The organism is Flavobacteriales bacterium, from assembly GCA_021739695.1.
In the GTDB taxonomy this organism is placed as follows: Bacteria; Bacteroidota; Bacteroidia; order UBA10329; family UBA10329; genus UBA10329.
Genome location: JAIPBM010000005.1, coordinates 115344 through 173014 on the forward strand (window position 1 = coordinate 115344; position 57671 = coordinate 173014).

Sequence of the window (57671 nt, forward strand, 5' to 3'; positions counted from 1 at the left end):
ATCGGTTGTAGAGATCTACGAGAAAGGCGGGAAACTTTTCGGGAAAGTGTTGCAGCTCTTCGACCCTGAAAAACCCGATCCAAAATGCGAGGAATGTGCTGCAGATGATCCGCGCCACATGAAACCAATTGTTGGACTGGAGATCATCAGAAATTTGACGAAAGACGGCTCAGAATATGCGCATGGTGATATTCTTGACCCTGAAAATGGAAAGGTTTATAAGTGCAAGATCTGGGTTGAAGAAGGAAAACTGATGGTTCGCGGTTACATTTCTTTCCTTTATCGTACACAAACGTGGTTACCTGCTGATTAAGGTCTTGGACTTTAGAATCCCTTCTAAACCGACAGAAACAAAAAAGCCCGCTCAAATTTTGAGCGGGCTTTTTCACTATTCGACCTATTAGATCTTATTTCTTGTCTGCTCTTTCGTCAGAAACAGTAAGCTTTTTTCTTCCTTTTGCTCTTCGGGCCGCAAGAACGTTACGTCCGTTTGCTGAAGCCATTCTGCTACGGAATCCGTGCTTGTTGCTTCTCTTTCTTCTTGATGGCTGAAATGTTCTTTTCATAACTCCGACTTATTTGGGCGTGCAAAGATAGACTTCGTTTTAATTTGTGCAAACATATCTTCCGCAAAATAGTTTCATTCAAATAACTTTGCAGCGCAAATATGGCTAGAAGAGATAGATTAGACACAGAAGACCTTCCGAAAGTGAAGGTTTCGGGCGAGAGTATTAAGAAGATTTCTCGGCTTTTCCGCTACTTCAAACCACATCGTTTCAAATACTACTTAGGACTTTTCTTCCTATTTCTGACTGGAATCACTGCGTTGATCTTCCCGAAATTGATCGGAGACATGGTAGATACGGCAGAAGAAGCCATGTTGGCAGACATTGATAGGATTGCCCTCTTCCTATTGGTCGTATTCGTATTTCAGGCCATTTTCTCCTTCTTCCGCATTTACCTTTTTGTAAATGTGACCGAACACGTGCTTGCGGACCTTAGAAAAGACACATATAATAAGTTGATCAGACTCCCGATGTCGTACTTCTCTCAAAACCGTGTTGGAGAGATGAACAGCCGAATAGCTACTGACATCAATATGCTTTCGGACACATTTACAACGGTTGTTGCTGAGTTTCTTCGGCAGTCAATGCTGATAGTTGGTGGAATTGCATTCTTGGCTTACACTTCGGTGGAGTTAACGATGGTGATGCTTGGTGTTGTTCCGTTAGTGGCCGTTTTTGCCGTTGTTTTTGGACGGATCATTCGAAGAATTTCGAAAGAAACTCAAGATAGAATTGCACAATCGAACACGATTGTTGAAGAAACACTGGCAGGAATCACAAACGTAAAATCCTTCGCCAACGAGATGTACGAAAGTGCGCGCTACGCGAAAAGCACAACAGCCATCATCGAAAAAGCGCTTCAAGGAGCAAAAGCGCGAGGATTTTTTGCTTCGTTCATCATCTTCTGTCTTTTCGGTTCCATTGTAGGTGTGATCTGGTATGGAGCGCGTTTAGTGAATCAAGATATTGCCCGATTAGCTGCTGACCCTTCAATCCCAGAAAGTGATTTATTTACAATTGGCCAGTTACTGCAATTCGTTCTCTATTCGGTTTTCGTAGGAGCTTCTATTGGTGGAATTGCCGAAATGTATGCGCAAATTCAGAAAGCAATTGGTGCTGCCGAGCGAATTTTGGAGATCATGGATGAAGACCCTGAACCATATGAATCTGCAAAACCAGTTAATATTTCGGCCATTTCGGGTTCGCTGAAATTCGACAATGTTCAATTCACCTACCCAAGTCGTCCAGATATTTCTGTACTGAATGGGGTAAGTTTTGATGCAAAACAAGGCGAGACAATTGCGTTGGTCGGCCCTTCCGGATCTGGAAAATCGACCATTGCATCGTTGGTTCTTCGGTTTTACGATCCCGTTTCTGGAAGCATCACCATAGATGGAATTGACACGAGCGAAATGGGCTTAGAGTTTTTGAGAAATCAAATGGCCATTGTTCCGCAAGACGTGATTTTGTTCGGAGGAACGATTCGTGAGAACATTGAATACGGAAAACCTGGCGCATCTCTGAAAGAGATTGAGGAAGCTGCTAAAAAAGCCAATGCTCACATTTTCGTAGACAGTTTCCCTGAAAAATATGACACGGTTGTAGGCGAACGCGGCATTCAGCTTTCTGGTGGTCAGCGGCAGCGAATTGCCATTGCGCGAGCGGTTTTGAAAGACCCACGGATTCTGATCTTGGATGAGGCCACAAGTTCTTTGGATTCAGAATCTGAACGTTTGGTTCAGGAAGCGTTGGACAAACTGATGGTAGGTAGAACCTCGCTTGTAATTGCTCATAGACTTTCAACTATCCGCAAGGCAGACCGAATTCTAGTTTTGGATAAAGGTTCCATTTCTGAAAATGGCCGACACGAGGAACTTCTTACGAAGGAAGGAGGACTTTACAGAGGTTTGCTAGAGCTGCAAATGCAAGCTTAGAATTTCTCGACCCAAACCACCATTTTAGTTTCGAAGAATTCTTCTTCAAACATATCGCTGATGTTGTAAAGGTTCGCCTTCACTTTGGCGGCAATGATTTCTTCGGTCAGGTCGCCACCTTTTAGACAGAAGAGGCCTTTAACAGATTTCTTGCTTTTAGCATCCAATTTACCAACGAGCCAATGTTTCAGTTGTGCCATAGGTGCAACTGCTCGCGTCACAATCACATCGTATTTCTCTCTGCCCTGCTCCATTCTTGCCTGCTGAGCTTTGACGTTTTTCAACCCAATAGCCTCAGCCACTCCATTGGCAACCTTGATCTTCTTACCTATACTATCTACCAACAGGAATTGACATTCTGGAAACAAAATTGCCAACGGAATTCCTGGAAATCCACCACCAGTTCCAACATCAAGAATCTTCGTTCCATCTTCAAAATCGACAACAGAGGCAATGGCCAACGAGTGAAGAACGTGACGTTCGTAAAAGAGATGAAAATCCTTTCTGGAAACCACATTTATCTGCGTGTTCCACTCAAAATATGCATCGTATAAAGCAGCAAATTGCTGCTTCTGCACATCGGTCAGGTTTCCAAAATACTTGAGTATGATCTCCCAAGAAATAGGAGTAGAATCGTCTGGATTCAAATCTTCTCCTTGCTGTTTTTGAGAATATTGTAAAGGAATTCGCGTGCTCGGAACAACTGTGCTTTCACCGTTCCCAGCGGAAGATCGAGTTCCTGCGCAATTTCCTCGTAAGAGTATTCTTTGAAATAGCGAAGCTCCACCAAGGTTCTGTAGCGCGGTTTCAGTTTCTCAACAACGCCATGCATCAGAATCTTCTTCTGTTCCTTTATGTAGGCTTCTTCAGGATCAAGCGTTCCAGATGGAACATCCATGGTCATTTCGCCTCCATCGTGGCCTTCCATGGGCTTATCCAAAGAAAGAAGGTTTTTCTTTTTCTTACGGATGAAATCGATGCAATTATTGGATGCGATCTTGAACAACCACGTACTGAATGCGTAATTGGGTGTGTACTGATGAAGCTTATTGAAGGCTTTTCCAAAAGCCTCAATGGTAAGATCGTCAGCATCATCTCTGTTGTTGACCATCTTCAATAACATGAAATAGATGCTATCGCGATACCGATCCATCAGCTGGGCATACGCCTTCTGATCGCCACTATCGATTGCCGCTCTTACGAGTCGGTAATCTAACATTGCTTTATCTGATAGGTCTGGATTTACTTCTACCTCCATCTAATGGGTGGTTTTATTCGGTTTGAAATGGCAACTGCGGTATTGAAAAAAGGTGTGAACAAATCGCCTAGTAGCGAAAATAACAAAAGATCATGCTCTTCCAAGAGCCGCGCCACCACACTTATGATCGACAAATGAACAAGCCATTTGATGGTAATTCCACATAGCGCCAACCAATACAATGTTTCAGTCGATAGAACCCCAAAAAATGACAGATAAAAGAGTAGATGCGAAAGCGTGAATATTCCTAAAAATAATTTGGACGAAGCCTTATAAAAACTCCCAGTTGATAGATGTCGCCTCTTTTGTCGCCACCAAGCAGAAAAATTTTCGGAAGGAATAGAAAGTGTATGCGACTCTTTTCTGATCTCGATGGCCGTGTTCTTTCCAGTAGAAACCTCATTCACTAACAGATCGTCATCTCCAGAAGCAACATGTCGATGTTTGATGAAACCTTTGGTCTGAAAGAACAGGTCTTTCCGATAGGCCAAGTTTCGTCCAACACCCATATACGGAAGTCCTGCGAGCGCATACGACAGATATTGCATGGCAATATGAAGCGCTTCATAGCGATAGAACTTATTGAAAATGCCTGGCTTCTTCTCAAAACCTCCATAGCCGAGTACAAGCATTTTTTCCTCTTTCAATCCTTCGGCCATAGAACGCAACCAATGCTTCGATTTAGGCCAGCAATCGGCATCCGTAAAAACCAGATTCTCGTATTTGGCGCCTTTAATACCAATGGAAATAGCAAACTTCTTACCTCGCATTTTGGCATTTTCCCTACTTAGGTTAATGACACGCAAATGCGAATAGCGCTGCTGCCAAGATTGGAGCAACAGATCTGTCTCATCCAAAGAATGGTCGTTTACAACGATCACTTCGAATTCGGGATATTCCTGTTCAAGTACGGATTGAAGGTTCTTTTTGAGGTTATCTTCCTCGTTCCAAGCACAGATAATGACAGAAACAGGCTCAGGATTTCCCACCGTTTTGCTCGGTTTATGAAAGGCCAATCGGGCAAAAAAGAAGGCGTAATAGAAAAGCTGAACAGCCAATGAGCTTATGAACACACCCACAACTACAAGCTGCCAGGTCGGAAGGGTTTGAAAATCGGAGAGGTTCATGCTTGCGTGGCGCAAAACTAACCAACGGCTGAAGGGCATTTAAGTACATTTGGGCGATTTTATGAACATGGGACTGAAGTTCAAACTGACACATACGGATGCGGGGTCAAAAGCCCGAAGAGGGCAGATCACAACGGATCATGGAACCATTGAAACACCCATCTTCATGCCTGTGGGCACGCTGGGAACGGTGAAGGGAATCCATCAGCAGGAATTGGTGAACGAAGTGAAAGCCGAAGTCATTCTTGGCAATACCTATCATCTTTATCTACGACCGGGAACGGAAATTCTGGAAGAGGCCGGAGGTCTTCACAAATTCATGAATTGGAAAAAACCGATCCTGACCGATAGCGGTGGTTATCAGGTGTACTCCTTGGCGCACAAGAGGAAGATCACCGAAGAAGGCGTCACGTTTGCCTCGCATATCGATGGATCGAAGCATTTTTTCAGTCCAGAAACTTCGATGAACATTCAGCGAAGCATCGGTGCCGATATCATTATGGCCTTTGACGAATGCACGCCATATCCGTGCGATTACAACTACGCAAAGGATTCGATGCACATGACGCACCGATGGCTGAAACGATGCTGTGAGCACGTAGATGCGGGCCAACCGCTTTACGGTCATCATCAATCGCTATTCCCTATTGTTCAAGGCTCGACCTATAAGGATCTTCGGATTGAAAGCGCTGAGAAAATTGCCTCATTTGAGCGTGAAGGAAATGCCATTGGCGGATTGAGCGTTGGCGAACCAGACGAAGAAATGTACGCCATGACAGAAGTTGTTTGCGATATCCTTCCGAAAGACAAACCGCGTTATCTGATGGGCGTTGGCACACCAGCCAATCTGTTAGAAAACATTGCGCTTGGCATAGACATGTTCGATTGCGTTTTACCTACTAGAAACGCTCGCCACGGATTGATCTATACTTGGGATGGCATCATCAACATAAAAAACAAGAAGTGGGAACGCGATTTTTCTCCTTTGGATGCAAAGGGAACAAGCTCGGTAGATAGCATGTACAACCGAGCATATGTTCGCCACTTGTTCGCATGCAGCGAATTGCTTGGACCGCAAATAACCAGCATACACAATTTGGCGTTCTATTTGGAGTTGATGCGCCAGGCACGGTTACACATAGAAGCTGGCGATTTCAGCGCATGGAAAGACCAGACCGTTCCAAAACTCCTTACACGACTCTAAGCAACGGTGTTTACCCGAATAGACAGATACATTCTGAAGCAGTTCCTAGGAACGTTCGTGTTCACCATTGGGCTGATCATTAGCATCACCATTGTATTTGATCTTTCTGAAAAGATTGACAATTTCATAGAACACGACCTCTCGTTCTACACGGTTTTCTCTGAGTATTACATCTTCTTCATCCCCTACTTTGCCAATCTTTTCAGTCCGCTTTTCATTTTTGTGGCCGTTATTCTGTTCACATCCAGAATGGCGTATCGTTCGGAGATTGTAGCCATTCTAAGCGCAGGAGTCAGTTTTTATAGATTGATGGTTCCTTATCTTTTGGGCGCAACGGTTCTTGCTATTGTAAGCTTGGGACTGAACCATTTCATCATTCCGAAAGCGAACGAACAGCGGATACTTTTCGAGAATACTTACATCAACAGACCATGGAAATTCTACGGCCGAAATCAGCATTACCAGATTGAACCCGGAACCTTCATTTACTTCGATTCTTACAGTGCCGAACGAATGACCGGATACAAATTCGCACTCGAAAAGTTTGAGGATGGTAAACTCACCTACAAATTGATCTCTGACCATATCGTTTTCGACACGACCATACAGAAATGGAGCGTGAAGAAATATTACGAACGCACATTTGATGGATTGCAGGAGAAAATCCGACAGTCCGAGCAATTGGACACCGTTTTTCCATTCGAACCAAAAGATTTCGGCCAGCAATTGAAAATTGTGGAAGCCATGGATTATTGGCAATTGAACGACTTTATCAAAACGGAAGAAATGCGCGGTTCCGATTATGTCGATTTCTTTAAAGTGGAAAAGGAGAAACGAACTGCCATGCCATTTGCTGCTTTCATCCTAACCATCATTGGCGTGAGTTTGGCCAGCCGAAAAGTACGTGGCGGCATCGGCATGCACATCGGCCTTGGTCTACTTCTCAGCTTCTCCTACATCCTTTTCATGCAGGTCTCGCAGACCTTTGCCATTGAAGGAAGTATGCCTGTTCGCTTGGCTGTTTGGGTTCCCAATATCATGTACCTGATATTGGGATTGGTGATGCTTTATAAGGCTCCGAAATAATGATCCGATTTATTGCGTCTCTACTTCTTTGGCTTATCCGAAACCTTCATTGTAATGGCGGCATTCATCACTTCCACATCAGAAGTGTCTCGAACAGAAACGTGACAGATCACTTCATCGCAGGTTTCCCAATTGACTGAACTCAGGTCGCAAGTGGCGGTGAGATTAGTCATCGCTTTTTTCACATAATTCACAGTCATTCCAACCGGAATCCATCTGCGATGCTTCGGAATGGAAGCTTCCATCAGAATGCCGCCAGTGAACTCACACAAATTGCACATGGCAATGGCATGCACGGTTTTCAAGTGATTATGAACCGCTGGTCGCTTCTTCATGGAAGCCTTCATGTAATTGGGCCGAAGCTCAATTACTCGTGGTTTAATAGTAGTGAAGTACGGAGCAAATCGAGCAAGAAAACCGGAGAAAATGCGGTTTCCGAATGGTACTTTCTTGAGTTTTGTTTGTAGGTCGAGGATGCGGTTTCCCATTTATTCAGTCTGTTTTAAATCCAATGTTTTGTAATTCCGACCAAAAGGTAGGAAAGCTTTTTTCCACTACTTCAGGATTTTCAATTTCAGTTCTCATTACTGTTGAAAGAACCGCAGCACTCATCGCCATTCGGTGATCATTGTATGTATTGATGACAGCGGTTTCAGCAGAAATTGAACCCGAAACGGTCAACGAATCTCCGCGGATAGCTACATATACCCCCAGTTTTTTCAACTCCCACTTAAGCGCTTTCAACCGGTCTGTTTCTTTGAACCTAAGGTTGTCCAAACCGGTAAGCGCCAATGACTTTCCAAGAGTTACGGCAAGAAACGCAAATGTCTGCGCGAGGTCCGGGTTGTGGGTAAAATCAATGCTTTTAGGGAAATCGACTACTTCAATAGAAGAAATCTCAACTCCATTTTCCTTCTGAACCGATGTTACGCCCATTCCCAAAAACCATTCTTTCAGTATTGAATCGCCCTGAGAAGAATTGAGCTTCAACCCTTTCAGCAGGAATTTTGAATTTGGTCTTGCTGCGGCAAGTGCGTAGAAATAAGACGCTGCGCTCCAGTCTGCCTCCACATCCAAGTTCGAAATCTGATAATTCCCTGCTGCTATATCTACGGTATTTCCTTGAAATTGAACTTCAATCCCGGACTGACGCATGCAATCGGCCGTAAGTTCAATGTAAGGTCGTGAAAGCACTTTCCCATCGAGTAGAATAGTGAGTCCGTCCTTCATTCTTGGAGCAATCATCATCAAAGCCGAAACGAACTGACTACTTACGGAAGCGGAGATTTCAACTTTTCCTCCTTTAAGCTTCTTTCCAACGATTTTCAACGGTGGAAAACCATCGTTTTCAACATAGTCGATGACCGAACCAAGTTCGCGAAGCACCGTTACCAATTCGGAAATCGGTCGTTGTTTCATTCGTTCATCGCCTGTAAGCACAACGCTTTTTCCTTCTTGCGCAGAATAATAAGCAGTGAGAAATCGCATGGCCGTTCCTGCCATTCCGATGTTGATTTTATCGGAATTTGAACTCAATGCATCGCGCAACACTTTCACATCCTCTGGAAGCGAATTCGGAAGTTTTACATCTTTTCCTGCAAGCGCTGCAATAATCTGATAACGATTGGCAATGCTTTTCGAAATCGGAAGTTCCACTTCTCCCGTCAACGGTCCATTTGGCACAAGCAATTTCATGACCGCGTTGAGTAGAAATGGAACGCTTGGTCCAACAATTCTTCCGAAACAAATTGATCGGTCACTGCATCGCCAATGGCTCGTAGCAGCACAAATTGAACCTGTCCATCGCGATTCTTCTTATCGTAGATGAGTAATTTCTTGACGGATATCCAGTCGATTTCCGAGATAGAAATTTTTGAAAAAATCGAATCAATTGCTGTGCAAATTGAATTCAACTCCACATTAGAAAGACCTGCTACTTTGTGCGAAATCCAAGATTCCAAAATCATACCTGCCGCAATGGCTTCACCATGCAAAACGGATTTATCAGTTTCCAAAAAATGACTTTCAATGGCATGTCCAACCGTATGCCCGAAGTTCAGTTTCTTGCGTTCGCCCGTCTCAAACTCATCGCGCTTTACAACATCCAACTTCACCTGCACCGAGCGAGATATCAGCTCGTCTTCATTGGCATCCATCAGATTGAGAATGGAACTATCTGAAATGAAGGCGTGCTTCAACACTTCCGCCAAGCCATTTCGGTATTGGCGCGCTGGCAACGTCTTCAAAAAATTGGAATCAATGAGAACGGCTTCAGGCTGAGTAAAAGTTCCAACCATGTTCTTCAAACCACCAAAATCGACTCCCGTTTTTCCTCCAATGGCCGCATCGACCATTCCCAAAAGCGAAGTGGGAATATTTACAAATCGGATTCCTCGCATGAACGTGGAAGCCGTAAAACCACCAAGATCGGTAACCACACCGCCACCGATATTTAGCAAAATTGTATTGCGATCGGCACCGAATTCGGTAAGTTGATACCAGACCATTTCGCAGGTTTTCAGCGTTTTATGCTGCTCACCAGCTTCCATTTGAATGATGGGTAATTCAGCCGTTTTCGGGCACGCCACATGCAGATATTCAAAACATTGATCCGTGTTGGAATCGCAAAGAATGATTGCCTTCTCGTTTGCCAACAGATCCGTCAGAAAACGCCACGCTTGCTCTCTGAACAGCACTGGACTCATGCGTTTTTGGATTTGGATGAATTCATTACTTGCGTTTGTTGCTGAATGCTTTCCTCATGGATCGCTTCCAAAAACTTGTGCAAAAATTTCAATGAAAGGTCTTTCCCTTGAACGTGCGCTTCGCGATCGTGGAGAATTTCATTCCAACGCTGATGCTGCAAAATGGTGATGTTGTGCTCGCGCTTGTATTCGCCAATGCTGCGAGAAACGGATAATCGCTCAACGAGTAGATCAAGAATGTCTCGATCAAGTCCATCAATGGTGGCGCGAAGCTGCTCCAATTTAGCCTTCACTTCAAGATCGAGCGAATTGGGATTTCGCCAAACCAATTCAGACAGAATTCTTTCCAATTCCTGTGGCGTGACCTGCTGATCGGCATCGCTCCAAGCTTTAATTGGGTCTCGATGGGTTTCCAGCATCAAACCATCCATGTTCAGGTCGATGGCTTTCTGCGCCACTTCCGACAATAATTCTCTGTTTCCGCAAATATGACTCGGGTCGCAAATGATCGGCAATTCGGGCATTCTACGCTTCAATTCAATCGGAATATTCCAATTGGGACTGTTGCGAAAAGGCGATTTTTGAAATGTTGAAAACCCGCGATGAATGGCTCCCAATTTGGTTAACCCGACAGATTGTAGGCGTTCAATAGCTCCAATCCACAACTCAACATCGGGATTCACGGGATTCTTCACCAAAACGGGAACGTTTGTTCCTTTCAACGCATCGGCAATTTCTTGCACCATAAATGGATTTACTGTTGTCCGTGCTCCGATCCAAAGCACATCCACACCGCCCTTCAGCGCCATTTCAACATGCAATGTATTTGCAACTTCAACCGAAATCGGCTTCCCGATCTTTTCGCCTGCCTCCTTCAACCACGCAATTCCCTCTTCTCCTACTCCTTCAAAATTCCCTGGACGCGTACGTGGTTTCCAGACGCCTGCTCGAAGCAGATCAACGTTTAGATTCTTCAATCCGTCAGCCGTTTCCAACACTTGCTCGCGCGTTTCTGCACTGCAAGGCCCAGCAATCACAAACGGTCGGTGTTTTCTTCTGAATTCCATCAACCGTTCTGTTGCGTTCTGTTTCTCAAATAATGATCTGCAAGCACGATTGCGGCCATCGCTTCTACAATCGGCACTGCGCGCGGAACAACACACGGATCGTGGCGACCTTTTCCCTCTAAGGTTACTTCGTTGCCATCAGAATTGACACTCAATTGCGACTGCATAATGGTGGCCACAGGTTTGAAGGCCACGTTGAATGTGATGTCCATCCCATTGGAAATGCCTCCTTGAATTCCTCCGCTATGGTTTGTACTGGTATTGATTTTCCCTCCTTCAGAAGTAAAAATATCGTTGTGTTCGGAACCTCGCATTTTGGTGGAAGCGAATCCAGAACCGATTTCAAATCCCTTCACAGCATTTATGCTCAACATGGCTTTACCAAGATCAGCATGAAGCTTATCGAAGACTGGTTCGCCCAAACCTGCGGGGACATTTCGTACCACACACCGGATGATTCCGCCCACAGTATCTCCCTCTTTTCGAACCGAATCGATGAGTTTTTCCATTTCGGACGATGCTTTTTCATCTGGGCAACGGACGAGACTTTTCTCCACATCATTCAAAGAAACTGTTTGATCATTGACCGTTGCACGAACATCGGCAACCGAAGAAACGTAGGCAACAATCTCAATTCCCGCTTGCTGAAGTAGCATTTTAGCAAAGGCGCAAGCCACCACACGCGCAGCAGTTTCTCTAGCCGATGAGCGCCCACCACCTCGATGGTCGCGATGGCCATATTTTGCCTCGTACGTGAAATCAGCATGCGATGGACGGAAGGTTTTTTCGAGATGCGCATAATCTTTGGAACGCGCATCTGAGTTCGGAATTGTGACGGCAATTGGCGTTCCGAGCGATTTCCCTTCAAAAACACCTGAAAGAATCTGAAATTCCTCCGTTTCCTTGCGTTGCGAAGTCAGCTTGGATTGTCCTGGCCGTCTTCGCTGTAGGTCCTGATGAATCAACGCTTCATTCACTTCGATTCCCGCAGGAAATCCATCGATGACCACGCCAATACTTGGCCCATGGCTTTCGCCAAACGTGGTGATTTGAAACAATTTTCCGAATGTGTTTCCAGCCATAGCGTTGCAAAGGTACTAAGCCCAAAGCGGCTTCCTTACATTTGTGCCAACCACAACACGAATAGAATGTTCCGACTTCTCGTCTTCAGTTTATTGTTCAGCTCAATTTCATCGTCTGCTCAACAGCTCGAGGCTGGTTTTGGCTGTAGAATGAACAAACAGCACAACCTTGCTACTACGGCTGCTGCGGCAACGAACAGCGAAGACAGCGTTCATATTCAGCATTACGATATTCGCATCGATTCGTTGAATTTTGGTCAACAACAGATCTGGGGCGTCACGCAACTTACGATTGAATCGAAAGTAGACGGACTTTCAGTACTGCGTCTTTCGCTCGATGGATTTGTGGTTGATTCGGTTTTAGATGGAAATGGTCAGGCGATAAGCCATTCTTACGATAATTTGAATCTTGCCATCACGCTGCCAAATACACTGAATCTTGCCGAAACCGACACCGTTACAGTCGTTTATCATGGTAATCCGGCAGAAGATAATTCGTGGGGTGGATTTTACTGGAATGGTAGCAGCTATGCATTCAATATGGGTGTCGGATTTGACGAAGATCCGCACGTTTTCGGTCGAGCTTGGTTTCCCTGTCTCGATGTCTTCACCGATCGTGCAACCTATGATTTTCACATACGAACCGTAGGCGATTATCAAGCATTTTGCAATGGCGAATTGACGCAGGTTGAAGATCATGGCAATGGAACGAGAACATTCCATTGGGAATTACTCGAAAACATCCCCACTTATTTGGCTTCGATGGCAGTGGCAGAATATCATTTCCTCGAACGAACCTATTCTGGAATTCCAACCGTTTGGGCCGCATTGCCGCAGGATACGGTAAGTGTATTGAATACGTTCTTGCATTTGCCAGAAGCGTTGGATGCCTTCATTTCGTCTTACGGACCATATCGATGGAATAAGGTTGGTTATGCATTGGTTCCCTTCAATGCTGGCGCGATGGAACATGCATCAAGCATTCACATCGGTAAACCGTTCGTGAACGGCTCATTGACCTACGAAACACTCTGGGCGCACGAGCTTTCGCACATGTGGTGGGGCGATCTGGTCACATGCAAGAATCAGGAAAACATGTGGTTGAACGAAGGCTTTGCTTCGTATTCTGAAGCATTGTTCACTGAGGCCGTTTATGGTGTTGATGCATACAAGGATTGGATCCGCGAAAATCACCGAAAAGTGTTGCAGTTCTCCCATATTTCTGATGGCGCATACTATGCGATGAATGCGATTCCAGGAAACGTAACTTACGGAAGTACTGTTTACGACAAGGGCCCAGAAGTGATCCACACATTGAGGAATTTCATGGGTGATGAACTGTTTTTCGCAGCATGCAACCACTACATGGATTCATTGGCCTTTGGCAATGCAGATAGCTATGACCTTCGTGATGTTTTTGCGGCTTCTTCCGGTCTCGACCTCGAACCGTTCTTTGACGGTTGGGTTTTCCAACCTGGGTTTCCGCATTTTCAAATAGATAGCTACACCGTAACTCCAATCCAAAATTCTTATGAAGTAGAAGTGCATCTTCGGCAAAAACAACGGGCCAACAGCCATATTTACGGAATGAACATTCCCATCAACCTAAGTAATGGAACTGATAATGTTGATCAGGTCGTTCAAATGAATGAAGAAACGCAGAATTTCACAATCACCTGTCCATTCGAACCAAGTATGGTAACAATTGACAGATGGGAACAGATGAGCGATGCCGTTGCTGATTTTGAAATGGATCTATCAACCACTGGAAATCACACCTTCAACCAAACCAATGTTTCGGTTGATGTGCAAAATGTAGGAACGGAAACGAGTATTGTCCGAATTGAAGACCATTTTGTTCAACCAGATGGATTCATTGGAGTAAACCCAGGAATCGCGATTAATCCTTATCACTACTGGTCTGTTGATGGCGTTTTTGCTCAAGGATTTGCCGCTGAGGCAACTTTCAAATACAATGGCTCCAACAATACGAGCCAAGGGTATATGGACAATGACCTTATAATCGAAACGGAAGACAGTCTGGTTTTCCTGTATCGTGCTGGTGTTGGCTCCGAATGGCATGAAGTGAATGGTTATGAATTATTGACAGGTGTATCAGTAACCAACAAACTTGGCACTGTTCATATTGACACGCTCAAGAAAGGTGAGTATGTGCTAGGACGGAAAGACTTTACCGCTGGCATTGATGTACCGAAGCACAACAAGGAATCGGCCTTTGTCTATCCAAACCCGAACTCAGGCGTTTTCAACCTAATTCTTCCGGAAGGAAGATGGGATTTAGAACTATTTGATGTTTCAGGAAAGCGCATTGCAAATTGGAACGTAACCAATGGACAGGAAATCAGGACAAACAATCTGGCGAATGGCCAATATTTGATCAGCGCCACAAAAGGAAACCAGCGCATTTCTCAGTCACTGATCATTCAGTAGATTTCTTCGGAAACCAAGGAATAAACGCACTGGTTGTCGCAATGTAATCCGCGTACTTCGGATTGCCTTTATACTTCTTTTCGAGCAACGCCACGCCCGAAACTTTCACCAAAAAGAAGTGCATGACGGCTGGTCCAATGGCCGCGATGTACCAATAAGGCGACATCAGCGCCAAGAGGAAAACGCCCCACCATTGCGTTGCATCACCAAAGTAATTTGGGTGTCGCGTGTACTTCCAAACGCCTTGACGCATCACAATTCCTTTATTGGCAGGGTTTGCCTTAAACTGCTTCATTTGGTAGTCCCCCATAGCTTCAAAGTAGAAACCTATCGCCCAAACAAGGATTCCTAAATAGACGTTCCAAGTCAATTCAAGCGGTTGCGAGAATAGCACGTACAGTGGAGATGCTACAATCAGCATAATTGCTCCTTGGAGCATAAATACTTGAAAGAAAGCACGAATGACCACATTCTTCCCCCATTCTTCGCGCCACTGCGCGTAGCGGTAATCTTCTCCATTGCCCTTGTTACGTCCGTAGATATATCCAGCCAAACGCAAGCCCCAAATTGCAATGAGGGACACTCCGATCCATTGCGCAGTTGTTTGTTCAGATTGCAGAAAGCTAGAAACGGCAATCAGTACGAAGCCGATTCCCCAGCCAATGTCAACAATGCTGTTGTCTTTCAATCGCTGCGCGATGAGAAACATCACCACCATGAAGACGAAAACGATAAGTGCGGAATTTTGAAGGAGTAGCCAGTTCATGAAGTATGAACAACGAATTGGCTTATTTGATGTGGAAATCCATCATTTTTTTGCCTTCAATAAAGGCTTCGAGATGGTCTCCTGCATTCAGTTTTCCCACCCCGGCAGGCGTTCCTGTAAACACAACATCTCCTATTTTGAACATGAAGTACTTAGAAGCCTCCGCAATGATCTGATTCACATTGAAGATCATATCGCCAGTAAATCCTTTCTGAACCACTTTTCCGTTAATGTGCAATTCAAAGTTAATGGCGTTCACATCTTCAAAATCTGAAAGCGGCAAGGTTTTACTCATTGGTGCTGATCCGTCAAAGCCTTTGGCTTTTTCCCACGGCAGGCCTTTCTCCTTACATTTCTGCTGAATATCTCGTGCCGTAATATCGATTCCTATTCCTATCTCCTTGTAATAAGTCGGTGCAAATTTCTCCTGAATATTCTTTCCCTTCTTATGGATTTTCACATAGATCTCTGCCTCGTAATGCACGTCATTCGAGAAATCTGGCAAATAGAAATCGTCATTATTCGGAAGAACGGCCGAATCGGGTTTGATAAAAAAAAGTGGTTCTGTTGGAACGGGATTGTTCAGTTCCTTAGCGTGCTCAGCGTAATTACGCCCAATGCAAACAATTTTCATAGTAATCCTTTGTTGAATGCGTCAACGCGAATTTCGGTCAAAACCTTTTTGGTGTAGCTAGGAAATTGCGCATCCATCATCCAAGAATAATATCCTGGTTGCGTTTTCAGTACTTCAACCACAGATTTTCCTTTGTTCTTACCGAAGTTGAAAACTGGTTCGCCCTTTTCGTTCTCTACGATGTGTCCTGCAAAATCGACTGCTTTACCCCGTCTCGAAAAATCATGGAGCATCTGAACATCGCCTTCTAGCTCGTCATACTTCTCAACCTGAGCTTTCAAAACTTCCATCGTGGCACGAGTATCGGCTTCAGCACTGTGGGCATTTGTCAGGTCGCCATCGCAATAGAACTTGTAAGCAGCCACCAAGGTCCGCTGTTCCATTTTATGGAAGATATTCTGCACATCGACCACTTTTCGGCCTTTCATTCCAAAATCGACATCATTCCGAAGAAATTCCTCCACCATCAATGGCACATCAAATTTCAAACAATTGTAGCCTGATAGATCTGCGTTACCAATAAACTCCTTGATCTTTGGAGCCAATTCTTTGAAAGAAGGTTTATCGGCAACCTTATCGTCCGTTATTCCATGAATATCAGAACTTTCCTTCGGAATTGGCATTCCTGGATTGACCAATTCGGTCATTACCTCCTCCGATCCATCTGGATTGAGTTTAATCACAGAGATTTCGACTATGCGGTCTTCGGCAACATTCACGCCAGTGGTTTCAAGGTCGAAAAAGGCAAGCGGACGTTTTAGTTGGAGCATCTATTTTACTTAGATGGTACTTCAAGACCTTGCTCAACCAGCAACCATTTTTTGTTGATGATCTTCTGATAATCGCCAAAACCCATGATGTTCACCTTTTCCTTGATAGGCTGAAACCCTGGAGCTTCTACTGTGAATTCGTAAGTCTGACCTGGAAAAAGTGCAAAGACGATTTTGCCAGAATTATAATTTGGCAGATACGTACCAACCATTTGACCCGATTTATCCGTCACAGTTGCTGTAATTTCCAAATTGGTTAAGCCAATGATCGGAGATTTCTTTGGTTCAACCTTTTTCGGTGGAACTGCCACTTTCTTTACCCGAGTATCAAGCCATTGAAATGCTCCTCCTTTGGGAAAATTGGCTTGAGTGAATTTCGAAACCTCACCTCCATCAACAGAGCCAATTATAGTAATCTCGTAAGATTCTCCATTTTTTATCTCCACGTTCTTCGTTTCAACGAATTCCCATTCAGGTTTATCCATTGGTTGATATTCGTCCGTAAACCATTTGACATTCCCGTCTCCAGTGTTTTTCCACTCATGAAAAACGATGAACTCCTTTTCTGAACCCATCATAATCTCAAGATCAACAACAACAGCTGTCTGCTGCTCTTCAAAATCCTCGAAAACCACCCGATAAACATCAAGATCACCCAATCCACCTTTCCGTAACTGTGCAGTATAACCGTATCGTGGATCGTCTGTTGGACAGAAAGTAAAGTTGTCCATCGTGTTGTTTATGGGGTAGCAGAGCCCTTCTGGACGTTCCCATCGATTGAACTGCTCATTCCATTCACTCTTGTATATGTCGTAACCTCCCATGCTTTTGTGGCCTTGAGAAGCAAAATAGAGTGTTTTCCCATCAGCTGAGATCACAGGATACATCTCATCATACTGCGTATTGATGGTAGGCCCGAGATTAACTGGAATAGACCATTCTCCCGTTGGTAGAAGTTTAGCCATAAAAATGTCGAGACCACCAAAACCGGGTTGTTCAATTGGCAACCGGGCAATGAAAAGTGTTTGACCATCGGGTGTGCATGTAGCTGCCATTTCTGGCTCTTCGGTATTTATGGATTCGCCCAACGTTTTTCCCTTCTCCCATCTTCGGCCACTGAATTCACTCATCCAGATGTCATCAAATCCATCCATGTTATCTATCATGTAAAAGATATGATCGCCATAGGCAGACATTCCAACAAATTCCTCCACAAATTCAGTATTGATGGTCATACCAACACCTTTTGCCTTTTTAAATTCGCCATACTTGGATTGTGTCCAAAATATATCGGCCGGTTTATACCCATCAAAGTCCAAATTTTGTCCAGCAACTCCTTTGTCTCGTTTTGTTGAAAACACCAAAAACGACTGGTCCAAAGGCACAAAAGGATGCATATCAGGACCATCAGAATTTATGTCATCACCTAAATTCTCGAACCTCACGTTACAGGAGTTCTTCATGAGTTTTCGAGCATTCTCACAGAATTCAATCTGCCTGGTGGCGTCAATAATTCGTTCCGGTTTTGTGACGGTGAGTTTATACTTATTAAGAAACAATAATGCACTGTCCACCTGCTCATTATACATATATGCGATACCAAGATCATAGTAGACTTCGTTGTCGCACTTTTCCATATTGCTAACTTTTCGGAGATACGGAATTGATCTGCTTTTATCGATGTTCTGATAAAGATGACATAAGCCAACACGCCAATTTAGAAAAGCATCTTCTGGACTTTCGGCTAGAAGTTTCACATACTCGGTAAACGCATTCTTGTAATCCCCAAGATCGAATAGATTCTTAGCCCTTGCTATAGGAGTTGCCCCCTTTACATCTTCAACTTGGGCGTATGCATTGAAATTGCAGAGAATGACGACAATCCAAATCGATATGCTTACAATCTGTCTCATCCGCTCTTCGATATGGCTTTTCCAAGTTCTCATTTCTGCTTAGTACTTACCGATTTCAAGCTTATAAATAGCTTCAGTAATTGCGATGTCAGCATTCTTGAAGTAGAAAACTCCTCCCCAATCCCAAGTCTTCTTTTCGTAAATGGTCACAACATTGCTCTCGTTGATGACGTGCCGTACTAAGACAAAGTTCTTTCCCTGAACTGTTTCCTTGGTTAAACCTTCTGGATAGATCTTTGCCAACTCAGAAAGGAATGCCTTACGCTGCTCATCCTCAGTCAGATCCATTGATTTAAGTGATTCTTGTAGCTTCTCATACTTCTCTATACGCTCCTTCTCCAACTCGGCAACAGTTTTCTGCTGTTGTGCCTTATTCTCATCTACCTTACCTAAAGCAGCTAATCTAGCTTCTTGTTCTTTTAGAACCAGAGCAGCCTCCTGATCTTTCCTTATGCGTTCTGCTTCTTGCTGATCAGCAAACTTCTTTTCAGCTTCTTTCTCTCTGCGTTTTTTTTCTTCGGCAGCAGCGGCAATTTCTGATTTTAGACCTTCAATTTCCTTCAACTTGGCAATCGGCTCTGCATCAGTTGGCTTCATGCTTCTAGCCTCTTCATATTTGCTCTGCGACTCGTCCAATTTGCCTGACTCCAATAACTTGGCAGCTTCTTGCATCACTAGCACAAAACGTCTTTCGGCTTCTTGCTTCGCTTTTTGTTCCGCCGCTAACTGAGCAACTTTCTTGTCGATGTCAGCAATTTTCCTCTGGATATCCTTCGACTCAGGTTTTAACTCTCCTGCCTTAGTCAATTTAGCTTTAGCGGCATCAAAATTCTCACTTGCTAACTCTTCATCCGCTTCGCTCAGGAGAACATCATAACGTTGGTCAATCGCCAATTTCGCTGCTTCCTCTTTTTCCACCCTTCTGACTTCAGCTTCTGCCTCTCCCAATTTCTTAGTAGCATCCTTATTTTCTGGATACATCGCCAAGGCCTCTTTGTATTTGCTTGCACTGGTTGAATAATCCTTTTGGGCCAATGCCTGATCTCCAATACTGATTAACTTGTTATAATTTGCTTTCCGGTCTTGTTCCAATTGAGCAGCTTTCTGTTGGGCCAATTCTATTTCGCGCTGATCAGCGAGTTTCTTAGCCTCTTCCGCAGCCTTAGCATCCGCAATTTCTTTTGCTAATCGGGCTTTTTCAGCCTCTGCTAACAATCGTTGTTCTTCCTTAATTCTATCTTGTTCTGCTTTCTGTGCAGCAAGTGCCTCTGCTTTTTGCTTGTTTGCCTCATCCTCTAAACGCTTTCGTTCAGCATCTGCGGCTTGAGCCTGAGCAACTTCCTGTTCCTTTCTGATTTTTTCCTGATACGCGAGATCTTTCTGTTCCTCTTTCAGACGATCCGCTTCCTGTTTTTTTGCTGCAAGTTCTTGAGCCTTCCTGTCAGCTTCTGCCGCCTGATCTGCTTCTTGCTTACGCTTTTCTAACAGAGCAAGCTGTTCTCTGGCTGCTTTAGCGGCAGCTTCAGCCTCTTTGTTCTTTCGTTCTGTATCAGCTGCTGCCAAAATTTCAGCTTCCTTCTTCTCTTGTTCTAGCCGTCTGGTACGCTCCTGCTCCACTACAGCCAATTCTTCCGCTGCTCGTTCTTTTTCCAGAACCTCGCGTTTCGCCTGCTGCATCGCAAGTGTTTTTTCTAACTCCTCCTCCTGTTTTTTCTGTTCTGTCAAACGTTCCTGACGTTCAATTTCAACTTTGTGAAGAGTTTCCTCGTAAGCAACAGCGGCTTGCTCAGCTTCTTGTTCGGCTCGTTTTTGTTGGACCTTTGCAATATCAATTGCCTTCTCTGTTCTTTGTTCCTCGTACTTGGCCAACTTCTGATCCTCTTGCGCTTGTTTTTGTTGAAATTCTCTTTCAAGCTTCGCTAGCTCAACTCCGTCAGCGGCAGCAAATAGCACACTGAAATCTATCTTCGAACCCGTATTTCCCGACTTTTTAATTCGTTCACTTTCCAGTAGATAAGCATCAAATACGGCTTCCGCCCTTTCTCTGTCCATTTCCTTGTCGTCCGTTTGAGGCAAGGCTTTTTGAATTGCTTCGACACTTTTATCTCTATCACCGGCTCCTTTTTCAATTGCCGAAGCCAAATCAGACTCTTTTTTGTTTTTCGACTTGGCTAACTCTGCCTGATGCACATCTTTCACCTGTATCTCAGCAGCTACCGCAAGTTCTGACTTCTCCTTTCGAATATCTTCACGTTTAGCCTCTAATTCTTGTTGGGCTTTTAGTTTTTCTAAAGCATTCTTCTCTTTAGTTTCTGCCTGAGCTGTTTCTGCTGCTCTGTCGGCCACCATGAATAGCGAGCCAAAGTCCATAGCAATGGCTCCTGTGCCTCCTTGTGCTTGTTTGCTCTGAACATAATCATCGTACATTCTTTGAGCGACCCCATCTCTATCAGGAGTGTCATCAGGAAGTGCATTATAAAAAACTGCCAATTGAGATTCTTTATCAGGCGCAGCGGTTTTCAATTGCACTTCAATCTGTTCGATTGACTTTTTCTGCTTCACATAATGCTCATACATAGCATTTGCTTTCTCTTCCTTGTATGGGTCATTCTTAGGAAGCGCGTCTTTAAAAATGGCGACCTGGCTTGCTCGATCACGAGGAGCATCCTTTAACCCTGTCTCAATCTTTCCAATTATCTGTTCCTGCTCCCTTTCCTTTTGCTCAGCAACGCGTTCTTTGAATTCGTCCAATGCCGTTTTTCCTTTCGAACGATCCTTTTCCAACTCTTTTTGAATGGCTGCCTGCTCAGCAATATCTGCTGCCTTAAATAGGTTTCCGAAATTCATATTAGAAAGCGTAGTGCCAGTAAGCCTTTCTTTTTCATATGCTTCAAAAATGGCCTTCGCCTTCTCCTCTTTATAAGGATCTGTTTTCGGAAAGGTCTTTACAAGGTTTTGTATTGCAACTGCGCTTTCCCCATTAGAATTGAATATGGCATAATATACCTTGTCCTTTTTCTCAATTTCTTCTTGCTTTTTCTTAACCTCTTCATTTGCAATGGCAGTTGCTAACTTCTCTTGAGCCTGAAGTTCAATTGCTTTTTGCTGAATCGCCATTACCTCCTTGGACTTTTGGGCAGCTTCTTCCTTTTCTGCCTTTAGCACAGCAACTTTGGCCTCTCGCTTCTCTTCTGCCTCCTTTACTACTTTATCCTCAACAATTTTTGCCGAAGCGAAAATGGCTTGAAAGTTCAACTTTGACCCAGTTGCTTTTGACTGTTTTCTTTCTTCCAACAACTGATCATACATGGCTTCGGCCTTCTTCTGTCTTAGCGTGTCAACCTCAGGAAAAACCTCCAAAAACCCTTTAATCGTTTTATCCTTGTTTCCATCTCCAACAGTAATTGCTGCTGCAATTATCTCTTGCGCAGAAGCATTTTCCTTATCCAAAAGCATCTTAGCAGCTTCTTCGAGTGCTTGCTTCTTCTCGTAGGCCTGCTGGGCCATACGTTCCTTTTCCTGTCTTTTTCTTAGTTCAATTTCCTCATTCTCCATATCTTCCTTGGAGTAATCAAGCTGATAATCGAACTCATTTCTTTTGATCTGGTAGAAGACAGCTGCAACAGCTCGGGTAAAGGCAAGACCATCGAGATCCTGAACCATATCAACTTGAAACTCGAATTTCGGGACCGTTGTATATTGCTCTCGCGCTAGTGTTACATCAGTATCAAAATCAACCATTTTAGTGGTATAGCCACCTTTCTCTACAGAGAGAACAAAAAATTTATTGATTTCTAATTTGAACTCAAACTCACCATTTCCTGGAGACACGGTTTTATAGATCTCAGTCAAATTCTCATGAGAGCCATCTGGCGATTCATAAAGTGTAATTATTGCACCTTTTAGCTTTTTTGATAATTCTATTACGTAGCCTTTGAATTCCAAAGGTCCTTTGATCTTTGACTGATTCAGTAAGGTATCCGAATAGTTGTCCGTTACCTGCGCAACAACTACTGTGTCTATTGAACACAATACCACAAATGCCGCGAAAAAGAATCTTGATATTTTCTTGATCAATGCCACGCTATTATTTGCCTTCAGTGGTTATTATTTGTTCTCCGCCAACCCCGATTATAGTAAGCTCAATACGTCTATTCATCTGACGTCCTTCTGGATTATCTGTTCCATCAGGATTTTCGTTAGGTGCTATGTGTTTGGTCTCACCGTATCCTTCTGCCACCATTTGCTTACTCGCGATCTTCCTTTTCTTGAGCCAAGCTACTACACTTTTCGCCCTGTTCTTAGAAAGTTTCATGTTGTAATCGTCAGAACCTCTTGAATCAGTATGCCCTGAAATCTCAACAATCACACCAGGATTCTTGTCCAAAAAGACCAGCAATTTGTTCAGCTCTACCACAGATTCATCCCGAATATCATACTTATCGAAGTCGAAGTAAATTCTTTCGAGGATTATTTTTTGTCCGACCTTAAATTCTTTTTGATTGTACAGGTCGGCATCTAGCAACGTTGGGTCATAACCAAGATCCTTTTGAGCTTCAATAGCTGCCAATTCTTTCTCCAATCGCTCAATTTCACTTTCAAGAACTTCTGGTTTATCCTCTGTCCTTCTAACAATTTCCTCTTCCTTTTCTGGGAATTTGATGTACGGAGAAAAGCAAACATCATTTATACTTGAAGTATGGCCTGTCAATTGGGTTACTTCATCACCTGAATTATAATCCCAAACAATTGGATCACGTTCCATACTACCCGATATGATATACTTGGAATCCTTCGATTCGAAAACGGAGGAAACCGATTTGTCGTGTCCCAAAAGGACATGCTTCACATCGCCAGTGGTAGCATCCCAGACGTAAACAAAGCCATTATCGCTACCAGAAATAATGGTTGAGCCATCAGGGGAAACTTCAACACTATTAACTGATGAACTATGGAGCTTGAAATCCAATAATTCCGCTGATGTCGAAGCGTCCCATTTCTTTACAGAACCATCCTTTCCGCCAGTGACGATGTAGTTACCGCGAGGAGAGAACGTTGCGCTGCGAACAGGACCTGTGTGTCCTTCGAACAAACCAACCAGCTCTTCGGTCATCATCTCCCACATGAGCACATTTCCATCATCAGAACACGACACAAAATAATTACCATCAGGAGATACGGAAACTCCATTTACTTGAGCTAGATGCCCAACGTAAATTTTTTCCATAAGTCCAGTCTCAACATTCCAAAGTCGAACAGTTGAATCTGCACTTGCCGACAGTACATATTTACCATCATTGCTAAACACAGCTTGAGTCACGCGCTTGTTGTGTCCTTTAAGCGTTTTTTCCTGAATACCACTAGGCATCAACCACAAATTAATATCTCCTTTATCAGTGGCAGACAATGCTCTTCGTCCATAAGGGTCAAAAGCCACACTAGTAACCTTTTGTTTATTGTCCAACGACAGAATCTGACGGCCTGTAGGCAAATCCCAAACCTTGGCCTTTCCATCGTCACTTCCCGACATGGCATAAATGAGTCCACCGTATTTTTCTCCTGTTCGCTTGCGTCTAATTGCCTCTGGATCCGGACGGAGTGTATAATCTTTGATGATTTCAGTGACATAGGATGCTTTCCCCATCACTTCAACAACATCGGAAGTATCAAAATAAAGCTCGCCTTCTACGTACACACAATACTCACCCGGCTCAAGCACTTGAACGTAATTACTCGATGCCATATTAGGGCGATATGTACCGATAAACTTGTCCGTATTCATGTCGGTAACTGTCATTTCAAAGGATCCAATATCCATGGTTGGATCAATCAGCATGGAATCTTTAATATTGGTAATTGAACCTCGAACAATAGTATAGACAGGGTCAACATCATTAAAAGTTATCCTGTAGATATCGCGTTCACCGAAACCTTCGTCTCTTCTGAACTGAGAAATATAACCGTATCTCCCTGTTGTAGAAAGCGATAAGTTAAAATCATCATCAACAGTGTTTATTGGGTAACCTGCGTTTTGAGGAGGTGAAAATGTATTGGTCATTTCATCCCATTCAGAAATGAAAATATCAAAGCCTCCCATCGAAGCATGTCCTTCCGAACAGAAATAAAAGGTCCTCCCGTCAGCCATCAGATGAGGAAAACTTTCATTGAATCTTGTATTGATTATGTCTGGCAATTTTTGTGGAATTCCCCAAGATCGGTTGGGCAATCTTCGGGACATATACAGGTCAGTGCCAGTTCGACCCTTAGCTGTTTCTCGTGAGAAGAAAATCAGATTCCCATCCGTACTCAAACTAGCCGTAGTCTCAATTTCGTCTGAATTGATATTTCTACCAAGGTCAAGATAATCATCAAAAAAACGACCTTTTCTTGGCGACACGTAGATATCATCGTAGCCATCGAAATTGTCGATGTAAACAAGCAACTCTTGCCCATCGGCAGAAATCCCAACAACTTCTTCGTACCATTCCGTATTTACGGCAGACCCGATGTTCCTAGCCTCCATGAATTCACCACGATATTCTCTAGACCGAAAAATATCGGGGGTCTTGAATCCATCATAATCAAGTTGAAGACCTAAACAATCAGGCCTTTTAGTGGTAAAAACCAAAAAAGACTCATCTTCCGGAATGAAAGGGTTGAACTCAGGATAGGCAGTGTTTACGTTCGAACCCAAATTTTCGAAAGTAGCGTCAAGCGGATATTTAACTAGCTGCTTTGCATTAAAGCATTGCTCTATCATTCGCCCACCAGTAATGATATTGTCATTGTCGCCCCTTGAAATGTCTTTGTACTTATTGAATGTGGTTATCGCCTCATCAAAACGATGTTCGAACATGTAAGCACGACCTAACTGATAAATAGCCTCTTTCGGGAACTTTTCTTGCTGAACCACGAATTCTAAATAGCTGATAGCCTTGGATTTATCGATGTTGCTCTCAAGATAGGAAGCTCCGATATAAAAGTTGATATCAACGTCAGTTGGATTGTCAATCAGAAGAATTAGAAGCTCATCAAGGGCCGCACGGAAATTACCGTTCCAGTAATGATCCATTGCAGTACGCTTGGTAATCTTCAGTCTTCTTTTTGCTTTTTCTTCTTCAGTTTCTTGTATCTCCTTATTGAACTCCTCCTCAGTAACGGCCCTAATGTCTCCAGACTGAGCAAAAACTTTGACCTCCGCGATCAGCAATAAAAAGAAGAAAGAAATAAGCGCGGTACTATTTCTGATCATTCGAATTGGTCTATCTAGATTTTCAATCTCAAAGCTTACTCCAAAAAGCTAGAGAAAATACGGCTAAATATATAGCTTCCGTACGTAAATCACATAAGAAAATAAGAGGAAATCAACACTCAAATCGAGTTACCGTATCTGAGCGCTTTTGGGAACGTTGATTTCTTCGACCTCAACACCATTCACTTTTCCTTCCGGTATACTGATCTCAATCCTTCGATTTAACTGTCTGCCAATAGGATTATCAGTAAGATCAGCATTTTCGTTTCGAGCGATAGGACGAGTTTCACCGTATCCAACAGCGGTTAACCGTTTAGATGAAATACCGTTTCGAATAAGATAATCAACCACAGCTTGAGCACGATCTTTGGACAACCTCATGTTGTAATCATCATTTCCACGAGAGTCTGTGTGTCCAGAAACCTGAATTTGAATTCCCGGATTTTCATTCAAGAACTCGAAAAGTTTATTCAATTCATGGATTGATTTTGACCTCAGCACAGCTTCGTTATAATCAAAGAATATATTTCTCAGAATAAGACGTTTCCCTTCCTGAAGATTCTTCATTGTAGAACTCATCGGAATATCAACTTTTTCTCCATCCGGTGCATAATCCAATCTAGCAAGAATCAAATCCAACTTTCTGTTCAATTCGGCAAGTTCCTTTCTTAGATCTAAATTATCCTGAATCAATTTCCTGTTCAGATTCCGCAACTCATCCAAGGTGGCAGCATTCGATAAAATCTCCTCTTTGCTGTAGGCGTCCTTCTCTGCAGCTTCAATCACTTTTTTCTTCTTCTCTTCCGCCTCCAAAGCCGCCTGAACTTGTCTTTGTTGTTCAGCAACTGCTTCAAGCTGAATCAGCTCACGTTTTGTACGTTCAGCCTCTTCTCTCTGCTCCTTCTGTTGCTGTTCTGCCGCTAAACGTTCTTGTTCAATTCGCTTTTGCTCCAATGCTTCCAACTCTTTTATCTGACGAGCCGCTTCATCGGCTTCTTGTTGTTTAACCAATGCTTCTTGTGCAATACGTTTCTCCTCTTCAATATCACTTGCAACCTTTTCTTGTGCAATAACCACTGCGGATTTCGCCACTTCAACTTCTTTTTCAGCGGTTATAACTTGCTTTTCAACTACGGCCAACTGACTCTGTAATGCAGCAATTTCTTCTTTGGTCTGGTCAGATTTTTTCACCAACTCCTGCTTTTTCTGCAAAGCCAGCTTTTCCTTTGCTGAGGCTTCAGCTACAGCGGCCTCATCAACCACTTTCTTTTTCTCGACCTCTACTTTGCTCTTCTTAAGCTGTTCGATTCGAGCCATCATTGCGTCACGCTTAGCTTTGATGGCATCTGCATCGATAGCTGCCGCAGGTTCTTGAGTTGTCATCTTCTGCACAGCCACTTCTTTCACTGGTTCTTGCACTATTTCCAGTTCTTCCTGTTTCTCCTGCTCTTGCTGCTTCGCTTTTAGCGCATCAATTCTTTTCTGAAGTTCCTTTTTCTTCAGTTCAGCCTCGGCTAAGCGCTTGGCTTCAGACTCTGCCGCAGCGGCCGCAAGCTGTTGCGCCAATTCATTGTCTTCCTCAGTTTCTACATTCGATGTTTGTTCAACCGATGGTGACTTCCCGTCTGCATCAACTACAACATTCTCATTTACCGTTTCCTGTTCAACCTTGGCTGAAGCTTCTTCTTTCGCTTTTTGTTCAGCAGCCTCGAACTCCTTTCGTATCTGCGCTTGTTCATCAGCCTCGGCCAACTCTTCCTGCTGCGATGTCTCTTGCGAAGCTTCTTGCTGAGCAACCTCTACTACTTGCAACTCTCCTTGTTCAGGCTCTGAAGTGACTGACTTTTCGGACTCAACAACTTCTGTTTGAGGTTGTGAAACTTCTTCGTTGAGTTCAACAATTGGTTCCGACTTCACTTCTTCAGCAGCTTTAGCCATTGCCGAAGCCTCTTCTTCTGTCTTCTTTTCTGCAGCTTCTTGTTCCGCTTTCTCCTTTGCTAGAGTTTCCTCTTTAACTCTGGCTTCCTCTTCAGCTTTTGCCTTCGCTACATTCTGCTCTTCTTGCAACCTCGCTACCTCCTCAGCTTTTGCACTTGCTAGATTCTGTTCTTCTTGTAGTCTAGCCTCCTCTTCAGCTTTTTTCTGAGCTAGCTCAGCTTCTAGTTTCAACTTTGCTTCTTCCTCTGCATTCTGTTTGGCAGCTTGGGCTTGCTGCGCTTCGAACTTTGCTTTTGCCTCTGCTTTTCTTCTATCTAATTCCGCTTTTTTAGCTTTTTCCTCTTCTAAAGCCAATGCTGCAGCAGCATCGTCTTTTTCTTTAGCTGCTAGTTGTTCTGCCTTTTTCCGTTCGGCATCCTTTTCTTGTGCCAGCGCTAACTCTTCGGCCTCCTTCTTGGCTTTGGCATCAGCTTCTTGCGCTAACCGTTCTTGCTCCGCCACTTTTGCAGCCGCAATCGCTTTTTCCTCTTCAAGTACTTTGGTTTCTTTCTGAATAGCAAGAATGTCCTTTCCGAACACTACTTCTTCCAGCTCAACAACACCATCATACTCCGCGTAAACTTCACCTTCTGCAACGGGTAGTTTCGAAACAACTGTTTCATATCCATCTGCTTCGTACGAAACGGTGTAGGTTTCTCCTGGTTTAAGAATGAGTACATAATACCCCGTAGTTGGGTTTGGATGATATGTTCCTACTTGGGCACCGCCTTCGTCTGTTACAACGATCTGAGCTTTGATATCGGCATAAGCCATTGCAGGAACTTTCATGATTCCACGCGCAACAGCTGCTCCTTCTGTTTTCTTGACTTCCAAACGAAGTTTGTAAAGGTCTGTGTCGCCAAAACCACCATCCATTCGCGAACTGTAGTATGCGTGCCTTCCATCTGGCGTTAAGACAAAGAATACATCATCTTCAGCTGTATTTATCGGGTATCCAATATTCTCTGGAAGTGTCCATGATCCATCTTCAAATTCTGACCTGAAAATGTCAAATCCTCCCATCGAGGTATGACCTTGTGAACTGAAGATAAGTGTCTGTCCATTTGCAGAAAGAAAGGGAGAATCCTCTTCAAACTGCGAGTTGATGACACTACCCATGTTGATGGCAAGTCCCCATTCTCCATTCGGCAATTTCTTGCAATACCAAAGATCGCGGCCACCATAACCGCCATCGCTTCGGTTCGACACGAAAATGAGCATGTCTTGTGTAGCATTCACGGTGGCATGCGTTTCCCAAGAGCTCGTATTTATATCTGAGCCCATTGGCTCAGGCTTGGTCCAATCATCACCACTCCTTTTACTGTAATAAATGTTGCCATCGCCATTATCGTCTTTATAGATGAACAACAATTGGCCATCAGGAGATAGACCAATTGCAGCTTCGTGTCCTGGCGTATTAATATTTGAACCTATACTTTTTGGCCTGCTCCACGTTCCATCACCTTGCTTAGAACAGACATAGATATCGTCATAGTAATTTCCGTTTTCATCCTTTGCATCGCCAGTTCCCCCTTCTCTTCTGGAGGTAAAAATGAGCACACGGTCATCGGCAGATACAACAGGACAGTAATCTGGATACTTCGTGTTGATGTTCGCGCCCAGATTGGTGATTTTAACTCCGACAGGTGTTTTTATCAACTCCATCGCGTTTTCAGCGTACTGAATCTGTTGCCTAACCTGATTATAGGTTTCAACATCATCCATTTCGATGAATGACCGATAATTGTAATAATTGGTTACCGCTCTATCGAACAGATTCTTGAAATGATAAGCACGACCTAAAACGTAATATGCTTTTCCGGGCGCTTTACGTTCCTTCCAATTCGCTTCTTGGTATTCTAAGGACACATCTCTTGTTGCACTTTCCAACCTTCGAATAGCCAACGTATGATTTTTGCTACCCATAAGGTAACACACGCCAAGCAGGTAATTAAGATTAGCATTGGTACTATCGTCCGCATACATTTCTTCCAAAAGCGGCAACGCTTCCAGATAAGCGCCATCAAAAACCAAGGCATCTGCCTTATTGAATTTTTGCTTGAATTTTGGGTCGCCATAAGGCTGTGCTATGCAAGCCACAGACAATAAACAGAGCAACCCGCACGAGATCAAATACTTCATTTCCCTTTTCCTCAGAACTACTGTTGCAGTGAGTGTTCTTACTTAACGGATGCCCATTTAACGGTCAATCCATAATCTCGCAAAGATATAAGAATTAGAAAGCGGCAGAATATTATGGCGATTACCCAAAGCTGCGATGCGAATTACTTATTCAGAGCAACACTTTTTAGCTGAACAGCCCGGTTGATTTCGAAGTAAGAACTGTTTTCTGGAACATATAGTTTCTCTGATTTGTAGAGATAACCGTCCGCTTCATAGGAAATGTTGTAGTTCTGTCCTGGATGAAGAATGAGAACGAATCGGCCATTATCCTGTCTTGGTTTGTAGACTCCGAATAGTTCGCCTGTTTCGTTATCGGTTACCTTGATGGAAACGTCCTCTGGTCGCTTGCCTGTCGCATCTGGCACTATCTCGCCTTTGTAAACTGTCAACGGAATCTCGCGATCTGTGTCCAAATTGACCAGATAAATATCCTTACCACCTAAACCTTGTCCGCTAGAAGATGAATAATAAGCCCGCTTACCATCCGCAGACATAACGAAGAAGTATTCGTCATCAGCGGTATTCATTGGTTGACCAACATTCATTGGAGTTGACCATTTTCCGTTCTCTTCAATGGAGAAGAAAATATCATAGCCTCCCATGCTATTATGTCCTTTGGAACTGAAAAAGAGCGTTTTCCCGTCAGGGTGAATGAATGGCGCCTCTTCATCATATTTTGTATTAACCACATCTCCCAAATTTTCGGAAACGGACCATTCACCAGTTGGTAATCTGCGACTACGGAAAATGTCCATACCGCCTAATCCAGATTTATCCGAAGTGTAATACAGCGTTTGTCCATCGGCCGAAACGGTAGCATGTGTTTCTCTAAATGGAGAATTGATATTGCTGTTTAACAGTTTCGGTTCGCTCCATGAACTTCCTTTAAATTCAGAAACATAGATATTTCCATCTCCAAAATCATCTCGGTAGATGTAAAGTTCTTGACCATCCGCAGAGAGACCGATCGTTGCTTCATGACCTTCTGTATTGATCGTACTACCAATGCTTACAGGCTTGCCCCAGGTTCCGTCTTTCTGTTTCTGCGACACAAAAATGTCTTCGAAATACTTGTCGTCCAGATCCAACAAACCACCTGTGCTTGTAGGCCTTCTAGATGTAAAAATGAGCATCGACTCCGTGGCATCTACCACAGCAGAGTATTCGTCATAAATTGAATTGATGTTTTCTCCCAGATTCTCAATCGTTGCGCTAATTGGAGATTCAACGATCAACTTGCCATTGAGGCACGTTTGTATCATCCATTCAATTTCCTCGATCCTGTCTTTGGCCAACGATTTATCAACTTCCATGTACTTACGATATGCTACAATCGCGTTGTCGAACTGCGAATTGAGATGATAAGCACGTCCCAAATAGAAATAGGCATCCAATGGCGCCTGAACTTCTTTGTAACTGTCCTTTGATTTTGCACTGGCCTTCGAAACAGCCTTTTCCAAATATGGTACTGCCTCACTTTTCTTTCCATTCATCAACAGTAAACATCGCCCCACCTTGTAGCTCAAGAAAGCATTGGTTGGGTCTATAGTAAGCATGTCTTGGAAATTCTTGACCGCCCTTTCTGGCCTTTTGGCTTCCAACTGTTCGTTCGCAACTGGGTAAACACGCTTAAAATGCGCCTCTTTATTCACCTCGCGTTGGGCAAAACCAGCAGAACTGCACAGAAAAAGAATGGCAATTACTAAGAGTAAGAGTCGACTCATTTGGTACATATCAGTTTATTGACCTATTGATCAGACAGGTTTAATTATCCCGAATTCTACTTCGGATTCAAGCCGATACGCAAATAAACCTAAATGGTTCTATTGATGTCCCAATTCTCTAAATAATCGGCTACTCTACGAACAAATGAACCACCCAAAGCACCATCAACAATACGATGATCGTATGAATGGGAAAGAAACATCATGTGGCGGATGGCAATGGCATCGCCCGTTGGTGTTTCTATGACAGCTGGTTTCTTGCGAATGGCGCCAACAGCCATAATGGCGACCTGAGGTTGGTTGATGATGGGTGTTCCCATCACGTTTCCAAACGTTCCCACATTGGTCATGGTATAGGTTCCTCCTTGAATCTCTTCTGGCTTCAGTTTATTTGCCCGAGCGCGTTCAGCAAGATCATTTACGGCTTTAGTAAGTCCGAGCAAACTCATTTGGTCTGCGTTTTTGATAACAGGAACAATCAAGTTGCCCGATGGCATGGCCGCAGCCATTCCCATATTGATCGATTTACGCTTGATGATATTCTGACCATCCAACGATACGTTGACGCCCGGCATGTCTTTTATCGCTCGGACGAGACACTCGATGAAAATCGGGGTGAAGGTGAGCTTCTCACCTTCCCTTCTTTGGAAGTCATCCTTCACCTTATTTCTCCACATGACCACATTGGTCAAATCGGCTTCTACATAGCTGGTAACGTGTGGTGATGTATGTTTGCTCATCACCATGTGTTCGGCAATGATCTTACGCATTCGGTCCATTTCCACGATCTCATCTCCTGCCATCAACGGAATGGAAGCATGTCCTACAGAAGCCGTTGCGTGAACTTTAGCTGCTGGCTTGGCCACCACTGGCTCTGGTGTTGCTTGTGTCTGCGTTCCTCGGTTAGGTAGATAGCTAAGTATATCTGCTTTGGTTACTCTTCCACCTTGACCACTACCCGAAATTGATTCCAATTCTTTGAGGGAAACGCCTTCTGTCTGTGCAATGGTTCTTACCAATGGCGAATAGAATTTACCTGAATCGGAGCGTTTAGGAATGTCGCCAACCTCCGTTGCTCCATTTGATGAAGAGCCATTAGAATACGCTGGCTCTGCAATTACTTGAGTTGATTCGTTCTTAACAGGTTCTGGAGCTGTAGGAGTTGATTCTACCTTTGCTTCTGCCTCGGTAGAAATGTATGCTACTGGGCTTCCTACCTGAACCACGTCATCGGCTTGGCAGCATTGCTCGGCAAGCACTCCACTTACAGGCGATGGAATCTCAGAATCCACCTTATCGGTAGCAATTTCCATGATCGGCTCGTCCATTTCTATGACATCGCCAACCTCTTTTAGCCAACGGATAACCGTTGCTTCTGCAACACTTTCGCCCATTTTGGGCATCAACACTTCAACTTTAGCCATTGCTTCAATTTTGGGTGCGCAAAGGTAATCGATTGCAACGATCGGAATAAACCTTACCGACCAAGTTCTCTGAAGCCTTTGAACACAATATTCAAGTCGTTCGCTACGCGATAATCCTTTGCATACAGCATATTCAATCTCGAAAGTCCTTCTTCATCCGGTTCTCCGGCCTCCAATCCATCCAAGGGATTGAGCACCGATGATGCGATCTTGGGAAGGTGAAAATTCTGATCGGCATTGTGCTGTTTTATGTAACCGACCCATGTTCGTTTTCCAATTAGCACGAATACGATATTCCTCAATAAACCAAGTGGACTTTTCATAAACCACATGATGAGCGGACTGAACAACAGAAAGATCAAGGACAACACAAAATCCAACAGTCGTTTCATACGCTGGTTGGTTGGTTTTGTGATGGCATTGATGCCAAAAGCGTAAAGATCGCCAGCGGTATTGATGGAATTACTTCCTATCAAGAACATCGATTCTGTTGGTGCTATCTTGAAATCAACCTCCGGAAATTTGGTCTGGGTCATGCAATCAATGATTCGCTGCGCGGGAATATCCTTCGCACAGAAAATCACTTCGCCCACTTTATTTATCCGAATAAAATCATCCAACTGCGAAAGGTCGTTTACATCAGCCACTTCGTACCGACCAATGAATCCCGGTGTTTTAAATGTGTCTTTCAACAGATTCTCAACCCGACCGATTTCATCTGATTTTCCGACTACGAGAAAGCGCTTTGTCTTTTCGCTATTCAGATTAAAGCCTTCCACTTTTAGCAGATGAAGCACAAACCGCAGTACGGGAATAACAATCAAAGCCCAAATCGAACCGAGCAAAATGACCGCTCGACTGAAGCGCACTTCTTCGCCCATCAATCCGTAACCGATAAGGATAATGGCCGAACCTACAAACAGTCCGCGCATCACATTGGTGAGTTTCGTTGGCTTGTCGTAGCCGCCAGAAAAATGCATGGAAACGAGCCAAACCAGCACGTATGCAGGCAAGACGAACAAAAAGAACTCTAGGGGATAATGTAATCCTTCGCCTGCTTTTACGGCAAACTCCCAATAATTGGAGATGACGAAAAGACCCGCATAGATCAGTGCTCCATCCAAAATGGGCAAGGCAATGCGCTTGGCAAAACGATGCACCACCGAAATGGAAGCGCGCAACAGAATGGCAAAATTGATGAGCAGCGAGAACATCCTTGCCCGCTCTTTCGAAAAGTGCTTTCGGGCAAAAATGGCCATCGCGTTATAGAACACGAAAACGTAATTCAGACTGCCCTTTTTGGTGCTTTCTCCTTTATAATGAATGATGCGCGCTTCGGGATAGTAGTAATTCTTGTAGCCGCCCAGAATAATGCGGTATGAGAGGTCGATGTCTTCTCCGTACATAAAGTAATCCTCATCCAAGAGCCCTACTTTATCCAAGGCTTCTTTGCGCATGAGCATAAAAGCGCCCGAAAGCACTTCAATCTCATGCGTTTCGTCCTTATCTAAAAACGTAAGATGATACTTCCCGAATCGCTTGGATTTTGGGAACAACCAGCTCAAGCCAAAAATCTTGTAAAACGCGACTTCGGGCGTTGGCAGACTGCGCTTGCTTTCAGGTAGAAAGTTGCCTTTTCCATCCACCATATTAATACCCAAACCACCGGCATCAGGATGCTCATCCATGAATTTGACCACCTTTTCAAATGTGTCTTCCTCCACTAATGTGTCGGGATTGAGCAGCAACACGTATTCTCCTTTGGCAATTTTCATTGCCTGATTGTTGGCCTTGGAAAAGCCACCATTGTCCTTATTGGCAATCAGTTTTACGTTCGGAAACTTGGTTTCTACCATCGCAACCGAGCCATCAACCGAATTGTTATCGACTACAAAAACCTCCGCTTCGATATTCTGAATGGCCACCATGACCGATTGCAAACACTGCTCTAAGAAGTGCTGCACATTATAATTGACGATGACGATGGAGAGTTTCAGAACCGTGGTTTTGGTTTCGCGAATATCCGAAACGAAGTTCATCGAAGCTAATTAGCGCAATAAGCCGACAAACCTCGTGATGCTGAATTTATTTCAGCATCTAGAACCTGAAACAAGTTCAGGTTGACGCTCGCTATTTATTGACCAGCGAATTCTCGTACGGAACGCGATTGATGAGCGAACGGCCAAGCGTGAGTTCGTCTGTGTATTCCAAACCACCGCCAACGGAAACACCGCGTGCCAAGGTGCTCAACTTTACATTGTATTTCTGTAGCTGCCGCGATAAGTAAAAGGTAGTGGTATCGCCTTCCATGGTGGTAGTGAGTGCGAAAATCACCTCACTTACTTCACCTGTTTCCAAGCGTTCCATCAATGGTGGAATATTGAGGTCTGATGGACCCACGCCATCCAATGGCGAAATGATGCCGCCAAGCACGTGGTACAATCCTTTAAACTGCTCGGTATTTTCAATAGAAACCACATCGCGAATATCTTCCACCACGCAGATGGTTGTGCGGTCGCGTCTTTGGTCGGCACAGATATCGCAGATTTCGCTATCGGTAATATTGAAACACGTTGCGCAATACTGAACCTGCTCTTGCAATTGTAAAAACGTATTGCCGAATTTCTTCAGTTCATCTGGATTTTTCTTGAGCAGATGCAGCACAAACCGAAAGGCCGTTTTATGACCTACGCCCGGCAATTGAGCAAATTCATCTACCGCTTGCTGAAGAACTTTGGAAACAAGATTCATTGGGGCGAAGATAGGATTGAAGGCCTTTATCTTTGACATTCTACAATATTCGAAAGAACATATAATGCAGACCTGTCGACTTTGCCAAAAGAAAAAATCGTTAATCAAGCGGACACACATTATCCCTGAATTCTTTTATACAGATCTCTATGATGAAAACCACCGCATGATTAGCTTCAGCGTCACCGAAAGAGCCAAAGGGGACACCAAAGTATCCAGACCTCCTAAAGGAGAATACGAGGGGGGGATTGCTTTGTAAGGAATGTGATGGCGACATACTAGGCTCGTATGAAAGCTATTTAGGTAGATTGATTCACGAGTATCGAACGCAACAACCTTTATCCATTAAATGTGAATCCATTAAAACTGAAAGCGGAAGCGAATTCTGGAGGTTGGAAAATCTAGATTACATAAAAACCAAACTTTGTCTCATCTCTGTTCTTTGGAGAGCAAGCATCTCCAAGCGACCAATGTTCTACGAAGTAGATTTGGGTCCGTATGAAGAAAAATTACGAGTGCAGCTTTTTGATGGTAGTTTTTCTGGTGATGAAGAAATTGAGATTACGGTACTTTCATGGAGAAATGACCCAAGTGTTGCGACAGACATTGTTGGGCAACCTCGTAAGCACAGAAAAGACGGTAAAACTTCTTATTCATTTATGTTGGATGGATTTATCGTGATGTTTGGTATCTCTGAAAAATCAGCTCCCGCCATGTTCAAGCCTTTCAGGCTTAAGGACGATGGAACCTTATCAATAGTGCACCTACCAAAAGGATATGTGAATGAGTTTTTAGTCAACTATAGTGGAGCATCAGAAATTCTAAGAAAAACATTTGGTTCAAACACTCAATAACGAACGACCCTTCGATTCAAGGATAGAAACACCAACAAGTCAATCTATTCATTTACTTACATACTATTAAAGTAAACTTATAATTTTACTTAAAACAATATACGTCAAGTTATTTATTTACTTTTGTTTCAATTAGTGGTCGTTATGGCAACTCGAAACAAACTCATATTGGAACAACTGGGGCGGAAGATGGAGCCTTTCCGTTCGGCCAACGGCATTCCTGCACCCGAGAAGGGTTGGCTGCACGCCATCCGCACGGCCTTGAACATGACCTTGGAGCAGTTGGGCAATCGGCTTGGCACATCCAAGCAATCGGCCAAGGCCATTGAATTACGAGAGGCGAATGGTAGCATTTCGCTGAAGAACTTACAGGAAGCTGCAAACGCCATGGACATGAAATTGGTATATGGTCTTGTACCGAAAAACGGCACATTAGACCAATTAGTGGGGCAAAAAGCACGTGCATTGGCTGAGAAGATTGTGAAGCGCACGCACCAAAACATGCAACTGGAGAATCAAGGCAACAGCGAAGAGCGAATTGCTTCAGCCATTGACGAACTAACTGATGAAATAAAGCGCGAACTGAGGCGATCGATATGGGATTGAAACTCGAATACCATGACGGCCAAACGCCTTTGGACGAAACGGAGAAGGAAGGTCTTCGCATCGCCTCGGTTTCTACTCATGCCGAATTGGACGAGCTGGAGCAGTTGAACTTGGAAAAGGCTTTGGCTTGGGTCATTCAGACCAAGTTGAAACCCAACCAGATACTTACCGAAAAATTCCTGAAGAACGTTCACAAACGCATGTTCGGTGATGTGTGGAAATGGGCAGGCGAATTCCGAAAAACGGATAAGAATATCGGCACAAAATGGACGCAGATACCCACGGAACTGAAACAATTGCTGGACGACACGAACTATTGGGTTGCCAACGAAACGTATTCGGCAGATGAGATTGCCATCCGCTTCAAACATCGTTTGGTAAGCATACATTGCTTCGCAAACGGAAACGGGCGGCACTCGCGGATGATGGCTGACATCATTATCGAAACCATTTTCAAATCTGAGGTTTTCTCATGGAGTCATTCGCGAATGGGCAAACCTGATGAGGTTCGCAAAACGTACATTGCCGCTTTGCGAGAAGCCGACAACGGTAATATCGAACCTTTGATAACCTTTGCTAGAAGTTAAGCTATGTCACCAACTCTCATCCTCTCCATCATCGCATGCTATTTCGTAGTGCTTTTCATTATCGGAAAAGTAACCTCGAAAGGCGCTGACAACGATTCTTTCTTTACGGGCAACAAGAACTCGCCTTGGTGGGTCGTAGCCTTCGGAATGATCGGTACCAGTTTGAGTGGCGTTACCTTCATTTCAGTTCCGGGATGGGTGGGAACATCGCAGTTTAGTTACATGCAAATGGTGCTGGGCTATTTGGTCGGTTACACCGTGATTGCCACAGTACTGATGCCCTTGTATTATCGGCTCAATCTCACTTCCATTTACACCTATTTGGATGACCGTTTTGGGAAATACAGCTACAGAACCGGAGCTTCCTTCTTTCTACTTTCGCGCACCATTGGCGCATCTTTTCGGCTGTACTTAGTAGCAGGTGTTTTGCAACTCACCATTTTCGATGCGTGGGGCGTTCCGTTCGTGGCAACAGTTATCGGCACCATCGTTTTCATTTGGCTTTACACTTACGAGGGAGGCATCAAAACCATCATCTGGACCGACACGCTCCAAACACTTTTCATGCTTTTGGCGGTTATTCTTACAGTCGGAATTATCAGTCAGGAACTCGGATTCGGATTCAGTGAAATGGTTTCAACCATCAAACAAAGCGATTATTCCAAAATGTTCTTTTTTGAGGATATGAATCATCCGAAATATTTCTGGAAACAGTTTATGGCTGGAGCATTTATCTCCATTGTAATGACAGGTCTGGATCAAGACATGATGCAGAAGAACCTGAGCTGCAAAAACATTGGCGAAGCGCAGAAAAACATGTTCAGCTTCAGTTTTGTGCTAGTGTTTGTCAATCTGTTTTTCCTTGCTTTGGGCGCATTGCTTTACCTGTTCGCAACTGCAAAAGGAATTGAAATTCCCGCTAAAACGGACGACCTCTATCCGTTGCTAGCAACAAGCGGAGAACTCCCTGTAATAGTCGGTGTTCTATTCATTCTTGGTTTAGTAGCTGCTGCTTATTCTAGTGCTGATTCGGCATTAGCGGCCTTGACAACTTCAGCTTGTGTGGACATTCTGGACGTTGAGAAAAAGCCGAAAAACGAACAGGTTAAGCTTCGAAAGAAAGTGCATATCGTAATGTCAGCAATACTTGTCCTAACCATCATGATATTCAAATGGGTGAACGATGAAAGTGTAATCAGTGCTGTTTTCCGCGTAGCGGGATATACTTATGGTCCGTTGCTCGGGCTTTACGCTTTCGGGCTTTTCACGAAGTTGAATGTGCGCGACAAACTCGTTCCGATAATCTGCTTGGCTTCGCCTGTTCTCACATACGTCATCAATGCCAATTCGGAAGCTTGGCTAGGCGGTTATAAATTCGGTTTTGAACTCTTGATTCTTAACGGAACAATCACCTTTATCGGATTGCTGCTGGTCTCTAAGAAATCAGAATTGAAGCTCGCTTAATCGCACTTGGTGCTTTCGAACTTCTTCCCCATTCACATCAATCAATTTGAATTGAATGAGCGGGTCAGTCTGTTCCCAATCAATTTCAATGATGCCCGCATTGTTTGGAGCAAAAGCTTCGCCAACGCGATTGTCGTTCGGTTCGATATGGCTCCATTCCTGCGTGATACCGCTTGAAGTGATATCATACAACGGATAGCAGCCATCAGCTTTCAACTTGGAGATTTCGCCCCAATGCACATCGCCCGAAATGAATAAGATGCCGTTGGCTTTGGTCTTTTTAATAAGCTCAACAAATTTCTCCTGCTCGCGCGGCATGTTTGCCCAAGCCTCATATCCGTTGTAGCTGATACCGAATTGACTGCTCGACATTACGATGCGGACATCGGCAGGTTCCTTCAACACCTTCTCCAGCCAAGCCCATTGTTCCTTACCAAGAAAGGTTGCAGACTTCCGCTGAATGGGGATGTAATCGTTCTTCCACTTTTTCTTTATTCCGAACAGATGTCCGCCAACATTCAATCGCAATGGATCGCGAAATGTTCGCGTGTCGAGCATGATGAACTGAACCCGCTGTCCGTCTGGCCCAATAGTGGTTGAGTGATAGATTCCTGGATGATTTTTGCGCTCTGAATCCTGCGGTTCGCACCAGAATTCAAGGAATAATTCTTTCGACTTTTTCTTCTTCGTGTAGAATTTCCCGCCATCATTCTTGCCGAAATCGTGGTCATCCCAAACGGCCAGAAAATAGCTTTCTTCATTTAGTTTCCTGAATTCTTCATGACAACCCAATTTGGTGTACTTCTCGCGAAGCACCTTCATGTTCTGAGAATCACCATAAATGTTATCGCCCAACCAGCAGAAAACATCGGGTTTGCGTTCCGCAATTTTCAGCAGCACAGGATAAGGTGCATTCTGATTGGCACACGAACCAAAACCGATGGTCGAAACCGTTTTCAGTTCCTTGCCTTCGTTCACTTTTCCGCAAAATGGTTGATCCGCATTCTGTGCTACCGCGATGGAGCAAATGAAAAAGGATAAAAGGAAAAACGTGGCTTTCATGCTGCAGAATTAGTAGCCATTTGTTGCTCCAATGTTTGCCTTGTGTTACCTTTTTTCGCTGGAACATGACTCATGGCATATTCGCTCAACGCGGTGATGGTCAAACTCGGATTCACGCCCAAATTGCACGGAATGACGGAACCGTCCAGCACGCGCATGTTTGGGTATCCGTGCACTTCGAACTTATCGTTTACAACACCTGTTTCATTTGTTTCTCCCATCGGGCAACCACCCAAAATATGCGCGGTTGAAGACATATTGAACAGCACTTCCGTAGTCGCATTCATGGCCGTTCCTCCAGTTTTCTCTGCGTAGCGATGCATTACATTTTGACCTACTTCGATGTATGCTGGAACTTGGGCGTTGTCTCCACTCGTGGCGGTCAAACTCCCACCAAAAAGACCTTTCTTCCACTTCATCTGCAAGGCATTGTCGAGCGATTGCATCACTAGAAGGATAATGGAATGATGCGCAAATTCTCTTCGAATCACATTCCACGCCTTTCGCGGACTGGTGATGAGATTCCAAAGCATTTTGAGTATTCGGACAATGGCTGGACCATCGCCAGCAGCCATCACGGAAAGTAATCCCATCGCACCAGAACCATCTCCATATTTAACCAATTCGATGTGCGTGTTATCATCTGGATTGAACACGCGACTGATGGCCAATCCGTAGTTCATCTTCTTATCAATGCCCGCAATTCCGCAAAGTGATTCTGAGTTCGTCCGAAGGTTCGCTCCCAGTTTATCCGACAAATTCGGAAGTGTTTTGAATTCTTCCTTCTGACGGAAAAGCAGCTTCATTGTGCCCAAAACTCCAGCGGAAAAAACGATTCCACGGCTTTTAAAAACCCTTTTCTTTTTCCCGAAAAGCGAAGTGGAAGATTCTGTGTGAACGTGGTAAATATCGTCCTTGAATTCAACCTTGGTTACACGTGTTTCGGCTTCAATCTTCGTTCCCCATTTTTCGGCAAACCAGAGGTAATTCTTATCCAGCGTGTTCTTGGAATTGTACCTACAACCCACCATGCAATTGGCGCATTCGATGCAGCCTTTGCGCATTGGCCCCAAACCATTGAAATAAGGGTCTTTCTCTACTTTTCTGTCTCCGAGATAAACCCCTACGTGGTCAACCGGTTTGTAGGTGTCCAATTTTCCCATGTCGATGGCAATCTGCTTCAACACCTCATCTTCTGGACCTTCTTTCTCATACTTCGAACTGCCGAGCATGAAGCGCGCCCTTTCATAAAAAGGTTGCAGCGTAGATTTCCAATCTCGAATGCCTGACCAAACTGGATTATTGAAAAATGCATCAGGCGGAAACATGTGCGTGTTGGCGTAAACCAAACTTCCGCCTCCAACTCCGGCACCGCCAAGCACCATTATTTTATTCAGGAAGTTGATTTTCTGAATTCCGAAGGCTCTGAGAACAGGCGCCCACAGGAACTTTTGCACGTTCCAATTGCTTTTCGGAAAATCTTTCGATTCCCAACGTTTGCCCATTTCCAGCACTAAAACGTCATAACCTTTTTCAGAAAGACGCATAGCAGAAACACTACCTCCGAAACCCGAACCAACCACGATGTGATCGTAAATCTTCTCTTCTGCCATCAGTAAACTTTACGATTATAAAGCTTCAGTGGTAATGTTGGCGGATCGATGGGGAGTCCGTGCTTGTTAGATTCAGTTTCCAACAAATAGGTCGTTTTATCCAATTTTGTGATGTTGAAATCGCCATCCACAAAATCATCAAGTTGCAAGCGCATTACATCCGGTTCCAATAAACTCCAAGTGCCTTCCACTTCGTATTGAAGCGTATCGGCAGCATAGTATGAACCAGTACATCTATCGTTATCGTAATAGTGAATCAGGTATCGAAAAGACGGGTCGTTTTCCTTGTAGCCAGGTAACAGCAGCGTACTCCAATTTAGGTCGCTGTTCGGAAGCCGCGCATCGTACATTTCGAAAGTAGAGGTCTTCAAACCTAAATCGACAAACACTTCGCATCCCGAAAAAGAAACGACTGCAGCCATCATTATCACTGAAAAACCAATTACGCGCATGCTACTTTTCAATTCCATCACCATTATTCTGTATTGCAAGATGCTCAAAAATAGCGATTGACCCTTTCGTTTTCACCCATATTGCAAAAGAGTGTTAAACCCAATTGAACGCGGGTTATATTTTTACCTTTGCACGAATTTTATTCTCAAAGGAAAAATTCGCCCATGTCATTAGATTCAAACAAGTTCCAAGGAGAGGGACTTACCTATGACGATGTTCTTCTCGTTCCAGCTTACTCCGAAGTCTTGCCGCGTGATGTGAACATCAGCAGCAAATTCACCCGAAACATCAGCATCAATGTCCCGATAGCATCTGCTGCGATGGACACTGTAACCGAAGCTGCCATGGCCATTGCCATTGCCCAAGAAGGTGGAATCGGAGTTATTCACAAGAACATGAGCATCGAACAGCAGGCACTCGAAGTCCGAAAGGTGAAACGTGCTGAAAGTGGAATGATCTTGGATCCTGTAACGCTGAAGGCTGATGCCTTGGTCGGAGATGCAGAGAACATGATGGCCGAATATAAGATCGGTGGAATTCCTGTGGTGGACGACAACCGAAAACTGGTCGGCATCATCACCAATCGCGACCTGCGCTTTGAAAAAAACATGAAGCGCCCGATCAGTGAGCTGATGACTTCAGAAGGGCTGATCACTATCACTGATGTGAAGGATGTTTTGAAAACCGAAGCCATGTTGCAAAAACATCGCATCGAAAAACTTCCTGTTGTTGATAAGGACTACAAATTGGTAGGACTAATCACCTACAAAGACCTTATCAAAACCAAACTAAGACCCAATGCTTGCAAAGACGAGCATGGCCGGTTAAGAGTTGCTGCGGCAGTTGGCGTAACTCCGGATATGCTTGAGCGCGTCACCGCATTAGAAGCTGTAGGGGTTGATGCGATCATCATTGATACCGCACACGGCCATTCAAAAGGAGTAGTCAACTCGTTGAAGATTGCGAAGGATGCTTTTCCAAACTTACAGGTGATTGTTGGAAATATTGCCACCGCAGAAGCTGCACTGATGCTTGTGAAGCATGGAGCGGATGCTGTGAAAGTTGGCATTGGTCCTGGGTCAATCTGCACCACGCGAATCATTGCAGGCGTTGGTGTTCCTCAACTTACCGCAGTAATGGATGTTGCCAATGCATTGAGAGGAACTGGTGTTCCAGTAATTGCTGATGGCGGCATAAAGTTTACAGGCGATATTGTGAAAGCTGTGGTTGCCGGTGCTGATGTGATCATGGCCGGAAGCATGTTTGCAGGAACCGAAGAATCTCCGGGCAGAACGATTATTCTGGAAGGAAGAAAATTCAAAACGTATCGAGGAATGGGTTCGATTGAAGCCATGCAAAAAGGCTCGAAAGACCGTTATTTCCAAGATGCGGAAGACGATATCAAAAAACTTGTTCCCGAAGGAATTGTTGGTCGAGTGCCTTATAAAGGAACATTGACAGAGGTCATGTACCAGATAGTTGGTGGACTTCGTGCCGGTATGGGATATTGCGGAGCCGCCACCATTACCGACCTTCAGAACGCCAAGCTAATCAAGATATCTCCAGCAGGATTCAGAGAGAGCCATCCGCATGGTGTTACCATTACTAGCGAAGCACCAAACTACAGTCCTTAGTCGGTCAATTTTGGCATGCTCATTTTTCTATTTTTGCGACCCTTATTAAAAACACTTTAAACTATGAAGAACAATTTCTTTAAAACGACCCTGCTTGTGGCCTTGCTAATTGGTAGCGTTGATCTTTTCGGCCAAGAGAAGGACGCTGTTCTCTTAACTGTTGACGGGCAGAACATTTCATTATCAGAATTTGAAGCGGTTTATAAGAAGAACAACCGAGATGAAACGATTGACCAGAAAGATCTGGAAGATTATCTTGACCTCTACATCAATTTCCGATTGAAAGTGCGCGAAGCTGAATCCTTGGGATTGGATACGGTGAAAAAATTCATTGAAGAGCTGAAAGGCTACCAAAAACAATTGGCAAAACCTTATCTAACCGATAAAAAGGTGTCTGAGAAACTTGTTCAGGAAGCCTACGAAAGAAGTTTGAAAGACATGCACGCCAGCCACATCCTTATAAAGGTTGGGCCAGATGCCTTGCCAAAAGATACGCTTGCTGCCTACAATAAGATTGAAGGCATCCGCAAGCAAGCATTGAAAGGCGATTTTTCTGCCTTAGCAAGAAAATATTCTGAAGATCCATCTGCCAAAGAAAACGGTGGTGATCTAGGTTGGTTTTCTGTGCTTCGAATGGTGTATCCATTTGAAAGCGCTGCCTACACTACACCAATTGGTGAAGTAAGCATGCCTGTTCGTACACGATTTGGCTACCATATCATTAAAGTTTTAGGAAGTCGTGAAGCACAAGGAGAGATCAGAGCTGCTCACATCATGATCAAAACTCCACCAGAGGCTACCGATGAAGACCGTCAAAAAGCGGAAGCTAAGATCAAAGAAGTAAAAGACCTACTAGATAAAGGTCAGAGTTTCGAAGAGCTTGCGAAGAAATATTCGGAAGACAAAGGTTCATCTACTAAAGGTGGCGAACTTCCAAAATTCGGAACAGGTAGAATGGTTCCTCCATTTGAAGTAGCCGCTTTTGGATTGAAAGCTGATGGCGATTACTCTGAACCGGTTCTTACAGATTATGGCTGGCACATCGTAAAACGATTGGAACGTTACTCAGTTCCAACATTCGAAGAAATTGAAAAAGAATTGAACTCGAAGGTTGCTAAAGACAGCCGTTCTGAAATGAGCACGACTTCGGTCCTAAATCGAATCAAAAAAGATTATGGATTCAAGGAAAATCGTGCTGCAGTTGATCAACTAAGCAGTTACTTGACTGACGCGATCATCGAAGGAAAATGGAACGCTGATACTGCCAAAGGGCTTAGCGCAGTTGTATGCGAGATTGGCGACAAAAAATTCACTCAAGAAGACTTGGCCAACTACATTGGCACACATCAGGTTAGAAGAAAAGCAGACGACCTGAAAGTGGTGCTTTATGCTATGTTCAATCAATTTGTGGACGAGAACCTGCTTGCTTATGAAGAGAGCAAACTAGCTGGTAAATACCCTGAATACAAAGCTTTGCTGAAGGAATACAGAGATGGAATTCTCTTGTTTGACCTTACAGACGACAAAGTGTGGTCTAAGGCTGTAAAAGACACTTCTGGATTGAAGGCGTTCCACGAGAAAAACCGTGATAAATTCATGTGGGAAAAACGATTGGATGCAGAAATCTACTATTGTCAGAAAGATTCTGTAGTTGAACCGCTGAAGAAAATATTACTTAAGAAATTGAAGAAAAAGAAACCAAGCAAAGAGGAAATTCTTAAGGAATTCAATGCGAATTCTCAACTCAATCTTCGAGTAGACCAAGGGATGTACGAGGCAAATGACGAGAAACTGTTGGAGAACGTTACTTGGGAAAAAGGCGTCTTTGGTCCGTTCAAAGATGGAGAGAATCAAGTGCTGATCTTGGTGAAAGCGGTTTCGGCTCCAACACCAAAAACATTGAAAGAAGCGAGAGGATTGGTTACTGCAGAATATCAGAACTATCTTGAAAAAGAATGGATCAATGAACTTCGTGGTAAATACAAGTTCAGCGCTAACCGCGACTTACTTCTACAGATCAAATAAGCTGCTGTTGCGCACCTTATCATATGCATTACTTCTCACCCTGCTATGGACCATAGCAGGGTGCGATTTTTTTAAAAAGGAAGAAAATCGCACTGTGGTTGCCAAGGCAAAAAACCACGAATTGTATCTAGATGAACTGGCATCGGCCCTTCCAACAGGCATCACGCCAGAAGACAGTTCAAGCTTTGCAAACAGCTACATCAAAACTTGGGCAACGCAGATGCTATTGCTTGATAAGGCAGAACTGAACCTGACTGAAAATGCCAAAGATGTAAGCGAGCAGTTGGAGGAGTACCGAAGATCGCTGATCATCTATCAATATGAAAAGCAACTGATCAACCAGCGGCTTGACACGACAATCTCTGCTAAACAAATTGAAGAATACTACAACAATAACAAGGACAATTTCGAGTTACAGGACAACATTGCGAGAGCCCTGTTTGTGAAGCTGGATAAGAATAGCAAGGACGTAGAGAAAGTGAGGAAACTGTGCCGGTCGGAAAAGCCAGAAGACAGACAAGAACTGGAAGAATACTCTAGTCAGCATGCAATGTCGTTTCATCTGAACGACCAGCAATGGGTTCCCTTCAGCGAATTATTGAACCAAATGCCGCACACGAATTACCTGAACGTAAATTATTTTTCGAGCTACAATTTTGCGCAATTGGAAGATTCCACAGCGCATTATTTACTTGAAGTGAAAGAACTTAAATACAAAAACAGTGTTTCGCCAATTGAGTTTGAAAAGCAGAACATCAGAAGTATACTTTTGAACCAGCGTAAACTGGAGCTCATTCAACGCTTGGAAAGAGACATATTTGAAGAGGCGGTTTCGAAGAACCAATTCGAAATCATGAATGAATGATATGAAGAATACATTACTTACGCTTTTCACTCTCATCTTTTCCTTCAGCAGTTTTGCTCAAGAAGGACAAACCATAGACCGCGTGATTGCGGTTGTTGGCGGAAGCATCACACTGCAATCTGAACTGGAAACGCAGTATTTGCAAATGCTGGCTTCTGGCTATGAACCCAATGATGATAGCCGATGCATCGTATTTGAAGAGCTTCTTTACGGAAACCTGCTGTTGCACCGCGCCAAGGTAGACAGTCTTGAGGTATCTGACGGTGAAGTGGAAGACGAACTGTCGCGCAGGTTAGAGTACTTCATTGCGCAGCTAGGTTCGCAAGAAAAATTGGAGGAGTATTACGAGAAATCAATCCTCGAGATCAAAGATGAATTCCGCGAATTGATCAAGGAACAATTGCTTACCCAAAGGATGCAGGCCAAAATCTCTGGCGACATTAAGGTGACTCCGGCCGAAACACGTGCTTATTTCAATCGGATACCGAAAGACAGTCTTCCATTCATCAACACCGAAATTGAACTCGGAAGGATCATGCGTAGACCTGCCATTACCAAAGAACAGAAAGCAGCTGCCAAAGCTGAAGCTGAGGAATTAAGACAGCGTGTATTGAATGGCGAAAGTTTCCGTGCATTGGCCATTCTGTATTCTAAAGATCCTGGCTCTGCCAAAAAAGGTGGCGACCTCGGTTTCTTTGAGCGCGGAATGATGGTTCCCGAATTTGATGCCGTTGCCTTCCGACTGAAAGAAGATTCGGTTTCCGAAGTTTTTGAAACGAGCTATGGCTTCCACTTCATGGAAATGCTTGAAAGACGTGGCGAACAGATCAATATTCGCCACATTCTGATTCAGCCTAAAACCTCCATTTTAGATCTTGAGCTATCGCGAACATTTCTCGACAGCATACACGAACTGATTACCGAAAAGAAAATGACATTTGCTGAGGCAGCAGAGAAATTCTCTGATGACCCTGAAAGCAAATCGAATGGCGGAATGATGTTTAACCCGATGACGGGTGCGCCTGCTTTCGACATGGATCAGCTTGGTTCCATTGATCAACGCCTCTTTCTTACAATCGAGAACATGCAAGCAGGCGATATTTCGAAAGCTGTTAAAACCCAGTCGCCTGATGGTAAAGAAGCCTACAATCTGTTTTATCTGAAGAAAAAATCTGAGCCGCATATTGCCAATATGCAAGACGATTACCAACGGATTCAGCAAGCTGCCTTGGCAGAAAAAAAGAACAGAGCCGTTGAGAAATGGATCAACGATAAGGCCGTAAAAACATACATTCGAATTGACGATGACTTTAAGGATTGTCCTTTTACTCATCATTGGACCAAGAACTGATCATGACAACATTTAAGAGTGATGTAGAAGCGATGGAAGCGTTGCAAAACGCTTACAAGAATCTGACAAAAGAGATCGGGAAAGCCATTGTTGGACAGGAAACGGTTGTAAAAAATGTGCTTATTTCCATCTTCAGCCATGGCCACTGCCTGCTGATCGGTGTGCCCGGTTTGGCAAAAACACTTCTTGTGAATAGCATTTCAGATGCCTTGGGCTTGAGCTATAATCGTATTCAGTTCACCCCGGACCTTATGCCATCTGACATTATTGGCACTGAAATTCTGAACGACCAACGCCAGTTTCAATTTGTAAAAGGACCGTTGTTTGCCAATATCGTATTGGCTGATGAGATAAACCGTACGCCACCTAAAACACAGGCTGCATTGCTTGAGGCGATGCAGGAAGAAGCGGTGACAACAGGCGGTGTCCGTCACGAATTGCCACATCCATTCTTTGTATTAGCCACGCAAAACCCGATTGAACAGGAAGGAACCTACCCGCTACCAGAAGCACAATTGGACCGTTTCATGTTCAACGTTTGGTTAGATTACCCTTCATACCAAGAAGAATTGAACGTAGTAAAACTGACTACGACTGATAAGAAGGTAAAACTGAATCCGGTGCTAAGCGCTGAAGAGATCGTTTTCTTTCAGCAGTTGATCCGTAGAGTTCCTGTTCCAGAAAACGTGTATGAATATGCAGTAAAACTGGCCACCAGCACTAGACCGAACACCGAAATGGCCAACGCCAAGGTGAATGAATATGTGAACTGGGGAGCTGGTCCGCGTGCATCACAATACCTAATTATCGGAGCCAAATGCCATGCTGCCATCAATGGCAAATTCTCTCCTGATATTGCTGATGTACGAGCCGTGGCAGAACCGATTTTGCGCCACCGAATAGTGCGTAACTATAAGGCCGAAGCAGAAGGCATTACGGTAGAAGACATCATTGCCGAATTGGTGAAAGCCTAAAGGCTGAATGCCTCAGGTTGATGTGTAGAATCAACCTTTCAGTTCAAAAGTCTACTGTCCTGCCAATTTCTGCAGGATCTCTAATAATCTCGGGTCGCTTGGGCGCGGAGCGTTTGGATCGACAACTTTGCCTTTCTTATCAAAAATGAGGTAACGAGGAATGCTGTGGACACCAAACTTGGCAGTAACCTCAGAACCCCAACCTCCTTTTGACAGGCCATGCACGCCTTCAATCCCTAATTCTTCGATCGCCAATTTCCAAACTGTTTCTGTGTTGTCGATGGAGATGTATAGAAATTCGATCTCCTTCAGTTCCTTCTTGCTTAGCTTCTCTTTAAGTGCCTTTGAAAATGGGAATTCCTTTCGGCATGGTCCGCACCAACTTGCCCAAATATCCAAGTAGACAACTTTGCCTTTCAGCTCGGAAAGTTTGAAGGTCTTGCCGTTGATTCCTTGTAATTCCACATCAACCTCATCGTGTGTGGATTTAATGTCGTTCACCGCAATTTCCACTTCGTCATCTTTCGCTTTCAGTCTTTCGGCCAAGCTATCTTCCACCAATTTCACAAACACTTCGGAACCAGAGGTTCCAGCCAGTTGATCGCGCATTTGGCGTAATAACGATGGTTGTACGTAAATCGAATTGGCAAGCAAGGTTTGTGTTAGAAAATACTGAAGCGCCTCGCCTTTCAGGTTTTCTCTGGCCACATTGAATGCCTCTTGAACCTGCGCTTGCTTGTCTGCAAACTTCATGAAATCGTAAGCTTCCAAGGCCTTGTAATCCACAAATTGAAGCAGCAATTCGCGAAAAAATCTGCTATCCAATTCGGAGCTTTTATTCATGCGTTCCCAATTCAAGCCCTCTATAAGCACTTTCGGAACCTCTGTTGCCTTTGGGATGGAACTACCAGCGGTTTTAGCTTCCGAAAACTTGAACAACGAAAGGAAATAATAGTAGCCAATGTGATTTTTGTAGGCTTTCGAAAATGCTTCTGGAAGCTTGGGATCAAACTTTTCCATGGCGGAAATAACATCATTTCTCAACCTGAATGACTCCATTTCCATGGCATCGATGTTGGTGGCGTCTTTTGCCTGTCCATCCAACCATTCCATCGTGAGTTTTGAGCCGAACTTCTCCTTTATCTGCGAAGCGAACGCATGAATATTACCTCCATCGCCACTGAATTTTACCGTTTTATCATCCTCCAAAAAGTCAGCTTCGAATTCGATATTCAGCGAGTCTGCGTACTTCCATGCAAACACACTTCTGTCTTTGCCTTTGTAGCTCAAGGTCATCCAACCCGAAGCTGGAATTGTAACCGTTTTGGAAAACGAAGCATTTTCAACCGGAATTTCTTCTTGCCAAGAACCATCGAAGAAATCCTTTGGGAATTGCGCCACTAATTTCTCGTTGGCCAACCCACTGATGGTGCCGGTAAAATGAAATTGCTGCGCCCAAGCGGTGTTTACCAGCAGGAACGCAGCAATGATCAAAATTCTCTTCATGTATTATTCAACCTTAATAATGCGTGCCACTGCTGGACGCTTATCAGTTATCACACGAATTAAGTATGCACCTTTTGCCAATCCAAGATCTGAGGCGCTTACCGCATACTTTTTCGTGCCTGGGGTCATTTTCCCTTTATAGAATTCGTGTAAAATCCGGCCTTTTAGATCAATGAGTTCCACATTTGCCCAAAGATCTTGATAGACTTCAAACTGTACCGTTGCCTCGTTATTGAACGGGTTAGGATAAACATCAATACCAGAAACAGGAAACGCTGTTCCATCCTCTACACTACTATTTGGGTCAGATTGCTTAATGATGGTCCATTCGTCCAAAATCTCACCGTCTTTGGTCAAATATTCTCCAGATAAAGTATCTCCATGAATGTATAGCATGGTAGATCCTACACACGTATCGCATCCATGGCCGTAGTACATAACCGGGTGTTCCAGACCAGCGTCAGATTCCGAACTACCAGAGTTCCCTTGAACTATATACATTGTACCCAAGTTCTGATTGGGGCCATCCTTGTACTTGATATAAGGCGTTCCTTCAGATAGCTTACCGCTAGAACCATCAACCAAATGTTGACTCGGGTTAAAATCACTGGACACACCGAAAAACCCATTCACCAGATAAGAACGTTCATAAACATGGCTATGACCCGCAATGAGCAAATCAACACCATAACTTTCAAGTACGGGAGCAATGTTTTCTCGGACAGCCTTCATATATACTTCGTAAAACGTTCCTGATTCATGTGACCCATCTGTGTGTGGCGGCTGATGAATGAAAGCGACTACCCATGGCTTGTCATTGGCCTGCAGGTCGGCATGCATCCAATCAATGAACGGAGAACCATCGAATGAAAAAATGGGACTTACACCCGTCCAATCCCACATTTCATTTAACGGATTGCCTATTTCTGAGTTCAACGACATGAAATGCACATTTCCATAGTCGAAAGAATAATACAACTCGTAACCTGACGGCACACCTCCGATCTCTCCATTGGTAGGTACATCTATGACATCGTAATAAGGGCCATCGTGCGTTGTAGGGTCGGCACCTGGCACGATACTCGCTACTGATCCGTAGTCATGATTTCCTGGTGTTGCCATGAAAGGAACTCTCGGCAAAACTTCTGGATAACCATACTGTGTCTCAAAAACTGTCTCTGTGTACTCAGCATCCGTGCCATCTGGATAAGCATTATCACCCAACCAGAACCACATATCGGGCATATCATCCCCAATACGATTCAAATAGGCATCCTTAACAGCCACTTGTTTGGAGTTCCCTTTTCCAAAATCGCCAATTGCCCAGATGTTTATGGGCTGCACTGTGCCAATTTCAGGAGAGGTTTTGAAGCGATGGTTTTCGTCTGCACCGGCCAAAACCGAACTACCATCACTCACCGCATAATAGTATTCGGTGTATGGATCGAGGCCGGTTATGTTTACCGTGTGATCGGTAACAGATGCCGAAACATCAACCTGATTATCCATTACGGTGGCCAAACTTGAACCGTAATATACACGGCCTGGTGTTGGCGAGTCTGTTCGCCACATCACTTTCATGCTGCTTGAGGTTGGAAACTGCAAGTATGGTCCGCGTGTAACCAATTGTGCCTGCGATTCGGCACATGCCAGAGCAGAAATAATCAGAAATAGAAATGTCTTTTTCATTGCTTGATTCAATTAAAGGGACTCAAATTTAGTCTTTCAGGATTGAATCAAATACGCTAGCGTAAACCTTAATCAAAAGGTGATATTCCTAATTTCACGCCCGTTGATGAAAAACCTCCTTTTATGGCTCATGGCCATTGTTCTTAGTTCGTGTACTACGGATGTGCTACTGCCATGCAGCGAAGATGGCGTGGCGGGCGAACTATGTAGGGAATATCGCTACTTCAACGATTCGCCAGTTGGGTACGTGACCTTTGCACAGGAAGGAGATTCTTTGATGATATCGAAGAGCTACAACCAAGCTTCCAACTTGGAAAAAACGATGACGGAACAGTTTGATGATGGTAGAACATCCATCATTTCCGAAAAATTCCCAGACAAGGAAAGTCGTGTGCAAACTTGGCATTACAACGAAATGGACAGTCTTTGGCTGATCGTGTATGGCGCCAATGACAGTTCGTTGGAAATCTCTTACGAGAATGGGAAGCGCTTGCGTGAAGTCTATTTCCATCAGGGCGTAATGAAGCGATTTAACGATTACCGCTATTTTGTGGATGACGGGAACCTGTATCGGATCTACAACTATGGAACGGACAGCGCCTTGCAAGGCTACCGAAGCTTCGAATACTTCAATTCCACCGGGCAGACAAGAGTCTCTTTCTACAGCGCTGAAAACGATCTGGTGGGTAAACGCTTGTATAATTCACAGAATGGGTTGATAACTTCAATTGTGTTCTCGGACAATTCAGGTACGGTGACCGAGCGCTCCGATTACATTTATGATGCCTCGCTGCATTTGGTTGAAAAGACCGAAATGAAGGGCATCGATACCTACAAAAGTGTATTCATCTATCATTGAAAAATGAGCAAAGAACATTCTCTAAGAGACAAGATCAATTCTGTTTACGAGTTCCACGATGCGTTTGGGATTGAGAACAATGACAAACCGGAAAGCACGCTATCCGAAGCAGACGTTCTGCTTCGACATAGGTTAATGCACGAGGAGAATGAGGAGTATCTGGAAGCGGCCAAGAATGGCGACCTCGTGGAGATTGCGGATGCTCTTGGCGACATGATGTATATTCTATATGGAACCATCTGCAAGCATGGTCTGCAAGACAGGATCGCAGAGATCTTTGATGAGATACACCGCAGCAATATGAGTAAGCTTGGTGCTGATGGCAAGCCTATTTACCGCGAGGACGGTAAAGTGATGAAGGGTGAAAACTACTTCCGACCGAACATTGCCAAATACCTGGCAGAGCAAACTGATGAAGAGCATGTTGGGAATTAGGTCAGAATCAATCACCTACTGACAGTATGCGAGTAATCTGCTTGGTTTTTCTTTTCGTCTGCTCAGTATCAGGTAGTTTTTCCAAGGTGCACCCCTTGAAAATGTCGTTCAGTAACCTTGTCATCGACTCAAAAGGGGGTGTCAACCTTCAGACTCGGATATTTTTGGATGACATTACTGCTCGCATGCAAGAATTGTACGGCTTAGAGCCAGTCGACTTTTCTACGGTTGAAAGCGATGGCACAAAGGCATTGCAGCAATACTTGGGCAATCACTATTATTTTGAGCAGAATGGAAAGAAGGCGATCCTCAGGATCAATACCGTTTCCTTTTCTAAGAACCGACTGGCGTTGGTTCTTCATCTGAGCACAGATGCTCCATTGGATGTGACGAAAGAAGTGTTCCTGACCAACACATTATTGTGTGATGCTTCCGAAAAACAAAAGAATGACATACTATATATGGAGGAGCATTATCTATTAAGTATGGATAATCCAAGAGTGAAAATTGAACTCAACTAATGGGGCATTATATTCAACTTGGTATTGAACATATTCTGGACCTAGAAGGGCTGGACCATCTATATTTCATAGTTTCTTTCTGCCTTTTATACACCATAAAGGATCTGCGTAAAATTGCAGCTCTTGTTACAGCATTTACCGTTGGCCATAGCATAACACTTGCCCTAGCAGCTCTCGACAAGATCAATGTGAATGCTGACCTTATTGAGATGCTTATTCCTATAACGATCCTGATAAGTTGCCTACTCAATTATTGGACACTTCTGAAGGAAAGCGAATACCGCACGCCAAAGGGCTATCTGATATATTTGATCATACTGTTTTTCGGGCTGATACACGGTCTGGGCTTTTCCAACTTTCTTTCTGCCATGCTATTTGATGGAGAAAGTATAGTGACTCCATTGCTAGGCTTTAACATCGGAATTGAAGTTGCACAACTGATCATTGTCTTGGCCGTACTCTTGCTTCTTTCGGTAAGTGACCGACTTTTACAATGGAAGAAAGCAGTCCGGCTGGTTTTGAACTCTGTGGTTACGCTAATGGTGCTTAAGATGATTTTCGTTTAATAAGGCTAGACTGAGAAGCAAAGCAAAACGAAACCATTCTACTTCATGCCGAATATTGCCATGTATTTAGGCGAAACTAATAATTGAGTTATCTAGCAAACGAGCATGTTTGGAATTTAGCAACAAGCAGTTCCATTTGGTGGAAGCCATCAGACCATTTGTCTGCCGAATTCCAACATTCTCGTCAATGTCATAGAACCGGTATCCCAAACTAGCTACCATTGCCTCCATTTTGGCTGCTCGTTCAGCATCTTTCAACTCAATAAGGATTGATGGCTGCCATCGCTGTAATGCGTCCTTCATCCCTTCAATTACTTCAATCTCAAACCCCTCAACATCAATCTTGACCAAGTCTAGCGAACTCCAATTTTTCCGAACTAAATAATCGTCCAATCTTATTACCTCGACTTCCACTGCCCGTATTCCTTCATGATGCTCAACCTCTTCCTTCACTAAGGATGCATGATAATGATGTTCGGCAGGCAGATCATAAATTATCGTTGATCCATTTGAATTGGAAGCAGCCATTTTCTCCATTGTCACATTCATTCCATTCAAGAGAATGTTTGCCTCCAGCTTTGAAAAAATCCGATCAATCGGCTCAAATGCGGCCAAATTTGAATTAGGATTGGCAGATTTGGCCACAATGGAATAAACCCCGGTATTCGCACCTATATCTACTATATTCTTGGAATGCTCGCACAGGGCATACCAGATCTGAAGAGAAGCGCGCTCATCATGAAAAGTGCCTGTCCAGAAAATTGAAGTCTCAAAAGATGAATTGTGATTGATTAGTTTAAGCGTCTGACCATTGAAGTTGAATGAGAATTCTCCCTGAAAGTAAAGGTGCTGCCAGCTAGATTCTGACAATCCAAATTTTCTAAGCAAACGAAACAGGTACTTTTTACCTGGTATTAGCTTATATAAATCTCGAAGAAATTGCATTTGAATTACTGTTGAATAAGTTGATTGTTCTCAGCATGGCATGGTGATTAAATACTTGCTTTTTGAGAGGTCTTTGTTTTCGTCGCTTGATTTAATGGCGAATTATTTGCCAAGTATCAGAAAAATAAATCGTTTCCTAATGTGAATTATTGAGTGGCGATCGGTTTTATGGTTTCCACAATCAATCGGGGTTCATCTGCGTAGCTTGAGTTTGAGAGGAGTCTATCTACTGCGAGGATGGTAAGGTGATGAAGGGTGAGAATTATTTCAAGCCGAATATTGCGAATTTCCTTACTGAAAAGTTCTAAGCGTTCCTTACATCCCATCTCACTGTGAGCTGGCCGAGGGCTTTTAACATTCATTTCACGCTATTTATGGATTCTGTCAAAGGACGCGCGGTCAGAGTTACATCATGCATTGACAGACCTGCGGATGGCTTTGTCAATAGCCAAACACCAAAAGAGTAAGGTTACTTGTGCTGGTACAATCTGTTGTCAATTGGATTAGACATCTGACTTAGACTTAAAAGAGACGCCCCCGTTCAGCTAACCGAACGAGGGCGTTTATAATTAAGATAGAACGAGCCTAGAACTTATAGATATAGCTGAATGAATCAGTACCATTTCTCATGAATGTGGCCACTTCACCAGCGTTGAGAAACACGGAACTGCCGAAATTATCATAATACACACCTATACTACCTACGCTTGTGTTTTTCAGAACTACTATCAACGATTTCTGGAAGATAGGGTCAACGGCAAGATCAACATCTGTAGTGGCTTCAGCCGCAAGAGAGATATCTGCACCAAGAGAATTTAAACCAGTTGTTGTGATTGTACCGGCTACTTCTAGGCTTGCAAACCCTGGACCATCTCCCGTTCCAAGACCAAGGTTGGTGCGGGCCGCACTTGCATCGGCACTGCCCACCAATGAGCGGCCGAACACTGTAAAGTCAGTTACATTGTAAGTGTCGGAACCTGTGGTGTAGATCATTTTATCAGCCGCTGTGGTAAGGCCGGCTATATATGTAAGGGCTTGACTGAACGGCTGCACATCAGTACCAATGGCAAGGCCAAGATTGGTTCGGGCATCACTTGCATTGTTTGCGCCAGTACCACCATTGGCCACAGTTATGGCTGTACCGTTCCAAACACCGGAACTCAACGTGCCTACCCCTGTGATGCCACTGTAACTGCCAGCCAAACGAGCAGAAGCCACAGTTCCAGATGACAGGTTACTTGCGTTAAGGTTGGTAAGGCCTGAACCGCTTCCTGAGAAGGCAGCGGCCAGTACTGAACCTTGGTAGTTGCTTGTCACTACACTTGATTCAATGCTGAACTCGGTTCCGTTCAGTGCTAAACCCGTTCCGGCTGTATAAATGGTTTCATCGACTATCTCGAATCGATTATATTGGTTAGATCTAAGGATTTTCCCTTCACCACCAGCATCGTCAAGCTTGGACAAGGTTACAGCACCATCAGCTATATGATTGGTCCATACCGCACCAGTATACATTTTTGACGCGGTGATAGACTGGTTCGCGATCTTGGCACCGTACACAGCACCATCAGCTAGTTTGGCATTGGTTATAGCACCGTCAGCAATATCGGTTGCAACTACACCGGTTAGCTGACTGCCGTCTCCTAGAAGGGTGTCGGCCGTTACGTTACCATTTACCAATAAGTCACCATCTATCCGTGCGCCAGCAAAAACAACATAATCCGAACTACCCAACTCAATGTATGTGCGCATTTCATACCCGTTAATCTTACTCAGAAATTCGCGGC

The 57671-nt window shown here is 44.0% G+C and carries 45 protein-coding genes (2 of these 45 cut by a window edge); 18 read left to right on the forward strand and 27 right to left on the reverse strand.

Annotated elements, in window-relative coordinates; all coding sequences use genetic code 11:
* Nucleotides 1-313 carry the 3' portion of a DUF2147 domain-containing protein gene (locus tag K9J17_04515; protein MCF8275977.1) on the forward strand. It extends 119 nt beyond the left edge of the window, so only the last 313 of its 432 coding nucleotides appear in the window; its start codon lies off the left edge, out of view; it ends in the stop codon at nucleotides 311-313.
* Between the two features lie 94 nt (nucleotides 314-407).
* Here K9J17_04515 and rpmH read toward each other — a convergent pair whose 3' ends face one another.
* Entirely contained in the window at nucleotides 408-566 is a 159-nt protein-coding gene (gene rpmH / locus K9J17_04520; protein ID MCF8275978.1) for a 50S ribosomal protein L34, read from the reverse strand.
* 101 nt (nucleotides 567-667) lie between these two features.
* On the opposite strand from rpmH, the gene K9J17_04525 reads away from it, so the two are divergent.
* Nucleotides 668-2500, forward strand: coding sequence for an ATP-binding cassette domain-containing protein (locus tag K9J17_04525; GenBank protein ID MCF8275979.1), 1833 nt, complete (start codon nucleotides 668-670; stop codon nucleotides 2498-2500).
* Here K9J17_04525 and rsmG read toward each other — a convergent pair.
* Genes rsmG through K9J17_04540 form a run of 3 tightly spaced genes read right to left on the reverse strand, consistent with a single transcriptional unit; the run spans nucleotide 2497 to nucleotide 4924 of the window.
* Complete coding sequence (gene rsmG / locus K9J17_04530; protein ID MCF8275980.1) at nucleotides 2497-3123, reverse strand: 16S rRNA (guanine(527)-N(7))-methyltransferase RsmG; 627 nt, start codon at nucleotides 3121-3123, stop codon at nucleotides 2497-2499. The genes K9J17_04525 and rsmG overlap by 4 nt on opposite strands.
* A gap of 20 nt (nucleotides 3124-3143) precedes the next feature.
* Nucleotides 3144-3758, reverse strand: coding sequence for a sigma-70 family RNA polymerase sigma factor (locus K9J17_04535; protein ID MCF8275981.1), 615 nt, complete (start codon nucleotides 3756-3758; stop codon nucleotides 3144-3146).
* The gene (locus K9J17_04540; GenBank protein MCF8275982.1) at nucleotides 3749-4924 is read right to left on the reverse strand and encodes a glycosyltransferase; all 1176 of its coding nucleotides are present in this window, start codon (nucleotides 4922-4924) and stop codon (nucleotides 3749-3751) included. Before K9J17_04540 ends, K9J17_04535 begins: the two co-directional genes overlap by 10 nt.
* A gap of 34 nt (nucleotides 4925-4958) precedes the next feature.
* Between K9J17_04540 and tgt the strand changes: the two genes are divergently transcribed.
* Both tgt and K9J17_04550 read left to right on the forward strand, forming a co-directional pair.
* Complete coding sequence (gene tgt, locus K9J17_04545) at nucleotides 4959-6089, forward strand: tRNA guanosine(34) transglycosylase Tgt (protein ID MCF8275983.1); 1131 nt, start codon at nucleotides 4959-4961, stop codon at nucleotides 6087-6089.
* A 6-nt stretch (nucleotides 6090-6095) separates the two neighbouring features.
* Nucleotides 6096-7175: an LptF/LptG family permease gene (locus K9J17_04550; GenBank protein ID MCF8275984.1), complete on the forward strand. Its 1080-nt coding sequence runs from the start codon at nucleotides 6096-6098 to the stop codon at nucleotides 7173-7175.
* Nucleotides 7176-7195: 20 nt separating this feature from the next.
* On the opposite strand, the gene K9J17_04555 is transcribed toward K9J17_04550, so the two are convergent.
* Genes K9J17_04555 through aroC form a run of 5 tightly spaced genes read right to left on the reverse strand, consistent with a single transcriptional unit; the run spans nucleotide 7196 to nucleotide 12029 of the window.
* On the reverse strand, nucleotides 7196-7663 hold the full coding sequence (locus K9J17_04555) for a DUF4442 domain-containing protein (GenBank protein MCF8275985.1): 468 nt from the start codon (nucleotides 7661-7663) through the stop codon (nucleotides 7196-7198).
* Between the two features lie 4 nt (nucleotides 7664-7667).
* A complete protein-coding gene (aroA, locus tag K9J17_04560) occupies nucleotides 7668-8870 on the reverse strand; it encodes a 3-phosphoshikimate 1-carboxyvinyltransferase (protein MCF8275986.1) in 1203 nt (400 codons plus the stop codon).
* Nucleotides 8867-9880 (reverse strand): 3-dehydroquinate synthase, encoded by a 1014-nt coding sequence (aroB, locus tag K9J17_04565; protein MCF8275987.1) that lies wholly within the window; start codon nucleotides 9878-9880, stop codon nucleotides 8867-8869. The genes aroA and aroB overlap by 4 nt, the downstream gene beginning before the upstream one ends.
* Nucleotides 9877-10947 (reverse strand): bifunctional 3-deoxy-7-phosphoheptulonate synthase/chorismate mutase type II, encoded by a 1071-nt coding sequence (locus K9J17_04570; protein ID MCF8275988.1) that lies wholly within the window; start codon nucleotides 10945-10947, stop codon nucleotides 9877-9879. The genes aroB and K9J17_04570 overlap by 4 nt, the downstream gene beginning before the upstream one ends.
* Nucleotides 10947-12029, reverse strand: coding sequence for a chorismate synthase (aroC, locus tag K9J17_04575; protein MCF8275989.1), 1083 nt, complete (start codon nucleotides 12027-12029; stop codon nucleotides 10947-10949). The genes K9J17_04570 and aroC overlap by 1 nt, the downstream gene beginning before the upstream one ends.
* A 66-nt stretch (nucleotides 12030-12095) precedes the next feature.
* Here aroC and K9J17_04580 point away from each other — a divergent pair, with 66 nt between their 5' ends.
* Nucleotides 12096-14480: a T9SS type A sorting domain-containing protein gene (locus K9J17_04580; protein ID MCF8275990.1), complete on the forward strand. Its 2385-nt coding sequence runs from the start codon at nucleotides 12096-12098 to the stop codon at nucleotides 14478-14480.
* Here the strand turns inward: K9J17_04580 and K9J17_04585 are convergent.
* From K9J17_04585 to recR, 11 genes are all read right to left on the reverse strand, one after another.
* Nucleotides 14470-15246 (reverse strand): DUF1295 domain-containing protein, encoded by a 777-nt coding sequence (locus tag K9J17_04585; protein ID MCF8275991.1) that lies wholly within the window; start codon nucleotides 15244-15246, stop codon nucleotides 14470-14472. The two genes, K9J17_04580 and K9J17_04585, sit on opposite strands and share 11 nt — an antisense overlap.
* Nucleotides 15247-15268: 22 nt before the next feature.
* A complete protein-coding gene (locus K9J17_04590) occupies nucleotides 15269-15880 on the reverse strand; it encodes a fumarylacetoacetate hydrolase family protein (protein ID MCF8275992.1) in 612 nt (203 codons plus the stop codon).
* Nucleotides 15877-16650, reverse strand: coding sequence for a 3'-5' exonuclease (locus K9J17_04595; GenBank protein MCF8275993.1), 774 nt, complete (start codon nucleotides 16648-16650; stop codon nucleotides 15877-15879). The genes K9J17_04590 and K9J17_04595 overlap by 4 nt, the downstream gene beginning before the upstream one ends.
* 5 nt (nucleotides 16651-16655) lie before the next feature.
* Nucleotides 16656-18563: a hypothetical protein gene (locus tag K9J17_04600; GenBank protein MCF8275994.1), complete on the reverse strand. Its 1908-nt coding sequence runs from the start codon at nucleotides 18561-18563 to the stop codon at nucleotides 16656-16658.
* A gap of 39 nt (nucleotides 18564-18602) precedes the next feature.
* Complete coding sequence (locus K9J17_04605; GenBank protein MCF8275995.1) at nucleotides 18603-22508, reverse strand: hypothetical protein; 3906 nt, start codon at nucleotides 22506-22508, stop codon at nucleotides 18603-18605.
* Nucleotides 22509-22650: 142 nt separating this feature from the next.
* Entirely contained in the window at nucleotides 22651-25815 is a 3165-nt protein-coding gene (locus K9J17_04610; GenBank protein MCF8275996.1) for an OmpA family protein, read from the reverse strand.
* 129 nt (nucleotides 25816-25944) lie between these two features.
* The gene (locus K9J17_04615; protein ID MCF8275997.1) at nucleotides 25945-29934 is read right to left on the reverse strand and encodes an OmpA family protein; all 3990 of its coding nucleotides are present in this window, start codon (nucleotides 29932-29934) and stop codon (nucleotides 25945-25947) included.
* Nucleotides 29935-30077: 143 nt separating this feature from the next.
* Complete coding sequence (locus K9J17_04620; GenBank protein MCF8275998.1) at nucleotides 30078-31700, reverse strand: hypothetical protein; 1623 nt, start codon at nucleotides 31698-31700, stop codon at nucleotides 30078-30080.
* A gap of 89 nt (nucleotides 31701-31789) precedes the next feature.
* Complete coding sequence (locus K9J17_04625; protein MCF8275999.1) at nucleotides 31790-33124, reverse strand: 2-oxo acid dehydrogenase subunit E2; 1335 nt, start codon at nucleotides 33122-33124, stop codon at nucleotides 31790-31792.
* A gap of 53 nt (nucleotides 33125-33177) precedes the next feature.
* On the reverse strand, nucleotides 33178-35163 hold the full coding sequence (locus K9J17_04630; protein MCF8276000.1) for a glycosyltransferase family 2 protein: 1986 nt from the start codon (nucleotides 35161-35163) through the stop codon (nucleotides 33178-33180).
* A 91-nt stretch (nucleotides 35164-35254) separates the two neighbouring features.
* On the reverse strand, nucleotides 35255-35875 hold the full coding sequence (gene recR, locus K9J17_04635) for a recombination mediator RecR (protein ID MCF8276001.1): 621 nt from the start codon (nucleotides 35873-35875) through the stop codon (nucleotides 35255-35257).
* A 470-nt stretch (nucleotides 35876-36345) separates the two neighbouring features.
* Here recR and K9J17_04640 point away from each other — a divergent pair, with 470 nt between their 5' ends.
* The 4 genes from K9J17_04640 (at nucleotide 36346) to K9J17_04655 (ending at nucleotide 39386) form a co-directional block, all read left to right on the forward strand.
* On the forward strand, nucleotides 36346-36729 hold the full coding sequence (locus K9J17_04640) for a hypothetical protein (protein MCF8276002.1): 384 nt from the start codon (nucleotides 36346-36348) through the stop codon (nucleotides 36727-36729).
* Between the two features lie 144 nt (nucleotides 36730-36873).
* A complete protein-coding gene (locus K9J17_04645) occupies nucleotides 36874-37335 on the forward strand; it encodes a mobile mystery protein A (GenBank protein ID MCF8276003.1) in 462 nt (153 codons plus the stop codon).
* Nucleotides 37326-37922, forward strand: coding sequence for a mobile mystery protein B (locus K9J17_04650; GenBank protein MCF8276004.1), 597 nt, complete (start codon nucleotides 37326-37328; stop codon nucleotides 37920-37922). The genes K9J17_04645 and K9J17_04650 overlap by 10 nt, the downstream gene beginning before the upstream one ends.
* Before the next feature lie 3 nt (nucleotides 37923-37925).
* Nucleotides 37926-39386, forward strand: coding sequence for a sodium:solute symporter (locus K9J17_04655; protein ID MCF8276005.1), 1461 nt, complete (start codon nucleotides 37926-37928; stop codon nucleotides 39384-39386).
* Here K9J17_04655 and K9J17_04660 read toward each other — a convergent pair.
* From K9J17_04660 to K9J17_04670, 3 genes are read right to left on the reverse strand one after another with little or no spacing between them, the layout of a single operon-like run.
* Nucleotides 39366-40448: an alkaline phosphatase family protein gene (locus tag K9J17_04660; protein ID MCF8276006.1), complete on the reverse strand. Its 1083-nt coding sequence runs from the start codon at nucleotides 40446-40448 to the stop codon at nucleotides 39366-39368. The genes K9J17_04655 and K9J17_04660 overlap by 21 nt on opposite strands.
* Nucleotides 40445-42061 carry a GMC family oxidoreductase gene (locus K9J17_04665; GenBank protein ID MCF8276007.1) on the reverse strand — a complete coding sequence of 539 codons (1617 nt, stop codon included), beginning with the start codon at nucleotides 42059-42061 and terminating at the stop codon, nucleotides 40445-40447. Before K9J17_04665 ends, K9J17_04660 begins: the two co-directional genes overlap by 4 nt.
* Nucleotides 42061-42552 (reverse strand): hypothetical protein, encoded by a 492-nt coding sequence (locus tag K9J17_04670; protein MCF8276008.1) that lies wholly within the window; start codon nucleotides 42550-42552, stop codon nucleotides 42061-42063. The genes K9J17_04665 and K9J17_04670 overlap by 1 nt, the downstream gene beginning before the upstream one ends.
* Before the next feature lie 126 nt (nucleotides 42553-42678).
* Here K9J17_04670 and guaB point away from each other — a divergent pair, with 126 nt between their 5' ends.
* From guaB to K9J17_04695, 5 genes are all read left to right on the forward strand, one after another.
* Nucleotides 42679-44148 carry an IMP dehydrogenase gene (gene guaB / locus K9J17_04675; protein ID MCF8276009.1) on the forward strand — a complete coding sequence of 490 codons (1470 nt, stop codon included), beginning with the start codon at nucleotides 42679-42681 and terminating at the stop codon, nucleotides 44146-44148.
* 63 nt (nucleotides 44149-44211) lie between these two features.
* Nucleotides 44212-46173, forward strand: a complete 1962-nt coding sequence (locus K9J17_04680) for a peptidylprolyl isomerase (protein ID MCF8276010.1) — start codon at nucleotides 44212-44214, stop codon at nucleotides 46171-46173.
* Nucleotides 46174-46180: 7 nt separating this feature from the next.
* Nucleotides 46181-47038, forward strand: coding sequence for a hypothetical protein (locus tag K9J17_04685; GenBank protein ID MCF8276011.1), 858 nt, complete (start codon nucleotides 46181-46183; stop codon nucleotides 47036-47038).
* A 1-nt stretch (nucleotide 47039) separates the two neighbouring features.
* A complete protein-coding gene (locus tag K9J17_04690) occupies nucleotides 47040-48389 on the forward strand; it encodes a peptidylprolyl isomerase (protein ID MCF8276012.1) in 1350 nt (449 codons plus the stop codon).
* Between the two features lie 2 nt (nucleotides 48390-48391).
* Nucleotides 48392-49363: an AAA family ATPase gene (locus tag K9J17_04695; GenBank protein ID MCF8276013.1), complete on the forward strand. Its 972-nt coding sequence runs from the start codon at nucleotides 48392-48394 to the stop codon at nucleotides 49361-49363.
* 51 nt (nucleotides 49364-49414) lie between these two features.
* On the opposite strand, the gene K9J17_04700 is transcribed toward K9J17_04695, so the two are convergent.
* Both K9J17_04700 and K9J17_04705 read right to left on the reverse strand, forming a co-directional pair.
* A complete protein-coding gene (locus K9J17_04700) occupies nucleotides 49415-50869 on the reverse strand; it encodes a TlpA family protein disulfide reductase (protein MCF8276014.1) in 1455 nt (484 codons plus the stop codon).
* Nucleotides 50870-50872: 3 nt separating this feature from the next.
* Complete coding sequence (locus K9J17_04705) at nucleotides 50873-52558, reverse strand: metallophosphoesterase (GenBank protein MCF8276015.1); 1686 nt, start codon at nucleotides 52556-52558, stop codon at nucleotides 50873-50875.
* Nucleotides 52559-52664: 106 nt separating this feature from the next.
* On the opposite strand from K9J17_04705, the gene K9J17_04710 reads away from it, so the two are divergent.
* From K9J17_04710 to K9J17_04725, 4 genes are all read left to right on the forward strand, one after another.
* Nucleotides 52665-53417 (forward strand): hypothetical protein, encoded by a 753-nt coding sequence (locus tag K9J17_04710; protein MCF8276016.1) that lies wholly within the window; start codon nucleotides 52665-52667, stop codon nucleotides 53415-53417.
* Between the two features lie 3 nt (nucleotides 53418-53420).
* The gene (locus tag K9J17_04715) at nucleotides 53421-53852 is read left to right on the forward strand and encodes a nucleoside triphosphate pyrophosphohydrolase family protein (GenBank protein ID MCF8276017.1); all 432 of its coding nucleotides are present in this window, start codon (nucleotides 53421-53423) and stop codon (nucleotides 53850-53852) included.
* Nucleotides 53853-53953: 101 nt separating this feature from the next.
* Nucleotides 53954-54373 (forward strand): hypothetical protein, encoded by a 420-nt coding sequence (locus K9J17_04720; protein MCF8276018.1) that lies wholly within the window; start codon nucleotides 53954-53956, stop codon nucleotides 54371-54373.
* A complete protein-coding gene (locus K9J17_04725; GenBank protein MCF8276019.1) occupies nucleotides 54373-54939 on the forward strand; it encodes a HupE/UreJ family protein in 567 nt (188 codons plus the stop codon). Before K9J17_04720 ends, K9J17_04725 begins: the two co-directional genes overlap by 1 nt.
* Before the next feature lie 66 nt (nucleotides 54940-55005).
* Here the strand turns inward: K9J17_04725 and K9J17_04730 are convergent, their stop codons facing one another.
* Nucleotides 55006-55809 carry an FkbM family methyltransferase gene (locus K9J17_04730; protein ID MCF8276020.1) on the reverse strand — a complete coding sequence of 268 codons (804 nt, stop codon included), beginning with the start codon at nucleotides 55807-55809 and terminating at the stop codon, nucleotides 55006-55008.
* Between the two features lie 660 nt (nucleotides 55810-56469).
* A protein-coding gene (locus K9J17_04735; GenBank protein ID MCF8276021.1) for a DUF4082 domain-containing protein crosses the window boundary here: on the reverse strand, nucleotides 56470-57671 show its final stretch. The gene runs 6667 nt beyond the window's last position; the window shows 1202 of its 7869 coding nt (coding positions 6668-7869); the start codon falls outside the window, past its right edge; its stop codon occupies nucleotides 56470-56472.

Bases quoted from the DNA above. Each gene is read 5' to 3' on its own strand.
- rpmH (MCF8275978.1), bottom strand. From the start codon at position 566: ATGAAAAGAACATTTCAGCCATCAAGAAGAAAGAGAAGCAACAAGCAC.
- K9J17_04525 (MCF8275979.1), top strand. From the start codon at position 668: ATGGCTAGAAGAGATAGATTAGACACAGAAGACCTTCCGAAAGTGAAG.
- K9J17_04535 (MCF8275981.1), bottom strand. From the start codon at position 3,758: ATGGAGGTAGAAGTAAATCCAGACCTATCAGATAAAGCAATGTTAGAT.
- K9J17_04540 (MCF8275982.1), bottom strand. From the start codon at position 4,924: ATGCCCTTCAGCCGTTGGTTAGTTTTGCGCCACGCAAGCATGAACCTC.
- K9J17_04555 (MCF8275985.1), bottom strand. From the start codon at position 7,663: ATGGGAAACCGCATCCTCGACCTACAAACAAAACTCAAGAAAGTACCA.
- aroA (MCF8275986.1), bottom strand. From the start codon at position 8,870: ATGAAATTGCTTGTGCCAAATGGACCGTTGACGGGAGAAGTGGAACTT.
- aroB (MCF8275987.1), bottom strand. From the start codon at position 9,880: ATGAGTCCAGTGCTGTTCAGAGAGCAAGCGTGGCGTTTTCTGACGGAT.
- K9J17_04570 (MCF8275988.1), bottom strand. From the start codon at position 10,947: ATGGAATTCAGAAGAAAACACCGACCGTTTGTGATTGCTGGGCCTTGC.
- aroC (MCF8275989.1), bottom strand. From the start codon at position 12,029: ATGGCTGGAAACACATTCGGAAAATTGTTTCAAATCACCACGTTTGGC.
- K9J17_04580 (MCF8275990.1), top strand. From the start codon at position 12,096: ATGTTCCGACTTCTCGTCTTCAGTTTATTGTTCAGCTCAATTTCATCG.
- K9J17_04585 (MCF8275991.1), bottom strand. From the start codon at position 15,246: ATGAACTGGCTACTCCTTCAAAATTCCGCACTTATCGTTTTCGTCTTC.
- K9J17_04590 (MCF8275992.1), bottom strand. From the start codon at position 15,880: ATGAAAATTGTTTGCATTGGGCGTAATTACGCTGAGCACGCTAAGGAA.
- K9J17_04595 (MCF8275993.1), bottom strand. From the start codon at position 16,650: ATGCTCCAACTAAAACGTCCGCTTGCCTTTTTCGACCTTGAAACCACT.
- K9J17_04600 (MCF8275994.1), bottom strand. From the start codon at position 18,563: ATGAGACAGATTGTAAGCATATCGATTTGGATTGTCGTCATTCTCTGC.
- K9J17_04610 (MCF8275996.1), bottom strand. From the start codon at position 25,815: ATGATCAGAAATAGTACCGCGCTTATTTCTTTCTTCTTTTTATTGCTG.
- K9J17_04615 (MCF8275997.1), bottom strand. From the start codon at position 29,934: ATGAAGTATTTGATCTCGTGCGGGTTGCTCTGTTTATTGTCTGTGGCT.
- K9J17_04620 (MCF8275998.1), bottom strand. From the start codon at position 31,700: ATGAGTCGACTCTTACTCTTAGTAATTGCCATTCTTTTTCTGTGCAGT.
- K9J17_04625 (MCF8275999.1), bottom strand. From the start codon at position 33,124: ATGGCTAAAGTTGAAGTGTTGATGCCCAAAATGGGCGAAAGTGTTGCA.
- K9J17_04630 (MCF8276000.1), bottom strand. From the start codon at position 35,163: ATGAACTTCGTTTCGGATATTCGCGAAACCAAAACCACGGTTCTGAAA.
- recR (MCF8276001.1), bottom strand. From the start codon at position 35,875: ATGAATCTTGTTTCCAAAGTTCTTCAGCAAGCGGTAGATGAATTTGCT.
- K9J17_04640 (MCF8276002.1), top strand. From the start codon at position 36,346: ATGTTCTACGAAGTAGATTTGGGTCCGTATGAAGAAAAATTACGAGTG.
- K9J17_04645 (MCF8276003.1), top strand. From the start codon at position 36,874: ATGGCAACTCGAAACAAACTCATATTGGAACAACTGGGGCGGAAGATG.
- K9J17_04650 (MCF8276004.1), top strand. From the start codon at position 37,326: ATGGGATTGAAACTCGAATACCATGACGGCCAAACGCCTTTGGACGAA.
- K9J17_04655 (MCF8276005.1), top strand. From the start codon at position 37,926: ATGTCACCAACTCTCATCCTCTCCATCATCGCATGCTATTTCGTAGTG.
- K9J17_04660 (MCF8276006.1), bottom strand. From the start codon at position 40,448: ATGAAAGCCACGTTTTTCCTTTTATCCTTTTTCATTTGCTCCATCGCG.
- K9J17_04665 (MCF8276007.1), bottom strand. From the start codon at position 42,061: ATGGCAGAAGAGAAGATTTACGATCACATCGTGGTTGGTTCGGGTTTC.
- guaB (MCF8276009.1), top strand. From the start codon at position 42,679: ATGTCATTAGATTCAAACAAGTTCCAAGGAGAGGGACTTACCTATGAC.
- K9J17_04680 (MCF8276010.1), top strand. From the start codon at position 44,212: ATGAAGAACAATTTCTTTAAAACGACCCTGCTTGTGGCCTTGCTAATT.
- K9J17_04690 (MCF8276012.1), top strand. From the start codon at position 47,040: ATGAAGAATACATTACTTACGCTTTTCACTCTCATCTTTTCCTTCAGC.
- K9J17_04695 (MCF8276013.1), top strand. From the start codon at position 48,392: ATGACAACATTTAAGAGTGATGTAGAAGCGATGGAAGCGTTGCAAAAC.
- K9J17_04700 (MCF8276014.1), bottom strand. From the start codon at position 50,869: ATGAAGAGAATTTTGATCATTGCTGCGTTCCTGCTGGTAAACACCGCT.
- K9J17_04705 (MCF8276015.1), bottom strand. From the start codon at position 52,558: ATGAAAAAGACATTTCTATTTCTGATTATTTCTGCTCTGGCATGTGCC.
- K9J17_04710 (MCF8276016.1), top strand. From the start codon at position 52,665: ATGAAAAACCTCCTTTTATGGCTCATGGCCATTGTTCTTAGTTCGTGT.
- K9J17_04715 (MCF8276017.1), top strand. From the start codon at position 53,421: ATGAGCAAAGAACATTCTCTAAGAGACAAGATCAATTCTGTTTACGAG.
- K9J17_04720 (MCF8276018.1), top strand. From the start codon at position 53,954: ATGTCGTTCAGTAACCTTGTCATCGACTCAAAAGGGGGTGTCAACCTT.
- K9J17_04725 (MCF8276019.1), top strand. From the start codon at position 54,373: ATGGGGCATTATATTCAACTTGGTATTGAACATATTCTGGACCTAGAA.